Source organism: Thioalkalivibrio sp. ALMg9, assembly GCF_000380625.1.
In the GTDB taxonomy this organism is placed as follows: domain Bacteria; phylum Pseudomonadota; class Gammaproteobacteria; order Ectothiorhodospirales; family Ectothiorhodospiraceae; genus Thioalkalivibrio; species Thioalkalivibrio versutus.
In genome coordinates, this window is record NZ_AQYC01000004.1 from 56044 (window position 1) to 113714 (window position 57671).

At 67.2% G+C, this 57671-nt stretch carries 48 protein-coding genes (2 of these 48 only partly in view); 30 read left to right on the forward strand and 18 right to left on the reverse strand.

Annotation, left to right across the window (positions count from 1 at the left end):
• The 3 genes from spoT to F792_RS0100820 form a co-directional block, all read left to right on the forward strand.
• On the forward strand, positions 1–1426 hold the 3' portion of the coding sequence (gene spoT, locus F792_RS0100810) for a bifunctional GTP diphosphokinase/guanosine-3',5'-bis pyrophosphate 3'-pyrophosphohydrolase (RefSeq protein WP_018167978.1). The gene continues 755 nt to the left of window position 1, outside the view; the window shows 1426 of its 2181 coding nt (coding positions 756–2181); its start codon lies off the left edge, out of view; its stop codon occupies positions 1424–1426.
• Positions 1427–1506: 80 nt separating this feature from the next.
• A complete protein-coding gene (locus F792_RS0100815) occupies positions 1507–2583 on the forward strand; it encodes an SO_0444 family Cu/Zn efflux transporter (RefSeq protein ID WP_018167979.1) in 1077 nt (358 codons plus the stop codon).
• The gene (locus F792_RS0100820) at positions 2584–3246 is read left to right on the forward strand and encodes an O-methyltransferase (RefSeq protein WP_018167980.1); all 663 of its coding nucleotides are present in this window, start codon (positions 2584–2586) and stop codon (positions 3244–3246) included.
• 83 nt (positions 3247–3329) lie between these two features.
• On the opposite strand, the gene F792_RS15065 is transcribed toward F792_RS0100820, so the two are convergent.
• Positions 3330–3752 carry a hypothetical protein gene (locus F792_RS15065; protein ID WP_369772407.1) on the reverse strand — a complete coding sequence of 141 codons (423 nt, stop codon included), beginning with the start codon at positions 3750–3752 and terminating at the stop codon, positions 3330–3332.
• A gap of 119 nt (positions 3753–3871) precedes the next feature.
• Between F792_RS15065 and F792_RS0100830 the strand changes: the two genes are divergently transcribed.
• From F792_RS0100830 to F792_RS0100840, 3 genes are all read left to right on the forward strand, one after another.
• Positions 3872–4411 (forward strand): hypothetical protein, encoded by a 540-nt coding sequence (locus F792_RS0100830; protein WP_018167982.1) that lies wholly within the window; start codon positions 3872–3874, stop codon positions 4409–4411.
• Positions 4411–4935: a c-type cytochrome gene (locus F792_RS0100835; protein WP_018167983.1), complete on the forward strand. Its 525-nt coding sequence runs from the start codon at positions 4411–4413 to the stop codon at positions 4933–4935. The genes F792_RS0100830 and F792_RS0100835 overlap by 1 nt, the downstream gene beginning before the upstream one ends.
• A gap of 193 nt (positions 4936–5128) precedes the next feature.
• On the forward strand, positions 5129–7204 hold the full coding sequence (locus tag F792_RS0100840; RefSeq protein WP_018167984.1) for a bifunctional diguanylate cyclase/phosphodiesterase: 2076 nt from the start codon (positions 5129–5131) through the stop codon (positions 7202–7204).
• A 45-nt stretch (positions 7205–7249) separates the two neighbouring features.
• Here the strand turns inward: F792_RS0100840 and F792_RS0100845 are convergent, their stop codons facing one another.
• Positions 7250–10009, reverse strand: coding sequence for a cation-transporting P-type ATPase (locus F792_RS0100845; RefSeq protein ID WP_018167985.1), 2760 nt, complete (start codon positions 10007–10009; stop codon positions 7250–7252).
• A gap of 121 nt (positions 10010–10130) precedes the next feature.
• Entirely contained in the window at positions 10131–10673 is a 543-nt protein-coding gene (locus tag F792_RS0100850) for an outer membrane beta-barrel protein (RefSeq protein ID WP_018167986.1), read from the reverse strand.
• A 293-nt stretch (positions 10674–10966) separates the two neighbouring features.
• On the opposite strand from F792_RS0100850, the gene F792_RS0100855 reads away from it, so the two are divergent.
• Both F792_RS0100855 and F792_RS0100860 read left to right on the forward strand, forming a co-directional pair.
• Positions 10967–11287 (forward strand): high-potential iron-sulfur protein, encoded by a 321-nt coding sequence (locus F792_RS0100855; RefSeq protein ID WP_018146315.1) that lies wholly within the window; start codon positions 10967–10969, stop codon positions 11285–11287.
• 237 nt (positions 11288–11524) lie between these two features.
• Positions 11525–14755, forward strand: coding sequence for an EAL domain-containing protein (locus F792_RS0100860; RefSeq protein WP_018167987.1), 3231 nt, complete (start codon positions 11525–11527; stop codon positions 14753–14755).
• Positions 14756–14790: 35 nt separating this feature from the next.
• Here F792_RS0100860 and F792_RS0100865 read toward each other — a convergent pair whose 3' ends face one another.
• On the reverse strand, positions 14791–15510 hold the full coding sequence (locus F792_RS0100865; protein WP_018167988.1) for a hypothetical protein: 720 nt from the start codon (positions 15508–15510) through the stop codon (positions 14791–14793).
• A gap of 65 nt (positions 15511–15575) precedes the next feature.
• Here F792_RS0100865 and F792_RS0100870 point away from each other — a divergent pair, with 65 nt between their 5' ends.
• The 4 genes from F792_RS0100870 to F792_RS0100885 are packed head-to-tail and all read left to right on the forward strand — an operon-like array spanning position 15576 to position 18329.
• Positions 15576–16217, forward strand: a complete 642-nt coding sequence (locus tag F792_RS0100870; RefSeq protein WP_018167989.1) for a TetR/AcrR family transcriptional regulator — start codon at positions 15576–15578, stop codon at positions 16215–16217.
• A complete protein-coding gene (locus F792_RS0100875; RefSeq protein ID WP_018167990.1) occupies positions 16207–16767 on the forward strand; it encodes a carboxymuconolactone decarboxylase family protein in 561 nt (186 codons plus the stop codon). Before F792_RS0100870 ends, F792_RS0100875 begins: the two co-directional genes overlap by 11 nt.
• A 36-nt stretch (positions 16768–16803) precedes the next feature.
• Positions 16804–17181 (forward strand): DsrE family protein, encoded by a 378-nt coding sequence (locus F792_RS0100880; protein WP_018167991.1) that lies wholly within the window; start codon positions 16804–16806, stop codon positions 17179–17181.
• 53 nt (positions 17182–17234) lie between these two features.
• On the forward strand, positions 17235–18329 hold the full coding sequence (locus F792_RS0100885; protein ID WP_018167992.1) for a DUF3524 domain-containing protein: 1095 nt from the start codon (positions 17235–17237) through the stop codon (positions 18327–18329).
• On the opposite strand, the gene mltF is transcribed toward F792_RS0100885, so the two are convergent.
• Entirely contained in the window at positions 18316–19782 is a 1467-nt protein-coding gene (gene mltF, locus F792_RS0100890; RefSeq protein WP_018167993.1) for a membrane-bound lytic murein transglycosylase MltF, read from the reverse strand. The genes F792_RS0100885 and mltF overlap by 14 nt on opposite strands.
• Positions 19783–20189: 407 nt before the next feature.
• On the opposite strand from mltF, the gene F792_RS0100895 reads away from it, so the two are divergent.
• From F792_RS0100895 to F792_RS0100905, 3 genes are all read left to right on the forward strand, one after another.
• A complete protein-coding gene (locus F792_RS0100895; protein WP_026304801.1) occupies positions 20190–20441 on the forward strand; it encodes a GlsB/YeaQ/YmgE family stress response membrane protein in 252 nt (83 codons plus the stop codon).
• Between the two features lie 23 nt (positions 20442–20464).
• Positions 20465–20662, forward strand: coding sequence for a DUF3185 family protein (locus tag F792_RS0100900; RefSeq protein ID WP_018146324.1), 198 nt, complete (start codon positions 20465–20467; stop codon positions 20660–20662).
• Between the two features lie 113 nt (positions 20663–20775).
• Entirely contained in the window at positions 20776–22056 is a 1281-nt protein-coding gene (locus F792_RS0100905) for an OmpP1/FadL family transporter (protein ID WP_018167995.1), read from the forward strand.
• Between the two features lie 39 nt (positions 22057–22095).
• Here F792_RS0100905 and F792_RS0100910 read toward each other — a convergent pair whose 3' ends face one another.
• Complete coding sequence (locus F792_RS0100910) at positions 22096–23052, reverse strand: matrixin family metalloprotease (RefSeq protein WP_018167996.1); 957 nt, start codon at positions 23050–23052, stop codon at positions 22096–22098.
• Between the two features lie 125 nt (positions 23053–23177).
• On the opposite strand from F792_RS0100910, the gene F792_RS0100915 reads away from it, so the two are divergent.
• Complete coding sequence (locus F792_RS0100915) at positions 23178–23603, forward strand: DUF3617 family protein (protein ID WP_018167997.1); 426 nt, start codon at positions 23178–23180, stop codon at positions 23601–23603.
• 171 nt (positions 23604–23774) lie between these two features.
• On the opposite strand, the gene F792_RS0100920 is transcribed toward F792_RS0100915, so the two are convergent.
• The gene (locus F792_RS0100920) at positions 23775–24374 is read right to left on the reverse strand and encodes a DUF938 domain-containing protein (protein WP_018167998.1); all 600 of its coding nucleotides are present in this window, start codon (positions 24372–24374) and stop codon (positions 23775–23777) included.
• A 95-nt stretch (positions 24375–24469) separates the two neighbouring features.
• Between F792_RS0100920 and F792_RS0100925 the strand changes: the two genes are divergently transcribed.
• Entirely contained in the window at positions 24470–25318 is an 849-nt protein-coding gene (locus F792_RS0100925) for a bifunctional nuclease domain-containing protein (RefSeq protein WP_018167999.1), read from the forward strand.
• Between the two features lie 22 nt (positions 25319–25340).
• On the opposite strand, the gene pgi is transcribed toward F792_RS0100925, so the two are convergent.
• Entirely contained in the window at positions 25341–26984 is a 1644-nt protein-coding gene (pgi, locus tag F792_RS0100930; protein WP_018168000.1) for a glucose-6-phosphate isomerase, read from the reverse strand.
• A 264-nt stretch (positions 26985–27248) separates the two neighbouring features.
• Here pgi and glgA point away from each other — a divergent pair, with 264 nt between their 5' ends.
• From glgA to F792_RS0100955, 5 genes are all read left to right on the forward strand, one after another.
• Complete coding sequence (gene glgA, locus F792_RS0100935; RefSeq protein ID WP_018168001.1) at positions 27249–28736, forward strand: glycogen synthase GlgA; 1488 nt, start codon at positions 27249–27251, stop codon at positions 28734–28736.
• A gap of 82 nt (positions 28737–28818) precedes the next feature.
• The gene (ppc, locus tag F792_RS0100940; RefSeq protein WP_018168002.1) at positions 28819–31662 is read left to right on the forward strand and encodes a phosphoenolpyruvate carboxylase; all 2844 of its coding nucleotides are present in this window, start codon (positions 28819–28821) and stop codon (positions 31660–31662) included.
• A 114-nt stretch (positions 31663–31776) separates the two neighbouring features.
• Positions 31777–32049: a PP0621 family protein gene (locus F792_RS0100945; protein ID WP_018168003.1), complete on the forward strand. Its 273-nt coding sequence runs from the start codon at positions 31777–31779 to the stop codon at positions 32047–32049.
• Positions 32050–32058: 9 nt separating this feature from the next.
• The gene (locus F792_RS0100950) at positions 32059–33696 is read left to right on the forward strand and encodes a PAS domain-containing sensor histidine kinase (protein WP_018168004.1); all 1638 of its coding nucleotides are present in this window, start codon (positions 32059–32061) and stop codon (positions 33694–33696) included.
• Positions 33693–35087, forward strand: a complete 1395-nt coding sequence (locus F792_RS0100955; RefSeq protein ID WP_018168005.1) for a sigma-54 dependent transcriptional regulator — start codon at positions 33693–33695, stop codon at positions 35085–35087. Before F792_RS0100950 ends, F792_RS0100955 begins: the two co-directional genes overlap by 4 nt.
• A 12-nt stretch (positions 35088–35099) precedes the next feature.
• On the opposite strand, the gene F792_RS0100960 is transcribed toward F792_RS0100955, so the two are convergent.
• From F792_RS0100960 to F792_RS14865, 6 genes are all read right to left on the reverse strand, one after another.
• Positions 35100–35321 (reverse strand): hypothetical protein, encoded by a 222-nt coding sequence (locus tag F792_RS0100960; RefSeq protein ID WP_018146336.1) that lies wholly within the window; start codon positions 35319–35321, stop codon positions 35100–35102.
• A 315-nt stretch (positions 35322–35636) separates the two neighbouring features.
• On the reverse strand, positions 35637–38144 hold the full coding sequence (hrpB, locus tag F792_RS0100965) for an ATP-dependent helicase HrpB (protein ID WP_018168006.1): 2508 nt from the start codon (positions 38142–38144) through the stop codon (positions 35637–35639).
• 7 nt (positions 38145–38151) lie between these two features.
• Positions 38152–39345 (reverse strand): efflux RND transporter periplasmic adaptor subunit, encoded by a 1194-nt coding sequence (locus F792_RS0100970; RefSeq protein ID WP_018168007.1) that lies wholly within the window; start codon positions 39343–39345, stop codon positions 38152–38154.
• A gap of 468 nt (positions 39346–39813) precedes the next feature.
• Positions 39814–42174 carry an ABC transporter permease gene (locus F792_RS0100975; protein ID WP_018168008.1) on the reverse strand — a complete coding sequence of 787 codons (2361 nt, stop codon included), beginning with the start codon at positions 42172–42174 and terminating at the stop codon, positions 39814–39816.
• An 18-nt stretch (positions 42175–42192) separates the two neighbouring features.
• Positions 42193–42942 (reverse strand): ABC transporter ATP-binding protein, encoded by a 750-nt coding sequence (locus F792_RS0100980; RefSeq protein WP_018168009.1) that lies wholly within the window; start codon positions 42940–42942, stop codon positions 42193–42195.
• Positions 42939–43115 carry a hypothetical protein gene (locus tag F792_RS14865; protein WP_018168010.1) on the reverse strand — a complete coding sequence of 59 codons (177 nt, stop codon included), beginning with the start codon at positions 43113–43115 and terminating at the stop codon, positions 42939–42941. The genes F792_RS0100980 and F792_RS14865 overlap by 4 nt, the downstream gene beginning before the upstream one ends.
• Before the next feature lie 145 nt (positions 43116–43260).
• Here F792_RS14865 and F792_RS0100990 point away from each other — a divergent pair, with 145 nt between their 5' ends.
• Together F792_RS0100990 and F792_RS0100995 are read left to right on the forward strand one after the other, a co-directional pair.
• Positions 43261–44592 (forward strand): ethylbenzene dehydrogenase-related protein, encoded by a 1332-nt coding sequence (locus tag F792_RS0100990; RefSeq protein WP_018168011.1) that lies wholly within the window; start codon positions 43261–43263, stop codon positions 44590–44592.
• Positions 44593–44827: 235 nt separating this feature from the next.
• Positions 44828–45760 carry a carbohydrate kinase family protein gene (locus F792_RS0100995; protein ID WP_018146342.1) on the forward strand — a complete coding sequence of 311 codons (933 nt, stop codon included), beginning with the start codon at positions 44828–44830 and terminating at the stop codon, positions 45758–45760.
• Between the two features lie 386 nt (positions 45761–46146).
• Here the strand turns inward: F792_RS0100995 and F792_RS0101005 are convergent, their stop codons facing one another.
• Positions 46147–46623 (reverse strand): YbhB/YbcL family Raf kinase inhibitor-like protein, encoded by a 477-nt coding sequence (locus F792_RS0101005; protein ID WP_018168012.1) that lies wholly within the window; start codon positions 46621–46623, stop codon positions 46147–46149.
• A 115-nt stretch (positions 46624–46738) separates the two neighbouring features.
• Here F792_RS0101005 and F792_RS0101010 point away from each other — a divergent pair, with 115 nt between their 5' ends.
• Both F792_RS0101010 and F792_RS0101015 read left to right on the forward strand, forming a co-directional pair.
• Positions 46739–47170, forward strand: a complete 432-nt coding sequence (locus F792_RS0101010) for a hypothetical protein (protein WP_018168013.1) — start codon at positions 46739–46741, stop codon at positions 47168–47170.
• A 138-nt stretch (positions 47171–47308) separates the two neighbouring features.
• Positions 47309–48262, forward strand: coding sequence for a patatin-like phospholipase family protein (locus F792_RS0101015; RefSeq protein WP_018168014.1), 954 nt, complete (start codon positions 47309–47311; stop codon positions 48260–48262).
• Between the two features lie 575 nt (positions 48263–48837).
• Here F792_RS0101015 and F792_RS0101020 read toward each other — a convergent pair.
• Positions 48838–49092, reverse strand: a complete 255-nt coding sequence (locus F792_RS0101020) for a Smr/MutS family protein (RefSeq protein ID WP_026305869.1) — start codon at positions 49090–49092, stop codon at positions 48838–48840.
• Positions 49093–49114: 22 nt separating this feature from the next.
• Positions 49115–49600: a universal stress protein gene (locus F792_RS0101025; protein WP_018146349.1), complete on the reverse strand. Its 486-nt coding sequence runs from the start codon at positions 49598–49600 to the stop codon at positions 49115–49117.
• A gap of 141 nt (positions 49601–49741) precedes the next feature.
• Here F792_RS0101025 and corA point away from each other — a divergent pair, with 141 nt between their 5' ends.
• On the forward strand, positions 49742–50824 hold the full coding sequence (corA, locus tag F792_RS0101030; protein WP_018168016.1) for a magnesium/cobalt transporter CorA: 1083 nt from the start codon (positions 49742–49744) through the stop codon (positions 50822–50824).
• Positions 50825–51189: 365 nt separating this feature from the next.
• Here corA and F792_RS0101035 read toward each other — a convergent pair whose 3' ends face one another.
• Positions 51190–51525: a hypothetical protein gene (locus F792_RS0101035; RefSeq protein WP_018168017.1), complete on the reverse strand. Its 336-nt coding sequence runs from the start codon at positions 51523–51525 to the stop codon at positions 51190–51192.
• 661 nt (positions 51526–52186) lie between these two features.
• Here F792_RS0101035 and F792_RS0101040 point away from each other — a divergent pair.
• The 3 genes from F792_RS0101040 to F792_RS0101050 form a co-directional block, all read left to right on the forward strand.
• Positions 52187–55699 carry a DNA methyltransferase gene (locus F792_RS0101040; protein WP_018168018.1) on the forward strand — a complete coding sequence of 1171 codons (3513 nt, stop codon included), beginning with the start codon at positions 52187–52189 and terminating at the stop codon, positions 55697–55699.
• Positions 55700–55927: 228 nt separating this feature from the next.
• Positions 55928–56614 (forward strand): hypothetical protein, encoded by a 687-nt coding sequence (locus F792_RS0101045; protein WP_156000285.1) that lies wholly within the window; start codon positions 55928–55930, stop codon positions 56612–56614.
• 78 nt (positions 56615–56692) lie between these two features.
• A protein-coding gene (locus F792_RS0101050) for an AAA family ATPase (RefSeq protein WP_026305871.1) crosses the window boundary here: on the forward strand, positions 56693–57671 show its 5' portion. It continues 530 nt past the right edge of the window; only the first 979 of its 1509 coding nucleotides appear in the window; its start codon is at positions 56693–56695; the stop codon falls past the right edge of the window.

Consider the following 57671-nt stretch of genomic DNA (forward strand, 5'->3'; position numbering starts at 1 on the left):
CATCTCCGGGCGCGAGAAGAGCCTGTACAGCATCTACCGCAAGATGCGCGACAAGCACCACTCGTTCGAAGACGTGTTCGATGTCTTCGCCATCCGCATCATCGTCGACGACGTGGACACCTGCTACCGCTCGCTGGGCGTGGTGCACAACCTCTACAAGCCGGTTCCGGGACGCTTCAAGGACTACATCGCGATCCCCAAGTCCAACGGCTACCAGTCGCTGCACACCATCCTGTTCGGTCCGCAGGGCGCCCCGATCGAGGTGCAAGTCCGCTCCACCGAGATGGATCGCGTGGCCGAGAGCGGGATCGCCGCACACTGGCAGTACAAGGCCGGCAGCGAATCCAGCCGCACGGCCCAGAGCCGGGCACGCGAATGGCTGAAGGATGTCCTCGAGATCCAGAACAGCGTCGGCAACTCCATCGAGTTCCTGGAGAACGTCAAGGTCGACCTGTTCCCCGACGAGGTCTACACCTTCACCCCCGAGGGCGACATCCTCGTGCTCCCGCGCGACGCCACCCCGATCGACTTCGCCTACGCCGTGCACTCGGACGTCGGCAACCGCTGCGTGGCCGCCAAGATCGATCGCCAACTCGCCCCGCTGTCGGTACGCCTGCAAAGCGGCCAGACGGTGGAGATCGTCACCTCGCCCGGCGCCCGCCCCAACCCGGCCTGGCTGTCCTTCGTGGTCACCGGCAAGGCGCGCACCGGCATCCGCCACTGCCTCAAGTCCATGCAGTCCGAGGAGGCCCGCACCCTCGGCGAGCGCATGCTGGAAAAGGCGCTGGAATCCATGGATACCAGCCTGCCCCGCATCTCGCCGGCCCGCCTGGACCAGATGCTGGACGCGATGCAGCTGGAAGACCTGGACGCGCTGCTGATCGATATCGGCCTGGGTAATCGCATGGCCTCGCTGGTGGCCCGCCAGATGGTCGGCAAGGAAAGCCCCGACCCGACCGCCACAGAGCCCGCCACTACGACCACGCTCGCGGTCAACGGCACCGAAGGGCTGGTGCTGAATTACGCCCGTTGCTGCCACCCGATCCCGGGCGACCCGATCATTGGCCAGTTGAGCGCCGGGCGCGGCCTGGTGGTCCACCGCGAGAACTGCCGCAACGTCCTGCACGAGAGCCGCGACCGGTCCGACCGCACCATCGCGCTGGAGTGGTCGCATGAGCCCCAGCTGCAATTCACCGCCGCCGTACGCACCCGCACCGCCAACCGCCGCGGGGCGCTGGCCGACATGGCCGCGGTCATCGCGGATCACGGCTCCAACATCGAGCACATCTCGTTCAACGAGCAGGACGGCCACTCCACCGCGATGACCTTCCTGCTGACCGTACGTGACCGCCAGCACCTGGCCCAGATCATGCGCGGCCTGCGGCGGCTGTCCGATGTCCTGCGCATCTCGCGCCAGCGCGGCTGACACGCAACGTCCCCGCTGTGATCCGCCACCCGGCGGGCGGGCTTCTTGCAGGCGCCCCGTGCGCAACGGAAGATCGAGGCATGATCGCCGACATCCTCAACGAAACACTGAGCGTCGCGCTCACCGCGGCGCCCTGGTTGTTGCTGGGCCTGCTGGCCGCCGGCGCGGTCAAGGCCCTGATCCCGGAGGCCGCCCTGCAGCGCTGGCTCGGCGGCGCCGGCCTGGCGGCCACGGCGCGTGCCGCCGTCGTCGGTGCACCGTTGCCGCTTTGTTCCTGCGGGGCCATCCCCACCGCCCTGGCCCTGCATCGCGGCGGCGCCGGTCGCGGGCCCACCACCGCCTTCCTGATCGGAACGCCGGGTGTCGGCGTGGACTCGCTTGCCATCAGCTACGCCCTGCTGGGCCCGGTAATGGCTATGGCCCGCGCCCTTGGCGCCATCGTCACGGCCATCACCACGGGGTTACTGGTGGGCCGCACGCGCGCCGCGACGGACCCCCCGGAGGCAACCGGGGCCGAACCCGACACCTGCGGCGGATGTTGCGGGACCGACACGGGCTGCGCCACGCCCGAAGCCCCGGAACGCCTCTCCGCGCGGCTCCGTAGCGGACTGCACTACGCCTTCCACGACGTCCTCGACGATATCCGCCTGTGGCTGGTGATCGGCCTGCTGGTCGCCGGCACCCTGCTCGCCCTGGTCCCACCGGCCACCCTGGCCGCCTGGGGTTCGGGCCTGGCGGCGATGCTGGTAATGGCCGTCATCGGCATCCCGATGTACCTGTGCGCGACCGCCGCCACGCCCATCGCCGTGGGTCTGATCGCGGCCGGCGTCTCGCCCGGCACCGTGCTGGTGTTCCTGCTGGCCGCGCCGATCACCAGCCTGGCGACGCTGGGCGTATTCCGCCGCGAACTCGGTACCCCGGCGCTGGTGCTGTATCTGGCCGGCATCGGCGTCACCACCATCGCGCTGGGTCTGGCCCTGGACGCCGGACTGGCCCGTACCGGGGTCGACGTCGCCACCCAGATGGGCGCCGCCGGCGAGCTGCTGCCCGCCTGGCTCGAGTGGAGCGCCCTGATCATCCTGATCGTCATGGCCACACCGGTCCTGCGCCGGTGGCTAGACCGCCTGATCCCTCACCCACACCCGCGGAGCGCGTGAATGTCCAATCGTTCCATCGGACTCGATGAACCGCTGTACCACTACCTCCTGGAGCACTCGCTGCGCGAGCCCGACGTGCTGGCGCAGCTGCGCGCCGAAACGGCCAGCCTGCCCGAGGCGAACATGCAGATCGCCCCGGAGCAGGGACAGTTCATGGCGCTGCTGGCGAAGCTCATGGGCGCACAGCGCTATCTGGAGATCGGCACCTTCACCGGCTACAGCGCGCTGGCCATCGCCCTCGTCCTGCCGGAGGACGGCGAGGTCGTCACCCTGGACAACAGCGCGGACTGGACCGCCACGGCCCGGCGCTACTGGGAGCGCGCCGGGGTCGCCGGACGCATCCGGCTCGAGCTGGGCGAGGCGCGCAACACGCTGCAGGCGCTGGAGGCCGCCGGCGAGACCGGTCGCTTCGATCTGGCCTTCATCGATGCCGACAAGACCGGCTATCCCGACTATTTCGAACACTGCCTGCGCCTGGTACGCCCCGGCGGCCTCATCCTGACCGACAACACCCTGTGGCACGGAACCGTCGCCGACCCGGACGACCAGCGCGACGACACCCGCGCGATCCGCGCCTTCAATGACGCCCTGCATCACGACGAACGCATCGACCTCTCGCTGGTCCCCATCGGCGACGGCCTGACCCTGGCCCGCCGCCGCTGAAGCAGAGGCTGCCCTGGATTCACCACAAAGCCTCCGGAACGCATGGAGAAGGACCAGGTCAAGGGCGAATCCTCCACGAAGCCTTACCGGCAAAGGCCGCTGTCGCCTAGGCCACGGCGGCAGATGGCACGGCGCTCCACTGACTGCACCACCCAGCCCGCCTCGACCTCGTCCAGCTCCAGGCGGAATTCGTAGGCACTGACGGCATCGTCGCGTAACCCGGTCAGGCGGACCTCGGCGCGCTCCGGACGCGGCTGGTCGATCTCCAGCCCGGCGTAGTCAACCGCCAGTCCAGAATGCCAGGGGCTGACCGCCAGCCACGCCATCACCGCGGCACCGGGCATCACCGTGGGCGCCTGCGAAGGCACCACCTGCGCCTCGAAGGCGGTAGGCGCCGGCTCCCAGCCGTCCGGCGCAGTGCCCGCTTTCGGGGCCGAAGCGGACGTGGCACAGCCCGCCAGCAGTACCGTCAGACACCCCCATGCAACCCGCCATCCCCATCGCATCCCGTGGTTCCTCTCGCAAAAATTTCCCTGCGCACGAACATACCGGACCGTCAAACGTCCTACCATGGAAGAAAGACCAGATCAGTCCGCCGCCCTGCGCGGACCGGGAGGAAGACACCATGAAACTGCTCAAGCTGCGCTACATCCTGATGACGAGCCTGTGCGCCCTGTTGCTGGCCGCAAGCCCGCTCCACTCCGACGAGCATGCGTCCGCCGCAGAGGACGACACCACCGCCAGCGAGATGGAAGAACTGCGCGAATCCTGGGCCGAGACCCGCGAGGAGATCCAGGAAGAAAGCACCGAGGCCGGTGAGGCCACCCGCTCGCGCACCCGCGAGACCCTGGACGCGATGGACCGCGAACTCGGCCGCCTGGGCGACAACCTCCGCGAGGGCTGGGATGACCTGAGCGACGCGACTCGCGAGCGCCGCGAACGCGCCTACGACGGACTGGTCGAGGAACGTGACCGCCTGGCCGAATGGTCGGGCGAGATGCGCGAGCGCTCCTCCGGCGCCTGGGGCGGTATTCGCGACGGGGCAAAGGACGCCTGGGGCGGCGTGCGCGACGGCTCGCGCAAGGCCTGGGGCTCGGTGCGTGACGCCTTCCGCGGCGGCGACGAACCAGCCGGGAATGCGGGCGATCCGGACGTTCAGGACTGATGCGGCGACACCCATCGCTCACCCCCTGGATCGGCAGCGTGGCACTGATCCTCGCGTCCGCCAGCCTGACCGGTTGCGACGGGTTCGGCGGCGCGTCCGGGACCCCCGACCACCTCGAGCGCACCACGGATCCGGAGGTCCTCCAGCGCGGTGAGCGCCTCTACCAGGAACACTGCATCGCCTGCCACGGGGCGCAGCGCGAGGGCGCCGAGGACTGGCGCCAGCGCAACCTGGACGGCACCCTGCCGCCGCCCCCGCTGGATGGCAGCGCCCATACCTGGCACCACCCCTACTGGCAACTGAAGGACATGATCCGTTTTGGCGCCGAGGCGCGTGGCGGCGCCATGCCAAGCTTCGAGGACACGCTCTCGGAAGCGGATGTCGAGACGATCATCGCCTGGCTGCAGTCGCACTGGCCGGACGAGATCTTCGAGGCCTGGACACGCTACGACCGCAACCACCCCACCCAGGCCGACTGGGAAGAGGCCATGGGCGAACCCTGGGTGACCCACCCCGACGGCTAACCCGACGCCGAGCCATACGCACACCGCCGCAGCCCCGATACAATGCACACGGAATGCATCGGCCTGTGCCGGCGTCATTTGAATGGAACGCTGCGCGGTCACCGCATGGCAGGGAATGCAGTAAAACTAAGGACGGCCGGGAGGGGCCCATGCATGACGCCAAACAGCGCGCGTGTCACAGCGAGCACCGGGGGTGCGCGTGAATCGACGCGCCAACGACTTCGCGGCGGTTAGTGAACAAGCCCGTCTGCAAGGCCTGGTCGAGCAGGAACGCCAGGCAAGGCGCCGCGCCGAGACCCTGGCCGAGACCCGGCTGCAGGACGTCTACGCCAAGCAGAAACAGATCGAGCTGCTCAACACCATTGCCTCGACGGCCAACCAGTCGGACTCCATCGCGCATGTTCTGCGCTCGGCCCTCGCGGCCATCGGGCAGTACCTCGACTGGCCGGTGGGGCATGCCTATCTGGCCCGACACGACGAAAACAGCGACTACAGAGAGCTGAACCCCACCGGCATCTGGCACCTCGCCGCCGCCGAGCCGTTCACCGAGTTCCGCGAGAACACCGACAACACGCCCTTTGCCAGTGGCCACGGGCTACCCGGCCGGGTACTGACGAACGGCGAACCGGCATGGATCGAGAACCTGGCCGCGGACGACAATTTCCCGCGGGCACCGCAGGCCGCCGCCAGCGGCCTGCGGTCCGGATTCGCCTTCCCGGTCATGGTCGGCCAGGAGGTCGCCTGCGTCCTCGAGTTCTTTGCCACAGAACCCACCACCACCGACCCCGACCTGCTGTGGCTGATGTGGCAGATCGGCGTGCAACTGGGCCGCGTGATCGAGCGCAACCGCCACGAAGAACACCTGCTCCACAACGCCTCCCATGACCAGCTGACCGGGCTCCCCAACCGCCGCCTGTTCCACGACCGCCTGGCCCATGCCATTGCCCGCGCCACCCGCGAACCCTTCAACCTGTTCGCCGTGCTGTTCGTGGATATCGACCGCTTCAAGGTCGTCAACGACAGCCTCGGGCACCCGGCCGGCGACGAACTGCTGGTGCGGGTTGGGCGGCGCCTGCTGAACGCCCTGCGCCGGAACGATACCGTCTCGCGGCCCAAGGGGGACGAGGCCAACCGCCCGGACGACACCCTCGCGCGCCTGGGCGGCGACGAATTCACCATCCTGCTGGAGGGCCTGCATGAGCCGGTGGACGCCCTGCGCGTGGCCGAACGCCTGCAGGCCGTGCTGCACGAGCCGTTCACCATCGCCGGACAGGACATCTACGTCACCGTCAGTATCGGCATTGCCACCCGCCCCTACGGCCAGAGCTGCCCCGCCCGCGAGACCCACGCGGCGGACGACCCCGCGCGCCCGGCCACGCCGGACGACCTGATGCGCGAGGCAGACATGGCGATGTACCGCGCGAAGTCACTGGGCAAGGCCCGCTGCGAGTTCTGCGACCCCGGCATGCAGACCCAGGCGCTGCAAAGTCTGGCCCTCGAGACCGACCTGCGCCATGCGGTGGAGCGCGGCGACTTCATCGTCCACTTCCAGCCCATCGTGTCACTCGGCGAGGACTGCATCACCGGCTTCGAGGGCCTGGTGCGCTGGCAGCGCAACGGCGAGCTGGTCGCGCCGGACGACTTCATTCCCATCGCCGAAGACACCGGGCAAATCCACCTGATCGACATGCAGGTGCTCTACACGGCCTGCTGTCAGCTGGTGCAATGGGGTATCGACTACCCGGAGATGCCGCTGACCATCAGCACCAACCTCTCCGCCCGGCAGCTCACGCGCCCGGGACTGGTCGACGAGGTGCAGACCATTCTTGCCGGCACCGGGGTGTCGGCCTCCCAGGTGCGCCTGGAGATCACCGAGACTGCGACGCTCGGCAATCTCGACGAGCTGATCGAGACCCTGCACCGGCTCAAGGCCCTGGGCATCAGCCTGGCAATGGACGACTTTGGCACCGGCTACTCGTCACTCAGCTACCTGCACCGGCTACCGCTGGACATCCTCAAGATCGATCGCAGCTTCGTCTCCGGGCTGGACCACGACGAATACAGCCAGCGCCTGGTTCAGACCGTAATCCACATGGCCCGCAACCTGGGTCTGGAGGCCGTGGCCGAGGGCGTCGAAAGCCATACCCACGCCGCGACGCTGCGCGCCCTCGGCTGCACCCTGGCCCAGGGCTACTACTATTCCCCACCGGTGGACGCCGCCAGCGCCACGGCCCTGCTTTCCGGCGATGCCCTGGTGGGCTGTCGGTAGAACGACCGACGGCTGCATGGACTCGGAAAAGCATGGGGGTGCGTGTCACACGGCCTGCGGTGCCACCCCACGCCGGCGCGCGATCACTTGACGCACCACCAGCTTTTCCAGCTCCACGATCACGAACACCGCCAGCCCGAAAGCCAGGATGCGCGCCCAGTCGTCCGCACCGATGGCGGTGGTCCCGAACAGCGTGTGCATCAGCGGGACATAGGTAAACGCCAGCTGCAGCACCACCAGCACCCCGATCGCCAGCCACATCGCGCGCGAGCGGAACAGCTCCCCGCCCGGTAGCACCGGCTGGTGGATCAGCCGCAGATTCAGCAGATAGAACGCCTGTCCGGCCACCAGGGTGTTGATCGCCACCGTGCGCGCGACCTCGTCGGCGACCCCGGCAAGACTCTCCATGTAGACGAAGTGCCCGAAGGTGCCGGCCCACAGCAGCAAGGCAACGAACGGGATGCGCCACAGCAGGAAGCCGGACAGCAACGGGGCATTCGGCGCGCGGGGCGGGCGCTGCATCACCCCCGGCTCGGCGCGCTCGAAGGCCAGCGCCATCGCCAGCGTGACCGAGGTCACCATGTTGACCCACAGCACCTGCACCGGGGTCAGTGGCAGGGCCAGGCCCATCAGGATGGCCATCATGATGGTCAGCGACTGCCCGGCGTTGGTCGGCAGCATGTGCAGGATGGCCTTGCGGATGTTGTCGTAGACCGTGCGGCCCTCCTCGACCGCATGGGCGATGGACGCGAAGTTGTCGTCCGCCAGCACCATCTCCGAGGCCTCCTTGGCCGCTTCGGTACCCTTCCCGCCCATGGCCACGCCCACATCCGCGCGCTTCAGCGCCGGGGCGTCGTTCACCCCATCGCCGGTCATGGCGACGATCCGTCCGCCCGTCTGCAGCGCCTTCACCAGACGCAGCTTGTGCTCCGGCGAGGTCCGCGCAAAGACATCCGTGCGCTCCGCGATCTCCGCCAGCGCGGCATCGTCCAGCGCATCCAGCTCGTGACCGGCGCGCGCCTCGGCCTCCCGCCCCAGGCCCAGCTGCTCACCGATCGCCCACGCAGTGGCCAGGTGGTCCCCGGTGATCATCTTCACGTCGATCCCCGCCGCGCGACAGTCAGCCACCGCGCGGATGGCCTCCTCGCGCGGCGGGTCGATGATGCCCACCAGCGCCAGCAGGGTGAAGCCACCGGCCTCGACATCGTCAAAGCGCAGCTCGCCACCATCCGCTTCGGCCTCGCGCACCGCGACCGCCAGCAGCCGCTGGCCGCGGGCCGCCACCGCCTCCATCGCCGCGTGCCAGTGATCCGGATCCAGCGCCTCGCGGGTCTCGCCATCCACCTGCTGCTCGCTGCAAAGCTCCAGCACGCGCTCGGGCGCGCCCTTCAGGAAGATCCACGCATGCCCCTCGTGGTCGTGGTGCAGGGTGGCCATGTAGCGATGATCCGACTCGAAGGGGATCACATCGGTGCGCGGCAACCGTTCGCCCTCCAGGTGCAGGTCGAGCCCGGCCTTGCGCGCCAGGGTAATCAGCGCGCCCTCGGTCGGGTCACCCTCCATCACCCAGTCGCCGTCCTTCTCGTAAACCCGGGCGTCGTTGCACAGCAGACCCGCCCGCAGCACCTGGTTCAAGAGCGGGTCGTCATCCGGGTCGATGTCCCGCTCGTCCTCGGAGAACTGACCCTGCGGCGCGTAACCCACGCCACTGACGAGGATCTCGCGGGTGGCCGTACGCAGCGTCTGGGCGGTCATCTCGTTGCGCGTGAGCGTGCCGGTCTTGTCGGAACAAATCGTGGAGACCGAACCCAGGGTCTCCACCGCCGGCAGGCGGCGGATAATGGCATTGCACCGCGCCATCTTCTGCACCCCGATGGCCAGGGCAATGGTCATGATCGCCGGCAATCCCTCGGGGATGGTGGACACCGCCAGGCTGGCCGCAGCCAGAAACATCTCGTCCAGCGGATAGCTGCGCACCCAGTAGCCGAAGGCAAAGGTGGCCAGCGCAAGCACCACGATCACCGCGGCCAGCCAGTGGCCGAACTGCTCCATCTGGCGCACCAGCGGCGTCTCCAGCCCCTCGACTTCGCCGAGCATGGTGGAGATACGCCCGATCTCGGTGTGCTCGCCGGACGCCACCACTACGCCCATACCGCGGCCAAAGGCGACCAGCGTGCCGGAGAAGGCCATCCCGCGGCGATCCCCCAGGTCCGCCTCCGGCTCTACCGCGGCGGTGTCCTTCTCCACCGCCACCGACTCGCCCGTCAGCGCGGCCTCTTCCAGGCGCAGATTCTTGGTCTCGAACAGGCGCAGGTCCGCGGGTACCCGGTCCCCGGCCTGCAGGTACACGATGTCCCCCGGGACCAACTGCTCCGCGGGGATCTCGCGCCGCTCGCCGCCGCGCGCCACCAGCGCGCGCGGGGAGAGCATGCGGCGGATGGCATCCAGGGCCTTCTCCGCCTTGCCCTCCTGGACGAACCCGATCAGCGTGTTGATCAGGACCACGGCCAGGATCACACCGGTATCCACCCAGTGACCCAGCAGCGCCGTCCCCAGCGCGGCTACCAGCAGGATGTAGATCAGGACATTGTGGAAATGGCGCAGGAAGCGCCGGAGAACACCCGCCCGTTCGGGCGGACGCAACTGATTGGGGCCGTAGTGCGCCAGGCGCTCCTCGGCCTGTTCTGCCGTCAGCCCCTCGCGCGAGGTCCCCCAGTGTTCGAACGCGGCATCCGCGTTCTGGCTGTGCCATGCCGGGACATCGCGATCCGCACGGGGGGACTGGGGGTCGGAAACTTCGGCCATGGGCAACCCATTCGCGTGTCAGCGTTGCCCTATCGTCCCCCGGCACCCGGGGGACGGCAAGCCCCAGGGACACCCTGATCGGTGTATCCCTGGATGCCTGCCTGTCGCCTCGGCGAACGGATCAGAACTGCATCCCGACCTTGCCCATCACGCGCATGTTGTCGGCATCCGCGCGGCGGCCGTCGAAACGGTCGTTCTCGGTGAACTGGTAGCGCGCCTCCAGCCCCAGGAACCACTGGCGATCCAGCTGGTACTTCAGGCTGCCGCCCACCTGGGCCGCCCACAGGCCGTTCGTCTCGTCGTCCAGTTCGGCCCGCACGTAACCGATGCCCGGACCGAAGCCCAGCGACAGACGTTCGTTCGGTTCGAACATCCAGTGGCTGTTGATCTCGGCGCTGGTCATCTTCAGTGGATCGTCGCTGTAGCGGCTCACGCTGAAGTGATGACGCAGCACCCCGGTGGCCGGCTGAAACAACTGGCAGTTGGCACCGATCTCGACTCCATAGGCCGCATCGGAACTGGCATCGGAGAGATCCGGAGAAACCACCCCGCCCAGCAGGGCCACGCTGGGCTCCATGCCGCGCTCGACCGCGCTGGCCTGCGCGAACGGCACCAGCACGAATGCACCCAGGGCCAACATCGACATCGTCTTCTTGTGCTGCATCGCACACCTCCTGATCAACATGAATAAGCAGACGCTAATGGTAGACCAGCATGGCGTGATCTTCATCACGCGCTCACGGAACGCGTGGCCCGGAATGGAATTTTCCTCCCCGCAGTTGCATCTCTCAGCCGAAGCTCGACCCCGGAAGGGTTTTCCTGATCCCTGAAAAATTCAGGGGAACCCTCGGCGGCCGAAGGCCTCGAAGGGGGTGAACCCGCCCAACCCGAAAAGGCGAAGTTCGCTGTTCCAAGCAACAAGAAGAACCATCCACTCAGAAGCAAACGGAGGACCTCATGTCCGACCAACCGAATGCAAACCGTCGAAAGTTCCTGCGTCAGGCATCCGCGGCCGTGGCGGCCATCCCGGTGATCAGCCTGGCTGGGATGTCCACGGCCAAGGCCGACAACCCCAAGGCCGAGGATGGCCACCGCCACGACTACGTGAACAATGCAGCAGACGCTGCCGGTCACGAGGACTACTCGGAAGGCGAGAAGTGCAAGAACTGCGCCTTCTGGGGCGGCGGCGACGCCGAATGGGGCCAGTGCTTCCACGCCGACTTCCAGGGTGTTCAGGTGAACGCGTCTGGCTGGTGTGACGAGTACGTCGGGGCCTGATCCTGACACCTCTGTCCGGCCCGGGTATCCGGGCCGGACGCTGGCCTCCCGCAGCACTCCCCCGCTGCGACTTGCATCCCCGCCGCACCACCCCGCAAGCTAGACCCTCAATTCCGTAAACCGGCCTCACTCTTGCCGAACGTGGCCGAAAGGAATGTGCGTGCCTGACCACTCATCCCGGCCGTCTCGCCGCATCGCCTCCGGCGACCCACGCCCCGACTCGCGAGTCGGCCGCTGATGGACCCCTCGCCCGCCGCTTTCACCATCCTCTACCTGGTCTACGGCCTGGCGTTCTTCTCGCTGGGTGTGGTCGCCCTGGTCCTGCCGCGGAGCGATGGCACGCTGCCATTTGCCCGGCATTTCTGGCTCCTGGCCCTGTTCGGTCTGGTCCATGGCACCTACGAATTCCTGCAGGCCGCAGGCCTTCACTATCCGCCCGCCCGGGACCTGTGGCTCAACGCCACCTGGCAACTGCTCTCCTATGTGCCGCTGCTGGAGTTCGGACGGCGCGCCCTGATCGCCAGCCATGCGCGCATCCGCCTGGATGCCCTGTGGCTGTACCCGGTCATCGTTGCCGGGCTGCTGCTCGTCATCGGGATGGCGGAGGACCCGGACCGCGGCCTCGCCAATGGCGGGCGCTATCTGGTCGGCTTCCCCGGCGCGCTGCTCGTCGGCCTGGCCTTCTGGTTCCTGCTGCGGCGCCCCACCCTGCGCGCCCCGCAACCCGGCGATCATGGCCGCCACTATCCGGCCGTAGCCACCCTCGCACTGGCCTTCCTCGGCTATGCCCTGCTGACCCCGTTCCCGGGGACCGTCGATCCGGGGCTGCCCGGCTGGCTGCCAACCTATGGCGACTTCCTCGAGGCGAGCGGGCTGCCGGTACAGCTGTTGCGCATGTTCACGGCCCTCCTCGCCGGCATCGCACTGATGAGCCTGACCCGCACCCTCGGCACCCAGCAGGGCAACGACCTGCTGCGCATCCTCGACACCCTCAACGGCTTCGTCTATCGCTGCCGCAACAACCCGACCTGGGACGTGATCAATGCCGAGGGCGCACTCGAGGAGTTCACCGGGTACCGGCGCGGGGATTTTGTCGAGGGCGGCATGACGTTCGGCGACCTGGTCCATCCGGATGATCGCGAACGGGTATGGCGCGAGGTCTCGGAGGGCCTTCAGCGCTCCGGTCAGTTTCAGATCCAGTGGCGCATGATGCGGCAGGATGGGGGCGTATGCTGGGTCTTCGAACGCGGGGCCGGCACCTACGACGACCGGGGCCGGCTTCGGTACATCCAGGGCCACGTGATCGATGCCGACGAACTGGTCACCACCAGCGAGAGCCTGCGCGCCAAAACCGACGAACTGGAGGCCTTTCGCTCCACCCTCGATCTGACCCTGGACGCGGTCTTCCTGTTCGATGTCGAGACCCTGCGCTTCATCTACGTGAACCAGGGGGCGGTGGACCAGACCGGCATCCCGCGCGAGGAACTGCTGACCCTGCACCCCTTTGATATCAAGCCGGACTTCCCTGAAGGCCGCTTTCGTCAGCTGATCGAGCCCCTGCGCCGGGGCATACGCGACCAGCTCCGCTTCGATACCAGCCACCGGCATCGCGACGGCTTCGATGTGCCGGTCGAAATCTCCCTGCAGCTGGTCGCACCCCGCGGAGAGACGGCCCGGTATGTGGCGATCTCGCACGACATCACCCAGCGCAAGCGCAACGAAGAGGCGTTGCTGCAGGCCCTGGCCGAGCTGGAGACCTCGCGCGACGAACAATCCCGACTGCTGGAACTGACCCAGCGCGAACAGGGGCGCATGGCCGCCCTGCTGTCCGCGATGAGCATCGGCATCCTGTTCGAGGACCGCGACGGCCGAGTGGAATACGTGAACCCGGCCTTCCGCCGGATGTGGGCCATCGACAACCAACTGGAATTGGTGGGACGGGCCTCACGCGAGGTGCTGGAGCACTCCACCCACCGCTTCGCCCGGCCGGACCACGCCTCGCGCCATGTGCTGCATGTGCTGGACACCCACGAGATCAGCGAACGCTTCGAGGTCGACCTGTACGACGGGCGCATCCTGACCCAGGTCTCCTACCCGGTGCACGATACCGACGAGCGCACCATCGGCCGCCTGTGGCTGTACGAGGACGTGACCCACGAGCGCCAGACCGCCCAGCAGCTGGTCTATCTGGCCGAGCATGATGCCCTGACCGGGCTCTACAACCGCCATCACTTCCAGAAGCACCTGGAACACATGATCCACAGCGAACGCCGCCGCAACGGCCGCTTTGCCCTGCTGTATTTCGATCTCGACGAATTCAAGACCATCAATGACACCTTCGGCCACCGCGCCGGAGACACCGTGCTGGTACGCGCCGCCGGCGAGATCGCGGCACTGGTGCGCAGCCAGGACATCTTCGCCCGCCTGGGCGGCGACGAGTTCGCGATCCTGGTCGACCGCGAATCGGATCAGGAACCCATCGAGCTGGCCGAACGCGTCGGCCGCGCAATCGCCTCGATCCCGTTCCGCTTCCGCGGCCAGAACTACCGGCTCACCGCCAGCATCGGCATCGCCCATTACCCCGAGCACGGTGACAACGTCGAAGATCTGGTGGCCCACGCGGACACCGCGATGTACCAGGCCAAGGACCTGGGCAAGAACACCTGGGCGGTATTCGACCGCAGCCGCAACACCGCCGAGCACATGCTGGAGCGGATGTCCTGGAGCCAGCGCATCGCTACGGCCCTGGAGCTGGGCCACCTGGAGCTGCACTACCAGGGGATCTACGCCATCGATGACGGCCACCTGCACCACCTGGAGGCCCTGGTGCGCATGCGCGACCCGACCAAACCCGACGAGATCGCCATGCCCGGCCAGTTCATCCCGATCGCGGAGAAGACCGGCCAGATCCTGGATATCGACCGTTGGGTGATCCGCGAGAGCATCGCCCGCCTGGCCGGCGACCCGACGATCGCCGGCATCGCGATCAACATCTCCGGGCGCAGCTTCGACGAACCCAGCCTTCCGCAGTACATCGCCCAACAGCTGGAACAGCATGCGGTCGAACCCCGCCGGCTGATCATCGAGCTGACCGAGACCGCCGCGGTGTCCGAGATGCAGGACGCCCAGCGCTTCATCGAGGCGCTGCAACAAACCGGCTGCACCGTCTGCCTGGACGACTTCGGCTCCGGCTTCTCCACCTTCGCCTACCTCAAGTACCTGGGCGTGCAGATCCTCAAGATCGACGGCATGTTCGTGCGCGACCTGCCCAACAACCGCGACAACCAGGCCTTCATCCGCGCGATGGTCGATGTCGCCCGCGGTCTCGACAAACGCACCGTCGCCGAGTGCGTGGAAGACGGCCCGACCCTCGCGATGCTGGCCGAACTGGGCGTGGACATGGCGCAGGGCTATCACCTGCACCGGCCATCCCTGGAGATCCCCCGCGAACGGAGCGACACGGAATAGGCCCAGCGTTCCTTTCCGGAAAGCGGCTCAGTCCATCACTTCGACACACACTCAACGAGCTCCGCCTCGTCCCCCTCGAAACGAAAGCCGACGGCATCCGTCGCGACCCGGAACTCGCCTTCCGCCTGTATCCAGCCCTGCTCCAGGACGCTCGCGTCGACCCGTTCGAACAGCCGCTGCAGCGCCAACGCAGTGGCACCCCGGGCCGCGTATTCCAGGCCGTGGCGCTCCCATCCGGCACGGGCCGCATCCGCCAGTCTCCAGCCGGTCTCGACGAACCCGGCAATCCACAGCGCGCGCAGCACCCCATCACCCCACTGCTGGCGCAACTGCGCCATCCCGGAACGCGTATCCGCGGCGGCCTCCACCGTCGCGACCAGCGATGCGGGCAACAGCTCGCGCCAGTCATCGCTCTCGAAAGCGCCCGGCATCAAATCCTCGTCGATAATCTGAACGAAGTCCGGGACCGGGTCGGAACCCGTGCGCTCCGCCAGCTGGATCAATGCCCCGGCCTCGTCGCGATAACCGGACAGGGCAAACCCGCACAAGTGATGATCCACGATGTCGTGCACGAACACCGACGTCGGGATGCGCTCGCCGGCGAAGGGCGTCGCCGCGATCACGTCCGCGCCGCGTCCTGGCAGATCCAGCTTCCAGCCACGCACCCCAAAGCCATCCGCCCAGGATTCGGCGTAGTGCGCCGGGATGGCCACGCCACCCTCGTCCCTATCCTGCAGACCCCGTTCGCGCGTCATTGGCTCGTCTCCGTACCAGGTGTCGCCCTTGCACTTTACCGACCGGTCAACTAGTGTGCAAAGACATGGAAGCCATCACACCCAACGACACCCGCGGCGCAAGCCGCGAAGCCCTGCTGCAGGCCGCCCGCGACCTCATTGTCACGCGCAGCTACGCCTCCGTCGGCATCGCCGAGATCTGCGCGCAGGCGGGCGTGCGCAAGGGCAGTCTGTACCATTTCTTCCCCGGGAAGGAGGCGCTCACCCTGGCGATGCTGGACGCGCTCTACGCGGACTTCGAGCGCGAGGTGCTGATCCCCGGGCTGTCGGGCGCCAACGGGCTCCGCGCTCGCATCGACGCGTTCGTCCAGGCGATCCATGCCTTCGAGGCGCGGATGCAGTCGGAATCCGGACAGCTGCCCGGCTGCCCCTTCGGCAACCTGGCGGTGGAGATGGGTACCCACAACCCGGCCCTGCGCCAGGCGATCCGGAAGCACCTGGATGCGGTCACCGCACATTTTCGCGCCGTGCTGGACGCGGCCGTACAGAACGGCGAGCTTCCGCCCGAAACCGACACCGCTGCTGCCGCCGAACAGTGGCTGGCGCTGATGGAAGGGATCCTGGTGATGGCCAAGGCCGATCAGGATCCGGCCACGATCCTGCGCCTGGGCCCCGCGCTCGGGGCGCTCCTGCTCAACCCGACCCCGGAGGTCCACCATGAGCGATGAACACTTCCCCCTGCATGACGCCGCCAGCGCCCCCGACGCGAAGCCGGCCTTCGAGCAGGCCGAGCAGACCTTCGGCATGGTCCCCAACCTGATCCGCAAGATGGCCAGCGCGCCAGCCCTGGCGGAGGCCTATCTGTCCCTCAATACCCTGCTGCAGCAGACCTCCATGAGCCCGACCGAGCAGTGCACCCTGTTGCTGACGGTCAGCCGCTATCACGACTGCGACTACTGCATGGCCGCGCACAGCATGACCGGCCGCATGACCGGCGTTCCGGACGGCGTGGTCGATGCGCTGCGCGAGGACCGGCCGATCGACGACCCGAAGCTGGAGGCACTGCGCCAGTTCACCCACGCCATGATCGAACAGCGTGGCTGGGTCGACGAGGCCACCCAGCAGGCCTTCCTGGACGCCGGCTACACGCATCCACAGATGCTGGAGGTGATCCTGGCGATCGGCCTGAAGACCCTGTCCAACTACACCAACCACATCGCCGGCACCCCGGTCGACGAGCCCATGGCCGGCGAGCGCTGGACGGCACCGGGCGCATAACCACGCCGTCCCAACGTCCCCGAAGGAGAAACCAACATGAGCGAAGAAACCGCCGATCTTGTTGTCATCATGATCACCGGGCCGGAGAACAAGCGTCGTCTGCCGTCGGCCTTCTTTCTGGCGGCCACCGCCGCCGCAAGCGAACAGAACGTCATCATGTACTTCACCGGGCCGGCCACGGAACTGCTGAAAACCGGCGTCCCCGAGAACATCCATCCCATGGAGGGCGGCAAGAGCATCGCCGACTTCATGAAGAACGCCATGGACAACGGCGTCCAGATGATGGGCTGCCGGCAATCGCTTGAGCTGAACGGAATGGATGAATCGGATCTGGCCTACCCGGACCTCCCCTTGCTTACGCCCTCGCAGGCCTTGCCTTCGCTGGGGTCGGCCGGCAAAGTCCTGACCTGGTAATCACACGAGGGGCCGCACCGGTGGCCCCTCTCCGACCGGAGGCGTACAGGGGCGTGCCGGACCATCGCAAGCGCATCCTCCTGCTGTCCGCCTATCGCGCCGACAGCCACGCGGCCTGGGCGGACTGGTTAACCAGCACCTTCGATGCGTTCGACTGGCAGCTACTGGAACTGCCGGGGCGCCACTTCCGTTGGCGCATCCGCGGCAACCCGATCTCCTGGCTGGACGCACTGGCGACCACGGAAGTCGACGCAGTCATCGCCACCTCGATGGTGGATCTCGCCACCCTGCGCGGACTCCAGCCCCACCTCGCCGCCCTGCCCACGCTCTACTACGTGCACGAGAACCAGTTTGCCTATCCGCTGGGCCCGCAACAGGTGGATTCGGTGGACCCGCAGATGGTGCAGATCTATGCGGCGCTGGCCGCGGATCGCATCGCCTTCAACTCGGCGTTCAACCGCGACTCGTTCCTGGAAGGGATGGCGACCCTGCTCGGACGCATGCCGGATGCGGTACCTTCCGGGATACGGGACCGACTGACGGAGCGCAGCGCGATCCTCCCGGTGCCGATCCAGCCAACGGCCGTGGCCGGCGGCACTCGCGATCCGGGCCTGATCCTCTGGAATCACCGCTGGGAATACGACAAGGCCCCGGAGGTCTTTGCCGAGGCCATGCTGACGCTGGCCGGGTCGGGCGTGGATTTCCGTCTTGCCCTGCTGGGGCCGCGGCCGGCGAATGCCCCCGAACCCCTGCAAAAGCTGCGCGAGGCCCTGGGGAACCGGATCATCGCCGATGGCAAGCTGCCCCGCAGCGAATACGACGCGTTACTGGGCCGCGCAGGCATCGTCGTCAGCACCGCCCGGCACGAGTTCCAGGGCCTGGCAGTGCTGGAGGCCAGCGCCGCTGGTGCCACACCGCTGGTCCCGGATGCCCTGGCCTACCGCGAACAATACCCCGATGCCTGTCGCTACCCGCAAGGCGATGTAGACACGCTGACGGAGCGCCTGCAGGCATGGCTGCAACAAGGGCCCCCGCCCGCACCCGACGTCCGCGCGTGGACGCCGGGGCGGTTGGAGCCGGATTGGCAAGGAATGCTGGACGACCTCGTCGCGGGCAGCCGCAAGAGGCCACGGGTCAGTCGCGGCTGACGACGACCCGATCCGACATCTCGTCCTCGGCCACGAACACCGGGCGGATCACGTCGCGGTAATTGCGGATGCGCTGCACGTAGTACACCGGCTGATACCCGCGCGCATAGCCGTAGCGCAGATCCTTGTAGTAACGCTCCTCGGTCAGTAGCGGCAGGATCTCGCGCATGTCGGCCCAGCGATCCGGGTCCCGTCCCAGCTCGCGCGCCAGGCGGCGCGCATCCAGCAGGTGGCCCCGGCCGATGTTGTAGGCCGCCAGCGCCAGGTAGGTACGATCCGGTTCGACGATGTCATCCGGCAGTAACCCGTGCTGACGCTGCAGGTAGCGGGCCCCGCCGTCGATGCTCTCCACCGGGTCCAGGCGATCGACGCCCAGCGACTCGGCGGTGCGACGGGTCAGCATCATCAGCCCGCGCACGCCCGTCGGGCTGCGCGCCTCCGGATCCCAGTGCGACTCCTGATAGGCCAGTGCAGCCAGCAGATCCGCGGGCAGATCCGTGCGCTCGGCCGCCTCCTCGAAGTGGGGATGGTACTGGGGCAGGCGATCCTCTATGCGCCGGTTCAGTGCGCGCAGGTCGACGAAGTCGAACTGGTTGATGTAGGCGTAATAGCGCTCGTCCACGAGGTCGCGCAGCTCGCGGCCACCGGCGCCCTGCATCCAGGTCGCAGCCAGCTCGGCGAGCTCGGCGTGTTCCGGATCGACATACCACCCCAGCGCGCGCGGCGCGGACAGATCGAAGGCGATGTCGAGATGCGGGAAGGAGCGGCGGTTGTAACGCACGATGTGCGAATCAGCCACGGTGCAGCCGATCTCCTGCCGGGCGACCTGCGCCATCAGGCGCTCGGTGCCGATCTCGCGCACCTCGAAATCGACCGATTCCGGAAGCGCCTCCTCCAGGGTTTCGACGTAGCTGCTGCCGGCCGAGACGACCAGATCGACGCCCTCCAGCTCGTCCGTCGAACCCGGCATGCCGGACAAGTCGCGATGGCAGACGACCTGCTCGCTCACCTCCATGTAGTGCGGACCGCGGCGAAAGCGCTCGTCACGCGACGGCAGATGGGTCAGACCCGCTGCCGCCATGTGCGCCGCGCCGGATTCGAGCGCATCGAGGACACCGGAAACCGAGTCGGCCATGACCCATTCCACCTTCCAGCCATGCGCCAGGGCAAAGCCTTCGACCAGGTCGTGCTCGGTGCCGGACGTCTCCAGATGCTGGTCAAAGTACCAGGTGGTGGGTGCGTTGCGGGTCACCACGCGCAGCGTGCCGGTCTCCTCCACGGAGGCCAGGCGATCGCCCGCAGCCGCGTTGGAAACCATCGTTCCGGATTGCCCGTTCTCCGAACCACACCCGGCCAGTAACGCCAGCAGGGCCGCCGGGATCAATGCCCGGAAGGCTCGCCCACAGCGCGCGGAGCGAGTGACCCGTCCCTTGCGCTTCGATTGTTCGGTCATACCGGTTTCCTTCCCGTCGGCAGCCGGCGTCAAACGCCAACCGATTCCATGACGGATCCATGAATGTCCGATACAGAGACTAGGGTTTTGCGGAATGGTTCTCAAAAATACCCACACTCGCGGGGTTGCAGAATCACCAAGTATCCGTTCACGGATGTTCAGCTCACCCGTGCCGGTGGGCACAAGGGCGACACGCCCTGTACAGTCGAAGTCCGGCCCATCGCCGAGCGAACGACCGCGGCCAGGAACAAGGCCAAAGGCTCCGCCAAACCCAGCGGGCATCCTTGAGGCCAGGGAGGCACTGATCAATTCGCACGCCCGTGCTCGAGTTGAGCAGTGCCTCCCTGGGGGAACGCCTCGACATCCGCGCGATCCAATCGCCCGTCACTTGCCAGGAGCGCGACAACATGCCCGTGGAATCCCTTCTCCTCCTCCTGCTCATCGGCGGCATTGCCGGCTGGCTCGCAGGCCTGCTGGTACACGGGTCCGGGCAGGGCATCCTGCTGAATATCGTGGTTGGCGTGATCGGCGCCTTCCTCGGCGGCTGGCTGTTCACCCAGCTCGGGGTGCAGGCAGCCGGACTGATCGGCAGCCTTGCCGCCGCCACCGTGGGCGCCGTGCTGCTGCTCGGTCTGCTTCGCTTGATCCGAAAGGCCTGATCCACCCGATCCAAGGAGTTCTCATGATCCAGATCCTCGGCATCATCCTGCTGGTTGGCGGCCTGATCGCCGCCCTGGTCGGTGTTCAGGACGCCTTCGGCATGCGCGAGCGCGCGGCGCGGCTGTTCCTTGGCCGCTTCACCCGGCGCACCCTCGCGCTGCTTATCGGTGGCGGCGTGGCCGCGCTGATCGGCCTGATCCTGATGACCTCGAAAATGTGATGCGGTTGGCGTGATCTTCCCGAGGCGGTAGGGTCCGCCTCGGGGGAGCCTGCGACCGACACCGGACGCGGCATCGCTGCGGCCCCCTGGAACAAAAAAAGAGGGGAGACCGCATGACTCTGACACCGTCGCGCCGCCTGGCGCTCTCGATCGCCGTTAGCTCCGCCCTGTTTGCCGCCCCCGCAACCCTGATGGCCGCCGGCTTCTACATCCAGACGCAGGGCGCGTCCGGCCTCGGCCGGGCCCATGCGGGGGATGTCGCCGTCGCCTCAAATGCCTCCACCATCTACTTCAACCCGGCTGGCATGACCCGCCTGAAGGGCAACGAACTCCAGGCCGGTGTGCATCTGCTGATGCCCAACTCCGAGGTCAATCAGCGCAGCACCCAGATCCCCGGGCGCGACAGCAGCAACCCCTATGACCCGACCCCGGTGCCCAACCTGTACTGGGCACAGCAGTACTCCGACCGAGTCTGGCTGGGCTTCGGCCTCAGCGCCCCGTTCGGCCTGAAGAATGAGTACAACGACAACTTCTTCGCCCGCTACGACTCACTGGAATCCGACCTGCGCGTGCTCAATCTGCAACCGAGCATCGCGTTCGAGCTGACCGACCGGATCTCCATCGGCGGCGGCCTCGACCTGCAGTACGCCGATGCCACCCTGCGCAGCGCGACACCGGACCCGGCCGGTCTCAATCCGGACACCGACGGGAAATTCGAACTCGAGGGCGACAACTGGGATGTCGGCTTCAACATCGGGATGCTGTTCGACCTGAGCGATGCGACCCGCCTGGGCATCCATTACCGTGAAGGCGTCACCCATACCCTCCAGGGCACAGCCACCGCGACGCTATCGACAAACGACCCCCTACGCGCCCAAGTAGGCGACACCATCGTTCAAGGTGGCCAGGCCGACCTGAAGCTACCCGATATCGCCTCGATTGGCATTCGTCATCGCTTCAGTGACCGCTGGACCGGCCTCGCCCAGTACACCTGGTTCAACTGGTCGAACTTCGACGAGATCCGGATCGAACTCGCGACCGGCGACCAGGTGCTGGAACAGAACTACCGCAACAGCTACGCCCTGGCGGTGGGGGCCGAGTACGCGATGAACCCGCGCTGGACCCTGCGTGGCGGCATCCAGTACGACCAGACCCCGACGCAGACCAACGGGCGCGGCACGCGCACCCCGGATGGCGACCGCACCTGGTTCTCCTTCGGCGCCAGCTACGCCCGCAGCGAGCGCTTCACCTTCGACCTGGGCTACAGCTACATCCACATCGCCAGCGAGGATCTCGACATCACGCGCAGCTTTAACGGGACCGACATCAACATGCAGGGCACGACCAAGGGTCACGTGCACGTCCTGTCGGCCGCCATGCGCTACCACTTCTAGCGCCGAATCCGGGGCCGGGCATACGCCCCGCCCCGTTCATCACCGCTCCAGCTCCACTTCGCAGGCCGCCGCCAGGGCGCGCCGGTCGGCGTCACTCAGATCGCGCCGCCCGGCGTTGGCCTCGCCCAGGATCGCGTGCATCACCGCGGTCGGGTCGTCCACATGCTCGATCCCCAGGGCGTGCCCCAGCTCGTGCGCCAGCGTCAGGCGCAGCTCGTCCGCGTCACTGGCCTTGTACACGGTGATGGAGCGCCGCGCGCCCTGCTGCTCGTAGACCGCCATATCGAAGGCCCCGGTCGCGCCGATCTCGCGTTTCAGTTCCGCGACCCGTTCGTTGAAGCCATCGATCTCGCCCTCGAGGTCGCGGATCTCGCGGTTGAGCTCGTCGCGCCGACGCTCCAGCGTGCGGCGGCGCTGCTCCAGGTCGTCCCGCGCCGCATCCAGCGCCCGGCGCTGCCGTTCCAGCCGCTCGCGGTTCCCCGCGCTGTGCGCCATGCGTCCGGCATTCCAGGCGGCCACCGCCTCTTCGTACTCGCGCTGGCGCGCCTGAAGGTCGTCCAGGCGTCGCTGATAGCCCGCGGCATCCGCCGCCAGCGCCGAGTGACGGTGATCCAGGCGCTCCTCGCGCTCGGCGATCCCCCGCTTGAGCCGGTCCAGCTCCGCGCGCGCCCGGTCGCGGCTCTCGGCACCCGCCTGGCGCTCGTCGAACACCAGCCGCACCGGCATGCCTTCGCCCTCGCGCTGATGGAAAAGTGTTTCCGGCGTCTGCCCGTCCCACATGCTCACGGCCGCATCCAGGGCCGCCTGCACCGCGTCACGCTCCAGCCGGAAGCGCGGGTCCACAGCCTCCAGATGCAGGGTGATGGGCACCTCGCAGCGCGGCGCGGCCAAGTGCGCATGCCCCGCGGAGCCGCCCGACAATTGCCCCTCCTGCCACAGGACACCGCCCAGCGCGAGCGCCCCGACACCGCCGACCAGCCATAACGGTATTGCCATTACAGTTCCTCCCTCGCACACACCCAAGGTACCAGCCAACGGGCACCGCCACCCGCGTTTGCCCCGTCATGACGCGCCAGGCACCATTGGGCAAGACGCACTCACGCCCCTTTCAGGAGACAGCCATGCTGCGCATCCTTCTTGCCGTCCTGCCGCTCGTTGCCCTGCCGCTCGTCGTCCAGGCCGAGACCCCGAACATCCAGCCCGGTCTCTGGGAAAACCAGACCACCATGATCATGGAAGGCATGGGCGGCATGCCGGACCAGACCGAGACCACCACCGAGTGCGTCACCCAGGAAGACCTCGACCGCGGCGAGAACATCATCGAGGCGCCGGAAGGCTGCACCCTGGACCAGATGGACATGACGGCCGACCGCATGGACTACACCATGAGCTGCCCCGGCCCGCAGGGCGGACGCATGCAGATGGACGGCAGCATGCGCTTCATGGGCGATCGCACCGAGGGCGAAATGACCAGCGAGATGGACACCCCCATGGGCCGGATGAACGTGCGCATGGAGATGCGCGGCCAGCGCATCGGCGACTGCTGACCCCCTGTATTCACCACGAATACGCACGAAGAAAAGTCCGGGGGCTGAAGTTACGCAAGTCGCTACCCCTGCTTGTGCCTCTTCCCAGATCGTTTTTCTTCTCCGTGCCCTCTGTGACCTCCGTGGTGAATATTCTTTCGCTCTGGCCCTTCTTCGTGTGCTTCGTGGTCGTTAAGCCCTGCGCCAGAGAAGGATCTGATTGTTGGCCGGCAGGTCGATGACCGCCGCGGGCTCGAGGCCGGCGGCGGTGGCGAGGGCATCCAGGTCGGCGCGGTCGCGCACGCCCATGCCCGGATCTTGCGCCCGCAGCATCTGGTCGAACCGGGCGTTGGATTCGGCAGTATGCGAACCGTCGTGGGCAAACGGGCCGTACAGCGCGAACAGCCCACCCGGCGCCAGTACCCGGGCCACGCCGGCAAACAGCGCCTCCACCGCCGGCCAGTGCATGATATGCACGGTATTCGCGCTGTAGACGTACTCGAACGGCCCCTCCGGCCAGGCATCCCGTAGCACGTCCAGTTTCAGCGGGGGCCGCAGATTGGGCAGGGCCGCGTCGCGTCGCCAGGCCTCCACGCCCGGCAGGTTCTCGGCCACGTCACTGGGATACCAGTCGAGATGCGGCAAAGCCGCGGCGAAATGCGCCGCGTGCTGCCCGGTGCCGGCGCCGATCTCCAGCACCCGTCCATGCGCAAGGAACTGCTCGCGCAGCTGGGCCAGGATCGGCGCGCGGTTTTGATCCGCGGCCGGGGCATAGGGCTTGTCGGAGGTCATCGCAGCGATCCGTTCACGGGGGACAAGGCAGTATTCTGGACGCCCCGCAACCGCACTGCCATGATCGGGACACACCCTATTTCCAGGCTGCCCTGATGACACCCCGCTTCCGGTTGTTCCTGCCCGCCCTGCTCGTCCTGTTGCTGGTCATGGGCGGCGAGGCGCTGGCCCGCGACATGGCGACCGACCCGGAGCGCCTGCTGCCGGTCGAACTGGCCACCGTCGGGGTGGATGCCGGCTCCGGCACGCCCATCGCGCTGTTGCGACACCCGGCGTCCGGCGAGGTGGTCCCGATCGTGATCGGGACCGACCAGGCCCGCGCGATCCTGCTGGCCATGCACGACATAACACTGTCGCGCCCGCAGACCCACGACCTGATGATCGACCTGCTGGAGCAGATGGATGCGCGCCTGGAACGGGTGATCATTGACGGCCTGGAGAACGGTACCTATCTCGGCTGGCTGGAGGTACGGATCGCCGGCGAGGCCGAACCCCGGTTGATCGACACCCGCCCCAGCGACGGGCTCGCCCTGGCGGTACGCAGCGGGGCCGCCATCCATGTCGCGCCGGAAATCCTGGAGGCCGATGTCGCCTTCGACTACACCCCGCCGGGCGAGGACGAGGTCGTCACCGCCCTCGGCATCACCGTTGTGGAGGCCCGCAACGACCTGCGCGAAGCCCTGCAACTGCCGGACGAATCCGGCGTACTGGTCAGCCGTGCCGCGGGCCGCGCCGCCGCCGCGGGCCTGACCCACGGCGCCCTGATTCTGAAAGTGAACGGGCGCACGCCCACCACCCCGATGGACTTCCTCGAGGCGATCTCCGCCACACCGGAGGGCGAGCCCGCCGAAATCCGCTACTGGCTGGATGGCGAGACCCGCAGTATCACGCTGCCCACGGACGTCCCCGAGATCGAGGAGTCCGACGACGCCCTGACCGTCTGAGCAGAGCCGGAACGGACGCGGGTCAGTCCCGCGGCGGAAGCCGCGGGCGCAGCCAGTCGAGCGTGGCGGTGGTTGCCGGATCGTGCTCGCCGGCGGTCGCGCCGGGCGCCAGGTCCTCAAGCACCTGACCGGCCAGCTGCTTGCCCAGCTCCACCCCCCACTGATCGAAGGCGTTGATCCCCCACAGCGTGGCCAGCACGTAGATCTTGTGCTCGAACAGCGCGATCAACGCGCCCAGCGTGGCCGGATCCAGGCGTTCCAGCAGAATCAGCGTGCTCGGCCGATTGCCGGGGAAGGTCCGATGCGGCGCCAGCGCATCGATCGCCTCCGGCGACTGCCCCGCCGTCGCCATCTCGGCGCGCACCGCGGCCTCGTCCTTGCCCATCGCCAGCGCCTCGGCCTGCGCCACCAGGTTGGCCAGCAGCAACGGGTGCTGCGCCGGCAGGTCGTGCTCGGGGCGGGCCACGCCGATGAACTCGGCCGGGATGAAGCGCGTGCCCTGGTGGAGCAACTGGAAGAAGGCGTGCTGGCCATCGGTGCCCACCGCACCCCAGACCACCGCGCCGGTTGCGTCCGTCACGACCTGCCCGTCCAGCCCCACGCGCTTGCCCAGGCTCTCCATCTCCGCCTGCTGCAGGTACGGCGGCAGCAGCGACAGGCGTTCGTCGTAGGGCAGTACCGCGCGCGACTGTGCCCCCAGCAGGTTCTGGTTCCACAAATCCACCAACGCCATGCGCACCGCGGCATTGCTGGAGACCGGCGTCTGGCGCACGTGCTCGTCCATGGCATGAGCCCCGCCGAGAAACGCACGGAAGCCGTCCATGCCGAGGAGCAGCGCCACCGGCAACCCGATGGTGGACCACACGGAATAGCGCCCGCCGACCCAGTCCCAGAAGCCGAACATGTTGTCCGGGTCGATACCGAACTCCGTTACCCGGTCGCGTGCGGTGGAGACCGCCACGAAGTGGCGCGCGACGGCCGTGTCGTCCGGCGCATGCCGCAGCAGCCAGGCGCGGGCCGCACGGGCGTTGGTCAGGGTCTCCTGGGTGCCGAAGGTCTTCGATGCGACGATGAACAGCGTGGTTTCCGGATCGGCCTCGCGCAGCACGGCGGAGAGCGCCGCGCCATCCACGTTGGAGACGAACTGCACGGTCAGCGGCACGCCGTCGGCCGTCGCCTGTGCATGCGGCGCAAGCGCCCGGCAGACCATGCGCGGCCCGAGGTCGGAGCCGCCAATGCCGATGTTCACCACGCGACGGATCGGACGCCCGCTGTAGCCACGGTGGGCCCCGTCGTGGATCCGCCGTACGAACGTCTCGACCCGGTCGAGCTGCGCATGCACCTGCGGAACCACATCCGCGCCATCCACTTCACAGTGGGCGTCGCGCGGCAGGCGCAGGGCCGTGTGCAGGGCCGCCCGCCCCTCGGTGGTGTTGACCCGCTCGCCGGCAAACAGCGCCCGCACCGCCTCCGATACCTCACAGGCCGCAGCGCGTTCGTACAGGGCATCCCAGGCCGCACCGTCCAGGCGCTGGCGCGTCCAGTCCATGCGCAACCCGGCGACCTCCTGTACGTCGCGTTGCACTCGATCCGGATCGCGCGCGAACAGCTCGCGCAGGGGCTCGTCCGCCAGCCGTCGGGCCTCGACCCGCAAGGCACTCTCCATCACCGCACCCACTCCTGCCGCCATTCTTTTCCCTCGGTTGTTAGGAGTTGCTGGTCAATGTACACATTCGCGTTCGTGCCCCATGTCCAATGGTCCCCCATTCTTTGGGCAGGGGCTGCACACCGGATCGAGGGCCACAAGGCATCAACGCAAAGTATATTGATCAGTGTCTCTCTAGACCTCCAGAGTGCCGCCCCGGCCCCTGCGTTACAATTAGCAGAAAGTCATCCGGCGCCGCCGGTTCCGCACTTGGGGATTTTTTGCATGCGCATCCTGTTCGCCAGCAGCGAGGCCCACGGCCTGGTCAAGACCGGGGGGCTCGCCGATGTCAGCGCCAGCCTGCCCGCCGCCTTGCGCCGGCGGCGCCAGGATGCCCGTCTGGTGCTGCCCGGCTACCCCGAGGCCTGTCGCAACCTGGTGGATGCCACCCCGCGCCCGGGTCCGGACGGCGCCCCCTGGCAGATCCTCGAGGGCCGCCTGCCCGGGGCCCGGCTCCCGGTCTACCTGATCGACTGGCCGGAATACTTCCAGCGCGCCGGCAACCCCTACAGCGCCAGCAACGGCATGGACTGGCCGGACAACGCCCAGCGCTTTGCCGGTTTCGCCCGCGCCATCGTGGCCCTGGCACGCGACGAGGCCGGGCTGGACTGGGCTCCGGAGCTGATTCACCTGAACGACTGGCAGACCGGTCTCGTGCCACTGCTGCTGGACCCGGAGCGCACCGGCGTTGAACGCCCGCGGACGGTGTTCACCATCCACAATCTGGCCTACCAGGGCCTGTTCCCGGCAAACACCGTGCAGGATCTGAACCTGCCCGCGGAGCTATGGCACCCGGAGGCCCTGGAGTTTCACGACCAGCTTTCATTCATGAAGGCGGCCCTGGTGTTCGCCGACACGATCACCACCGTCTCGCCCACCTACGCACGCGAGATTCAGGAACCGGCCTACGGCATGGGGCTGGACGGCGTGCTGCGCGCCCGCGGCGCCGACCTGCACGGCATCCTCAACGGGGTCGACTACAGCGACTGGGATCCGGCGCGCGACCGCCACATCGCCGCGCGCTACAGCGCCGAGGACCTCGCGGGCAAGGCCGCCAACAAGGCTGCGCTGCAGACCCGCATGGGCCTGGAGACCAACCCGGAGACCCCGCTGCTGGGCCATGTCGGCCGCATGGTCGAGCAAAAGGGTGTCGATCTGCTGCATGCCGCCTGCACGCCGCTGCTGGAGGCCGGGCGCATCCAGCTGGCGCTGGTCGGCTCCGGCCAGAAGGACCTGGAACACGCCACCGGCGCCCTCGCCCGCGCTTACCCCGGCCAGGTCGGCGTGCACATCGGCTACGACGAGCCGCTGGCCCACCAGATCGAGGCCGGGTCCGACCTGTTCCTGATGCCGTCGCGCTTCGAGCCCTGCGGGCTCAACCAGCTCTACAGCCTGCGCTACGGCACCCCGCCGGTGGTCCACGCCACCGGCGGTCTGGCCGACACCGTCGTGGATGCCACGCCGGAGAACCTGGAGGCGGGCACCGCCACCGGTTTCAGCTTCACCCCGGACAGCGTCGCCGCCCTCGGCGCCGCCCTGGAGCGCGCCCTGGCGCTGTATACCGCCCGCGGCGACGGCCACTGGGAACAGCTGATGCACAACGGCATGGCGCGCGACTTCGGCTGGACCGCCAGCGCCGATGCCTATCTCGCCCTGTACCGCGAACAGCTTCCGCGCCGCAGCCGGCGTGCGAAGGCGGCATCTGCGCTATAATCGCGTCCTTTTCGCGACCTCCCGAACCCCAACCGGCAAGCCCAGGCAGCGGCGATCGTCGTCCTGCGCGCACAGGCCCGATATGACTCGAAGCGATCAACACGACCGATTCCTCCCCAAGGACAAGGAACTGCGCGCCCGCGTGCGGCTGTTCGGGGAACTCCTGGGCAACGTGATTCACGACCTGGAAGGCCAGGCCGTGTTCGACGCGGTGGAGAAGCTGCGCCGTGGCTTCGTCAGCCTGCGCAAGGACGAGGATCCGGACCTGCGCCGCCAGCTGATGGCCGACATCACGCACTTCGACGCCTCGCTGACCGAGCGCGTGATCCGCGCCTTCAGCATCTACTTCAGCCTGGTCAACATCGCCGAGGAAGACCTGTTCTACCGCTGGCGCCGCGCCCAGGTCTCCAGCGGCGAGCCGCTGTGGACCGGCTCCTTCGACCAGACCCTGCGCGAGCTGCATGGCGAAGGCGTCACCGCCGAGGAGCTGGAACGCCTGCTCAACGAGCTGCACTACCAGCCGGTGTTCACCGCCCACCCGACCGAGGCCCGCCGCCGGACCACGATGGAGAACCAGCGCCGCGTGTTCGAGACCGCCGACCGGCTGAACCAGCCGGGGCTGGGCGAGGAGGAACGCCGCCTGATCACCGAGGAACTGGAGACCCAGATCCAGATCCTCTGGCGCACCAACGAGGTGCGGGTGAAAAAGCCGCAGGTTCAGGACGAGATCAAGTACGGCCTGTTCTATTTCGAGGAGAGCCTGTTCGAGGCCATCCCGCAGTCCTACCGCTTCCTCGAGAAGGCCATCCGCCGGATCTACGGCGTCAACCCGGACGGCAGCCTGCCGGTACGCATCCCGGCCTTCCTGCACTTTGGCTCCTGGATCGGCGGCGACCGCGACGGGAACCCGAACGTGACCCCCGAGGTCACCGAGCTGTCCTGCCGCCTGGCAATGGAACAGGTCCTGCGCGAGTACCTCAAGCGGGTCAACCACCTGCGCAACGTGCTGACTCACTCATCCTTCATGTGCCAGCCGTCGCAGGCATTCCTCGACAGCCTGGACGCCGACTCCAATATCGCCAACGCGGTGTTCCAGGGCGCCTCCGACCGCTTCGAGAGCGAGCCCTACCGGCGCAAGCTCTACATCATGCGCTACCGTCTGCGCGAGACCCTGGACACCGTGGTGCGCCGGGTCCGCGGCGAGGCCGCCGTGCTGCCGACCAACAGCGCCTATGCCGACGCCCAGGCCTTCCTGAACGACCTCAAGCTGATCCGCGACTCGCTGGTCAGCCATGGTGATCGCAACATCGCCAGCGGCGCGCTGACCGACCTGATCCGCCTGGTCGAGACCTTCGGCTTTCACCTGCACCACCTGGACGTGCGCCAGGAGTCCACCGTCCACTCCGACGCGATCGCGGAACTGCTGGGCCAGTTGGCACCGGACACCGACTACGCCGCGCTGGACGAGACCGGCCGCCAGCAGGCGCTGAGCGAACTGATCGCCTTGGAGAACCTGCCCGAGGTGGACCGCAAGCCCCTGGGCGAGAGCACCCGCGAGACCCTGCGCGTGTTCGAGGTGATCCAGAGCATGCGCCGCGAGGTCGGTCCGGACGGCATCGGCACCTACGTGATCTCCATGACCCACGCCGCCTCGCATGTGCTGGAGGTCCTGCTGCTGGGCCGTCTGGCAGGTCTCGCGGGCAACGACGAAGAAGGCAACCCGTTCTGCCATCTGCGCATCTCGCCGCTGTTCGAGACCATCGAGGACCTGCTGCATGTCGAGGACGTCCTCGAGGGCCTGCTGTCCAACCCGGTATATGCACGACTGCTGGCCGCCTCCGGCAACATCCAGGACGTCATGCTCGGCTACTCCGATTCCTGCAAGGACGGCGGCATCCTCGCCTCCAGCTGGAACCTCTACGAGGCACAGAAGAAGATCGTCGGCATTACCGATCGCTTCGGTGTGCGCTGCCAGCTGTTCCACGGCCGCGGCGGCACCGTCGGGCGCGGCGGCGGCCCGACCCACGAGTCCATCCTCGCCCAGCCCCCGGCCACGGTGCAGGGCCGGATCAAGTTCACCGAACAGGGCGAGGTCCTGTCGTACAAGTACTCCAACGTGGAGACCGCGGTGTACGAGCTGGGCATGGGTGCGACCGGCGTCATGCTGGCCTCGCGCAGCCTGATCCGGCCGCCGCGCAAGGACCGCGACGACTACCGCGCCACCATGCACGAGCTCGCGCAGGCTGGCGAGGATGCCTACCGCGAGCTGATCGACCGCACCGAACGCGTGCTCGATTACTTCTACGAGATCACCCCGGTACAGGAGATCGGCTTCCTGAATATCGGCTCGCGGCCGTCGCACCGCCGCAAGACCGATCGCTCCAAGAGCTCGATCCGCGCGATCCCCTGGGTCTTCGGCTGGGCCCAGGCGCGCCACACCCTGCCCGCCTGGTACGGCATCGGCACCGCGCTGGAACAGTGGCGCGGCGATGACCCCGAACGCCTGGCCCAGTTGCAGCGGATGTACCAGGAGTGGCCGTTCTTCCGCTCGTTGCTGTCCAACTGCCAGATGGCCCTGACCAAGGCCGACATGCGCACCGCCGCGGAGTACGCCCGCCTGTGCAGCGACCCGGAACTGGCCGAGCGCATCTACGTCCTGGTGCGCGAGGAACACAGCCGCACCGTCACCGAAGTGCTGCGCGTGGCACAACTGGAACGACTGATGGACGAGACGCCCCTGCTGGCGCGTTCGCTGCAACGGCGCAACCCGTACCTGGACCCGCTCAACAGCATCCAGATTCACCTGCTGCGCGAGTCCCGCCAGTTCGACGCCGAGGCCGACGACGACGCCGACGAAAATCCGTGGCTGTCGCCCCTGCTGCGCTCGATCAACGCGATCGCCGCGGGCATGCGCAACACCGGCTAAAGCCAACGGGCTCGCGGGCCTCCTACGGCGGGGGTCCGCGATCGTCATCCTGCCAGCACAACGGGGCGTCTACGCGCACGTGCAAATTCATCAGCGTCTCCCTAGAATCACGCCATGCGCCTGCTGCTACTGATCGTCGCCATCGTCGCCGTGTTCCTTGCGGTGCGCACCCTCGTGCGCTCCACCAGCAACCGCAAGCAGGTCCGCCAGGATGAACGGCCCGAACGCCTGAAAGAGGGCGGCGCGGTGATCCGCTGCGCCTTCTGCGGCGTGCACGTGCCGGAGGCCGAGGCCTACCGCGACGGCGACCGCCTCTACTGCTCACCGCAGCACGCCGAGGTCGACCGCAACCGCTCGGACGCCGACTCCCGCACCGAAGACGACTGACCCTCGTCCATGGATAACCAGTCCGGGGGGAACACGCCGATCGACGCCGACACCCGGCGTTCCGCCTGGCTTTTCGCGCTCTACCGGGTCTTTGTTGCGGCGGTCCTGCTACTACTCGGGCTGTTCCCGGATACCCCGCTGGGGCTACATCTCGTCACCCCCCAGTTCTACGCGGTCATCGCCACCGCCTATCTCGCGTTTGCGCTCGTCGCCGCCGCCTTCGCCTGGCGCTGCACCCACAATCCGGACACCACCAGCCTCACCCGTATCGCGTTGATCGGCGGCGCCGGCGACGGCATCGGCCTGATCGCGTTGCTGATCGTCTCCGGAGGGGTTGGCACCGGCATTGGCCTGCTGCTGGTCCCGGCCCTGGTGGCAGCCGTGCTGCTCTCCAGCGCACGCTTCGCCCTGACCCTGGCCGCGATCGCCACCCTGGCGCTGTTGCTGGCCGAGGGCGTAAGCGCACTATTCCTGCACCCCGCCGATACCGCCATCACCCAGGCGGGGCTGCTGGGCGCCACCCTGTTTGCGGCCGGCCTGCTGGCCCGCCAGTTCGCCCGCCGGGCCGGCGAGACCCGCGCCCAGGTGGAACGCCAGGAGGTGGACCTGGCCAACCTGGCCGAACTGAACGCCCAGATCATCGCGCGCATGAGCGCCGGTGTCATCGCGGTCGACCCGGACGGGTACATCCGCTCCATCAACGAGGCCGCGCGCCGCCTGCTCCCCCCGCGGCCGGGACGCCACCTGTCGTCCCTGTCGCCCTCGGTGGCACGCGTGATCCGCGACTGGCAGCGCAACGGCATGCCCACGACCAGCCAGCAGCTGCCGGGCGACCGCAACCAGCCGGCCCTGCGGATCCGTCTGGCCCCGCTGGGTGACCGCGGCGACCAGGGCAGCCTGCTGATCCTGGAGGACGCCGCCGAACTCCAGCGTCAGGCCCAGGCCGGCAAGCTGCAGGCCCTCGGCCGCCTGACCGCCAGCATTGCCCACGAGATTCGCAACCCCCTGGGAGCCATCAGCCACAGCGCACAGCTGCTCGGCGAATCGCCGGATCTCAAGCCTCACGACCAGCGCCTGCTCGACATCATCAACAACCAGAGCAAGCGCGTGAACGAACTGATCTCCAACGTCCTCAGCCTGTCACGCAGGGACGCCGGAGGACGCGAGCGGCTGAACCTTCAGGAGACCCTGGATCGCTTCGCCGAGGAGTTCTGCGGTGCGCTGCAGTTGCCGCGAGAGACCCTGCATGCGCGCATCGAACCGGCCGATTCCGAGATCCAGTTCGACCCCTCCCAGCTCAACCAGATCCTGTGGAACCTGTGCAGCAATGCGCGCATCCATGGCGGCCACGATCAGCCCGACAGCCCGCCCATCGTGCTGCGCGGCGGCGCCGGCCAGGTCGCGCGGGTGGTCAGTCTGGACGTGATCGACGCCGGGCCGGGCATCTCTGCCGAACAGGAGAAGGACCTGTTCGAACCGTTCGTCTCCGGGCGTGCCGGGGGCACCGGCCTTGGCCTGTACATCTCGCGCATGCTGTGCGAAAACAACGGGGCGTCGCTGGAATACGTCCACACACCCATCGGCGGCTGCTTCCGAATCCTGTTCGCCCCCCTGGAAACCGATTCGCCAAAGGAACAAGGCGCATGAGTATCCGCCACGTGCTGGTCGTGGACGACGAGCCCGACATCTGCGAACTTCTCGAGATCACCCTGGCCCGCATGGGCCTTGAGGCCACCACGGCCACCCGCCTCGAGCCGGCCCGCGCCCTGATCGCCGAGCACGACTTTGACCTGTGCCTGACCGACATGCGCCTGCCGGACGGCGACGGGCTGGACCTCGTCCGCCACATCCAGAGCGAACGCCCGGAGCTTCCCGTGGCCGTCATCACCGCCCACGGCAGCGTGGATACCGCCGTCCTGGCGCTGAAGCTGGGAGCCTTCGACTTCGTCAGCAAGCCGGTGGACCTGAAACAGCTGCGCGAACTGATCGACGCGGCCCTGCGCCTGGAGCCGGCTGCCTCGATCGCGGAAGAGCCCGGCGACGACGCCACCCCGGCCACCCCCGATGACAGCCCCCTGCTGGGCCAGTCCGAGCCCATGCAGCGTCTGCGTGCCACCATCCACAAGCTGGCGCGCAGCCAGGCCCCGGTGTTCATCTCCGGAGAGTCCGGATCCGGCAAGGAACTGGTCGCGCGCGAGATCCACCGCCTCGGCCCGCGCGCCGAACGTCCATTCGTGCCGGTCAACTGCGGCGCCATCCCCGGCGAGCTGATGGAGAGCGAGTTTTTCGGCCACCGCAAGGGCGCGTTCACCGGGGCCACCCAGGACCATACCGGTCTGTTCCAGTCCGCCGACGGCGGCACGCTGTTCCTCGACGAGGTCGCCGACCTGCCGCTGCCGATGCAGGTGAAGCTCCTGCGCGCCATCCAGGAACGCGCCATCAAGCCGGTCGGTGGCACCCGCGAGATCCCGGTCGACGTACGCATCCTCAGCGCCACCCACCACGACCTGGAAAAGGCCGTGCGCGAGGGCCGCTTTCGCCAGGATCTCTACTACCGCCTGAACGTGATCGAGCTGAAGGTGCCGCCGTTGCGCGCGCGCCGCGGCGACATCGAACGCCTGGCCACGCGCATCCTGCAACGCATCGGCGACCAGTGGCAGACCGGCGACCTGGAACTGGCACCCGACGCCCTCGCGGCCCTGCAGGGGCACGGCTTCCCCGGCAACGTCCGCGAGCTGGAGAACATCCTGGAACGCGCCGCGACGTTGTGCGAAGGGCCGCTGATCCGCGCCGGCAACATCGACCTGCCGGCGAACGGTCTGGGCACCGAACCCACCCCGGGCGCGGAGTACGGCGAACCCGAGAACGGCCTCGACGGCGCGGAGAGCGCCCTGGACGACCAGCTCGCCGCGCAGGAACGCCAGGCCATCGCTACCGCCCTGCAGCAGACCGGCGGCAACCGCACGGCCGCCGCACGCCTGCTCGGCCTCAGCTTCCGCCAGTTGCGTTATCGCCTGAAGAAACTCGGGATCGACTAGGGAGACGTTGATCTACAGCAGATCGAACCACTCGTTCAGGGCAAACCAGATCACGTAGCCGCCGTACAGCAGCAGGAAGATGACACTGAGCACCGTGATCGGGCGAAACCCCTTCACGTCCACCTGATAGGACACATCCTCCCCCCGCGCACGGCGGCGGCGCACATCCATCCAGCGCGACACCCGCCACCAGACGAACAGCAGGATCAGGATCACGGTCAGAAACTTCAGCATCGGGGTTCGCTTCCTCGCACGGGACTCGCAACAGAGCTGAACGCGACACTACCGGAGAACGCCCTCCGCCGCATCGTCCCCACCACCCCGCGCCCCAGGTGCTGCCTGGCGCCCATCACCCCGGCGTCATCCCGGCCACAGCGCAGCGAAGAGCCGGGATCTCCGCGGCCATGGCCACCCCGACGCCCGAGACCCCGGATAACCGCTCCGCGGTTTCCGGGATGACAACACAGGGGGTCACGCGCGGCGTCCCGCGTTGTGCTGACCTCTGTGGGAGCCTGCTTGCAGGCGAAGCCCCCGCCAAACCTGGACTGCCTACCCACGCCGCTTCGCATGCCGCGTGGCCGGCGCATTCCACGGATCCTCCGGCCACGGGTGTTTCGGGTAACGGCCCTTCAGCTCGCGCCGCACCTCCGGGTAGCCGTTCTCCCAGAAACTCTTCAGATCCTGGGTGACCTGCACCGGGCGCCGCGCCGGCGACAGCAGGTGCAGCACCAGCGCCACGCGACCTCCGGCTACCGCGGGCGTTTCCGCCAGGCCGAACAGCTCCTGCAGCTTCACCGCCAGCACCGGCGGGTCCTGGGTGTAGTCGACCCGGTGGGCGGAACCGGAGGGCACCGCGATACGGGCCGGCGCGTCGCGCTCCAGTCGCTGTTGATGCTCCCAGTCCAGCCGCGCGCGCAGGATCGCAGCCAGGTCCAGCCGGTCCAGATCGCGCAGCCGCGTCATCCCGGCCAGGTACGGCCCCAGCCAGTCCTCGAGACCGGCGAGTAACGCGGCGTCACCCATGTCGGGAAAGCCCGCCTCCGGCATCGCCTGATGCAGCAGCTGGATGCGCGCGCGCAGCTGGGTCGCCGCGTCATCCCACGGCAGCAGCGCAAGCCCTTCGCGGCGCATCCGTTCACACCAGCGCGGGATCGTGGACGCGGGGTCGTCCAGCGCGACCATCTGCCGCTCGACCACCAACGTGCCAATGCGGCGGATGCGCGCGTTCTCCAGCCGCGCCCCGTCCTCCACCCAGTCGCAACGCGTCTCGCGGTGGAAAAGCTCCGGGGCCTCGCGCTCCAGCGCGGCGAGGTCCAGCGCCACCGCGCAGCGGATACGTGCCTCGCGTTCGGCGTCGGTGCAGTCCACCGCCACCAGGTACTCGGCATGCGCCAGGCGCTCGCGCTCCGACAGCAACGCCCCGCGGCCATTGCCCATCACGAAGCGCCCGGCCTGCCCGCCGCGTGGCCGCGCGATGCGTTCGGGCCAGGCCAGCGCAGCCAGCACCCCCAGCGCCACAGCCTCGTCCAGTACGGATTCTGCTGCGCCGGCGCGGTCGTCCAGCCGCGCCAGGGCCTGCTCCAGCCGCCGCAGCCCGGACTTCCAGGCGCGGCCGCCCGCACGCCGTGCCTGCACCAGGCGCTCCCCCAGTTCCAGCGGGGCACCCGGCCCGGCCATTCCCGGCTCCTCGACCACCACCGCCAGCTCGCAGGCCAGACGCGAGAGGCCCCGCTCGCGCGCCCGCAGCAGCATGTGCGCCAGGCGCGGATGCGTCGGCAGCCGCAGCAGGGCGCGGCCGTGACCGGTGATCCGCCCTTCGGCGTCCAGCGCGCCCAGCTCCGAAAGGATCGCCTGCGCGGCGGCCATGCCGTGCGCCGGCGGCGGCTCCAGCCAGTCGAGTTCGGCCACCGCCTCGCCCCAGCCGGCCAGCTCCAGGGCCAGCGGCAACAGATCGACCTGTTGCAACCCGGGCGTCGCGTAGTCCGGACGCTGCACCTCCTCGGCGCGCGCCCACAGCCGGATCGCGACGCCGGGTTCGGTCCGTCCGGCACGGCCGGCGCGCTGTTCCGCCGCGGCCTTCGAGGCGGCGACCGTCACCAGTCGCGACAGCCCGGTGGCGGCATCAAAACGCGGCTCACGGGATAGCCCCGCGTCGACCACCACGCGCACACCCTCGATGGTCAGGCTGGTCTCGGCAATGTCGGTGGCCAGCACCACCTTGCGTTCGCCTTGCGGAGCCGGTCGCACCGCACGGTTCTGCTCCTCCGCCGACAGCCGCCCGAACAACGGTGCCACCCGCGCGGGGCCGACCGGCGTCTCCAGGGTCTCCCCCAGGCGCGCGGCCACCTCGCGGATCTCGCGCTCGCCGGGCAGAAAGACCAGCACCGAACCCGGCTCGGCCTCCAGTGCCTCGCGCACGGCCTGCGCCACGGTGTCGGCCAGCGGGGCGCCCTTCCTCGGCGGCGCGTAGCGCACCTCCACGGGGAACTGTCGTCCGCGAGCCCGCAATACGGGCACGGGGTCCGCCTCCGGCCCCGCAAGCAGTCGCGCCACGGCCTCGTCGTCGAGGGTGGCGGACATCACCACGATCCGCAGCTCCGGGCGCAGCAACCGGCGCACCTGCAGCGCGAAAGCCAGCGCCAGTTCGGCCTCGGGCCGGCGCAGGTGGAATTCGTCGAACACGACCGCGCCGACATCCTCCAGCAGCGGGTCGGCCTGGATGCGGCGCAGGAACAGGCCATCGGTGACCAGCTCGACGCGGGTATGCGCCGAGACCTTCTGTTCGTCGCGCACGCGGTAACCCACCGTCTGCCCGACCGGCTCGCCGCGTTGCCCGGCCATGAACGTGGCCGCCATGCGCGCGGCCAGGCGGCGCGGCTGAAGTACGATGACCCGCCCCCCGGATACGGAATCCGCCAGGTGCAGCGGCACCCGCGTGGTCTTGCCCGCCCCCGGTTCGGCCACCAGCACGGCCGCACCGCGCGTGGCCAGCGCGGCATCCAGCGGACTCAGCAGGTCATCCAGCGCCTCGGGCGAGGCATTCGGGGTTTCGACCATGGGCAGGTCAGTTTTCGACGACGCGGGTACCGGCCTGCACGCGGTCGCCCGGACGGGTAACTACGCGCTCGCCTGCCTCCAGGCCCTCAAGGATCTGCGTGGTGAACCCGGAACGGCGGCCCACCTCGACCCGTCGCGGCTCCGCACGCCCGTCCTCGACCACGAACACCGACCACTCGCCACGGTCGCGGAACAACGCACTGGTCGGCACCTGCAGCACGTCGTCGCCCTCCCACAGCAGAAACTCGGCCTCCACGCGGTAGCCAACGGCCAGCCCGGCCAGGCGCGCCTCCACCGCATCCAGATCGAGGATCACCGGCACACGCTGTTCGTCCACGCCCAGCGCGGAGATTTTGGTGAAGCCGAAGGGCTGCACCCGGCGCACCGTGGCGTCCAGCTTCGCATCACGACCCCAGTCGGTCAGGCGCACACGCATTCCCGGTACCACGCGCACCGCATCCATCGACAGCAGGTCCACCTGCACCTCCAGGTCGTCCAGATCGCCGACGACCAGTACCGGCTCGCCGGCGCCGATGGTGCCCTCGCAGCAGCGGTAGCGCTCCAGCACCACGCCCTCGGCGGGCGAACGCACGGACAGGGTATCCGCCTCGGATTCCGGCATCTGGCCGCTGGCGATATCCAGCACCACGCGGGCACTCTCGATCTCGCTGCGCGCGACCTCCACCGCCGACTCGCCCGCGCGCACGGCGGAACGCGCCCGGTCGCGCATCGTCTCCATGCGCTCCATCTCGGTCGCGGACACCGCCCCGCGGTCGAACAACTCCTGGTGGCGGCGATACTCGGACTCGGCAAAACGCGCCTCGGCCCGCAGGTTCTCCAGGTTCGCCTCCGCGCTTTGCAAACGCGAACGCGCGGCAGCCAGGTTCTCGCGCGCCTGCTCACGCGAGCGCGCATCCAGCGCCGGCGTCGGCAACGGCTCCAGGCGGAACAGCGTATCGCCCAGCGCCACCGCGTCGCCCTCCTCCAGCGCCACCCGATGCAGATAGCCGGCAATCGGCGCCGACACGGTGTAGGTCTCGCGCAGCCGGGTACGCCCCTCCTCGCGCACCGTCTCCTCGAACGCCCCGGCCCGCACCTCGCTCAGCGACACCGGCACCGGCTGCGGCCGCAGCGCCCACACCAGTGCGGCCACCCCCGCCAGCACCACCAGCCCGATCGTGATCCGCTTTTTCATCAACATGCCATCAGTCTCGCAAATCCCGCCTCGACGCGCCCAGGGCCACCCCCGAGCAACACGCCCCCCACACGTAGGATGCGACGAGCGAAGCGAATCGCATCAAGACGGCGCCGGGAAGCCGCGCGAATGGCCGGTATCCACGGTTTTGCCACCTTTTTGCATCGGTGGATTCCCGTGGCTTCCAGATGATGCGATTCGCTCCGCTCATCACATCCTACGTCGCTGCCCCGCGCCGCACCCACCCAAATCCGTACCCGTCATTGCGAGGAGCGCAGCGACGAAGCACAAAAGCGCGCAGCGCGTTGAACGGCCGCAGGCCGACCTGAAAGGCGAGCGCAGCGAGTAATCTCCGAAAGCTGGGAATGCGTTCAAGATCCGGCTGTGGTGGTTCCGGATGGAGATTGCCGCGTCGCCTTCGGCTCCTCGCAATGACGGCCGGCCTGCTCGAATGTTGGGCGGTCCTCCGGAATGTCATTCCGCGGCCTTCAGGGCCTGCACGCGGTCAAGGTGCTGCAGGCGGCGCCAGGCGAGGAACGCGGTCAGGCTGGCCGCGACCAGGATGCCGAGCGCGGCGAAGCCGTAGGCCTGCGGCGTGATCACGAACGGCACGCGCAGCAGGTCCATCGCGAAGGCCTGGTTCAGCAGCCAGGCGAAACCCGTACCGGTGAGCCAGGCGACCGGGATCGCCGCCAGCGTCAGCACGGCGATCTCGCCCAACAGGATCCAGCTCACCTGGCCGCGCGAGTAGCCGAGCACCTCCAGCGTCGCCAGGTCACGGGCGCGTTCGGCATAGGTGATGCGCGCGTTGTTGTAGGTCACGGCGAAGGCGATGGACACCGCCAGCGCCACGAACACCAGCGCGAACACGATGATGGTCTCGCCGATGTATTCGCGGATGTTGCGCTCGGCTTCCGCGATCAGACCGACACTGGCGACGCGCGGCCGATCGGACAGACTGCGGAACAGCGCCTCCTCCTGTGCACGGTCGGTCAGCAGCCAGGCCCCGGAGACGGCCGGCCCCTCGCCGATCAGGCGATTCAGGGCCGGGCGGTACATGTAGGCGCCAACGCCGATCGGCTCCTCCACCACCCCGGCCAGCGGCACCGAGACCGTGCGCCGGCGCCCCTCCAGGATCTCCAGCTCTACCGGATCGCCGACGCGCAGCCCCAGCTGCTCCGCCAGGTAGTCGGTCAGCAGGATGCCTTCGTCCGGCAGGCGACCGCGCCCGCCGGCCATCGGCAGCTGACGCAGGCGCGGTTCCGCGTCCAGACCCAGCAGGCGCACGCGCTCTTCGCGGTTCACCCCGACCAGGCGCACCGGCACCGCGCGGAAGGTCTCCACCGCCAGCACGCCCGGCTCGTGGCGCAGCTCCCCGGCCACGCGCGCCGGCACCGGATCGGTGAACTGCAGATCGATGTCCATCTGCAGCACCTGCCCGTACTGGGTATCCAGCATCTGGTCCACCGCGTTCAGCTGGTAGGCGCCCATCAGCAGCAGTCCACCGGACAGACCGATGCCGATCACCGACAGCACGGACTTGAGCCGGTGGCGCGCGAGGTTGCGCAGGATGATGCGGGTCGGCTGATCCAGCCCACGCCACGCCGCCGTGCGCTCCATCCAGCCGCGGTGAAAACGTTCCGGTGCCGGTGGGCGCATGGCCTCGGCCGGGGCCATGCGCACCGCCTGCCACACCGCGCGGAAGGTGCCGAGCATGGCCGCGCCCATCGCCACGGCTACCGCCAGCACCATCACCCAGGGCTGCAGGCGAAAGCTCATCGCCGGGAAGCGGAAGTACTCGGCGTAGATCCCGGCCAGGCCCTGCGCGGCCCAGGCCCCGAACGCGAGCCCCAGCGCACAGCCCACCAGCACGATGCCGGCGGTCAGCAGGGCGTAGTGCGCGGCAATCGCACCATTGCCGTAACCAAAGGCCTTGAGCACCGCGATCGGCTCGCGCTGCGAGCGGATGATGCGTCCGACCACGACGTTCAGCAGAAACGCCGCCACCGCCAGGAAGATGGTCGGCAGGATCGCCGCCTGGGCGCGCAGCTGGGTCAGCTCCTCGGACAGGAAGCGGTGCGAGAACTGGTCCTCGCGCCCGTAGGCGCCCAGGCCGCCGTAGCGGGCCAGCGCGCGGTCCATGGCCTCGATCACGGGCTCCGGGTCGGCGCCCGCTTGCAGACTCACGGCGACGGAATTGAACGCCCCCTCCATCCCGTAGGCGGCCGCCAGCGCGCGGCGGTTCATCCACAGGATGCCGTAGCGCTCGTAATCCGGCAGCAGGTCGGTGGGGCTGATCTGGTAGACGAACTCCGGCGACAGCGCGATGCCGCTGATCTGCAGGTCGGTCAGGCGCCCGTCGATGATCGCGCGCAGGGCATCCCCGCTGCCCAGTCCGTGCGCCTCGGCGAAGGCCTCGCTGACCACCACCTCGCGCTCGCGCCCGGGCTCGGGCAGCCGGCCCTCGCGCAGGTAGAGCCGGTTCAGCAGCGGCTCGCCCCCGTCCGGCAGGGAGAGCATGGTGCCCCGGATCGGGTCGTCGAAGCCGGCGACCTCCAGACGCACCGGGGCCTGCACCCGGGTCTCGATCTGGTTGATGCCCGGCGCGTCGCGGAAGCGTTCCACCGCGCTCTCCGGCGCGCGCGTGATCTCCGCGAACACGTCGGCGAACTGGTATTCCGAGTAGAAACGCTCCTTGGTGATGGTCAGGGCGTCGAGACTGGTCACCGCGATCACCAGCGTCATCACCCCGCTGGCAATCACCAGCGCGATCGCCGCCGCCTGCCCCTTCAGGTGGCCGAGATCGCGCAGGATCTTGCGGTTCAGGGCGCGCACGAGACGGGACCGGCGCCGCTACCAGTGCAACGAGGAAGGAGACTGTCGGCTGGCATTCTCGTGAATCTCGCTCACGCGGCCGTCGCTCAGGTGGATCACGCGATCGGCCATCTCGCCGATCACCGCATTGTGGGTAATGATCGCCACCGTCGTATCCAGACGCTCGTTGATGTGCTGCAGCACCTCCAGTACGCGGATGCCGGTCTTCGAGTCCAGCGCGCCGGTCGGCTCGTCGCACAACAGCACCGCTGGCTGCTTGGCGATCGCGCGGGCGATGGCCACCCGCTGCTGCTCGCCGCCGGAGAGCTGCGAGGGGAAGTGGTCCATGCGGTCCTCCAGCCCCACCAGCGCCAGCGCCTCCTCCGGCGGCATCGGGTCGCGCGAGATCTCGGTGACAATCGCCACGTTCTCGCGCGCGGTCAGGCTGGAGATCAGGTTGTAGAACTGGAACACGAAGCCGACATGGTCACGGCGAAAGGCCGTCAGCGTGCGCTCGGAGGCCTGTGCCAGGTCCTGGTCGCGGTAGCGCACCTCGCCCTCGGACGCGGTATCCAGCCCGCCCATGATGTTCAGCAGCGTCGACTTGCCGGAGCCCGAGGCCCCCAGCATCACCACCAGCTCGCCGGTATAGAGCTCCAGGTCCACGCCGCGCAGGGCGTGGATCGTCACCTCGCCCATGCGGTAGACCTTGGTCACCCCGGCGGCGCGGAAGATCACGTCGCGCCCGGCGTGCGGCGCATCCGGAGCGGGCGCCGTGGCTGTATTCATGCCGCCCGGGGCGCAACCGATCCTGATCCATCGGCCAGGCGCTCGGCCGCCGGTGCCGCACCCGTATCGGGCGCGCCGGGCAGGATGCCCCCGTCGCCGTCCAGGCTCATGGACCACAGGCTCAGCAACAACAGCAGGATGATCAGGATCGGGATCAGTACGCGCGGATTCATCAGTCACGCCCTCGCTCACGGGAATGACCCCATGCTGCCACAGGCCAGCCCCGGGGACTCTGGCCGAAGGGGAAAAGGCCCCGGCGGAACTGCCAGAACTAGTGGGTGTCACATTGAATTCCCACCCAGAACGAAAGGATTTACCATGGAACGTTCACTGCTCGTGATCGCGATCGCCGGAACAGTCCCGGGGCTCGGCCTGGCAGAACCCCGCATGGTCGATACCGATCGCAACGTGTATATCCCCTCCGAGGAGGACGGGAGCGCCGTACTGAGCGTCGGCGCGGTGTACAACGACGAAGAGTTCCGTATCCATTACAAGTACGAGACCGACGATCCCAGCTGGTATCACCAGGTCTGGCGCTACGAGGATGGCGACTGGGTCCGCTACGGTTCCGGCGGCCCCGGCCCTGACGAACATGGCCTGTACGAAGACCGCATCTCCATGATGCTGGATGACGGCGCGGTCGACGGCTTCGATCGCCTGGGCGGCTGGATGACTGCCCACGAGGGCATGCGCAGCCTGACCTCCGAGGTGGACTCCGAGGCCGTGACCGAGCATCCCAAGCTGGGTGAGGAACTGGGCCGCAGCGACGTGCGCAAGTACCTGCCCCAGACCCGCACGACCGAAGACCCCACGGAAAAGTCCTGGGACCAGATCAAGGACGACGGGGCCCTGGAGGAGCTGCAGAAAGCCGGGGGCTTTATCGATCTGTGGCAGTGGCGCTCGCATCGCAGCCACCCCATGGGCTACGCCGACAACAACTACGTGCTGCACTACCGGCTGTCCTCCGAGGGGGACAGCATGTTCACCGACAACTGGGACGACGAGCAGGACCAGCCCGCCTGGATGTTCGACCCCGAGCAGACCGGCTCACGCTCCCTCGACTGGGAGGCCCTGCTGGATCGCCAGTACGATCAGGATGACCACTACTACATCTCCGAAGACAATGCGGTCCCGTTCGACCCCGACCACGACTGGGAAGAGGGTGACGTCATCCCGCAACGCTTCCTGCAGGAGCCGAGCGGCAGCCGCGGGGCCATCAGCGCCTCGGGCGCTTACGAGGACGGTGCCTGGCGCATCGCCCTGACGCGTTCGCTGGAAGCCCCGAACGAACGCGACAGCAAGACGCTGGAACACGGCGGCACCTACAACGTGGCCTTCGCCGTCCACAGTGCTGCGGGCGCCCGCTGGCATCTGGTCTCGCTGCCGCAGACCCTGGGTCTGGAGAACGAGGACGCGGACATCGTGGCCCGCCGGGTGGACGGCAACCTCGACGACGCGGAACCGGAGTGGACCGAGATCGAGGTATTCTATCCCGGCCAGATCACCAATCAGTTCCTCCACAGCGAGAAGCACCCCGGACAGGCGCTGGTGCTGGAAGGCGAGCTCGGCGTCCGCGACGAGCACGACCTCGACACCCTGCCAGACTTCATCGTCGACATGGAACGCCACCTGCTCGAACAGGACGACTGAGCCGGACCGCCCCGGAACCTCCGTCCGGGCACGTCTTCAGGGGGCTGCGGACGCACTCGACGGGCGTCGTGCAGCCCCCCTGATTTGTTGTTTTGCGCCCAAATACTTACCCTATGCACATCGCACGACCCGTGACCGGCGCGCCATTCGGGCTTCCAGCGCGCGCCACGGGACGTCCTGTGCCGCCTTCAAAGGCGCGCACGACAACGATTTCAGCCAACGCTAAGGAGCAACAATGTCCGCACTGATCTGTGGGTCCATGGCCTACGACACCATCATGGTGTTCCCCGATCGCTTCAAGAACCACATCCTCCCGGACAAGGTGCACATGCTGAATGTGTCCTTCCTGGTCCCGGACATGCGCCGCGAGTTCGGCGGCTGCGCCGGCAACATCGCCTACAACATGAAGCTGCTGGGCGCGGACCCGACGATCATGGCCACCGTGGGCGGCGACTTCACCCCGTACGCCGACTGGATGGACAAGCACGCCATCTCGCGCACGTTCGTCAAGGAGCTGAAGGACACCTACACCGGTCAGGCCTTCATCACCACCGACCAGGACGACAACCAGATCACCGCCTTCCACCCGGGCGCGATGGGCTTCTCGCACCAGCAGAAGGTCACCGACGCCGACGGCATCAAGGTCGGCATCGTCTCCCCGGACGGCCGTGACGGCATGATCGAGCACGCCCAGCAGTTCGCCGACGCCGGCATCCCGTTCATGTTCGACCCGGGCCAGGGCCTGCCGATGTTCGACGGCGACGACCTGAAGCGCTTCATGGAGAACGCCACCTACGCCGCGTTCAACGACTACGAGGCGCAGCTGACCGCCGACCGTACCGGCCTGAGCCTGGAACAGCTGGCCGAAATGGTCGACGCCATGATCGTCACCCGCGGTGGCGAGGGCTCCGACATCTACACCGGCGGCAAGAAGATCACCATCCCGTCGGTCGAACCGGCCGCGATCAAGGATCCGACCGGCTGTGGCGACTCCTACCGCGCCGGCATCCTGTTCGGCCTGGAAAAGGGTTTTGATTGGGAGACCACCGGCCGTATCGCCTCGCTGATCGGCTCGATCAAGATCGCGCACTCCGGCACCCAGAACCACCACTTCACCGCCGAAGAGTTCGCCGACAAGTTCGAAAAGGCCTTCGGCTACCGCTACTAAGCACCCCGCCGCCCCGGGCACCCGCCCGGGAACGCAAAAGGCCCGGACCGAGTTCGCTCGGCCCGGGCCTTTTTTGTGGATAGATGGCGCCAACAACGCCGCCACCCCCTGCCCGCACCAACCGCACCCCCCCCGTCATCCCGGCCGTAGCGAAGCGAAGAGCCGGGATCTCCAACGCCAGCCCAACCCCCAAACGCCCGAGATCCCGGATAACCGCTTCGCGGTTTCCGGGATGACGCCCTCTTCCAGACCGCCGCCAGCCTTGGCCCCCGCCGATGGGGGCATCACTGTGGGAGCGTGCTTGCACGCGAATGCCCCTGCCCGCGCCCGACTCTGGCAGGGGCTTCGCCGGCAAGCCGGCTCCCACAAGGCATTCCTACAAGGCCTCAGTCGCGCTGGTAGGTGCCCACCAGGCGGTTCATGCCGATCACGTGGGGCTCGGCATGCTCCAGGAACTGCCACAGGGTCAACCCGGGCGGGAGCTGCAGGTCGGCGTCCAGCGCCAGCAACCAGAAGAAGTAGTGGTGCTTTCCATGGCCCTCGGGCGGCATCGGCCCGCCGTAGCCGGTGCGGCCGAAGTCCGTCTGGCCGGTCGCGCCCAGATCGGTCGCCTCGGGGAGGCCATCCAGATCCGGCGGCAGGTTGTACAGCACCCAGTGCACGAAGCCGTAGGTGCCCGGCTGGATCAACGGCGCATCCGGGTCATGGCAGATCACCGCCAGGGACCCGGCGCCCTGCGGCACGTCCCGCCACCGCAATGCCGGGGAGGTGTCCTCACCCTCGCCGCTGTGGCGTTTGGGGATCGGCTGGCCAGGGCCAAAGGCGGAACTCGACAGCTGCATCTCGGACAGTGCAAAACCCATGACGTACTCCTTTGCATTACCTACCCGCACGGTAACGCCGCCGACCGCCGGTCTCCAAGCCAGCACGTGAAGGCCGGCGCTTGCAGACCGCGGACGGCACACGGATGATCCGCGCATGCGCAAGCTACTGAAGAAATGGCTGGGCCGGCGGGATCCGCTGGCGTCCGCCGCCCAGGCGGTTGACCATGGCCGCACGGGCATCGAGACCGTCCTGGGGCTGCCGCACCGACTGTCGGTGCCGCTGCTGCGCCGCCACTTCGGCGACGACGCCGAGCCTTCCGACGCCGCCTTCCGCGAGACCGGTCGCGACGGTTACTGGAAGCTGCCGCCACCCGCCCCCGAGTTCGAAGTGCACTTGTACGGCGACCCGGACGGCCGCCTGACGCTGGGCACCATCCGCGGGCACGGCCCGTACGCCGGCCTCGTAGTCTTCAGCGAATGGTCGCCGGATCACCCCGCCGCCGTCTGGCAGCTGCGGGTGGAAGAACCCGCCGGCGAGTCCGCCCAGGCCCTGCACGACCACCTGCTCGACCCGGACCGCGTATGACCCGCCACTGGAAAAAGCGCACCACACCCCCAACGTTGGGTTAAGCAGGCTCGTCGCGGGCGGCGGCGCTCGCAGCGAAGGCTGTGACGCAAGAAGGCGGGCCCTCCGCAAACACTCCACCCAGGCACACCGACCACCATGACGCGAAAGCCCCAGTCCATCTCCCTGGTCCTCGGCAGCGGCGGCGCCCGCGGTCTGGCACAGATCGGCGTGATCCGCTGGCTGGAGGAACACTCCGACTACCACATCCGCTCCATTGCCGGTGCCTCCATGGGCGCGGTCGTCGGCGGCATCTACGCCGCCGGCCAGCTGGATGCCTACGAGGACTGGGTAAAGTCCCTGCGCCGTCAGGACGTCTGGCGACTGCTGGACTTCTCCTTCCGCGGTGCCGGGCTGATCCGTGGTGACCGCCTGATCGAGAAGCTGCGCGACATGCTCGGCGACATGGACATCGAGGATCTGCCGATCTCGTTCACCGCCGTGGCCACGGACATCGAGCGCGAGCGCGAGGTCTGGCTGAACTCCGGCTCGCTGTTCGACGCCATCCGCGCCTCCATCGCCATCCCCACCGTGTTCACCCCGGTGCGCCTCAAGGGCCGGCTGCTGGTGGACGGCGGCCTGCTGAACCCGGTCCCGATCGCCCCGACCCTGACCGACGACACCGACATCACCCTGGCCGTCAGCCTGAACGGCCGCGTCGGCGAAGAGCTGATCCGTCCCGAGCGCCCCAAGGCGCCCGACCCGGACCGGGAAGAACCCGACAGCGGGTTCCTCAACCACCGCCTGACAGATGCCCTGCCGGATCGCGTCGGCAGCTGGCTGCTGGACTGGCAGGACAAGCTGGGCCTGGGCGAGACCGACCCCGGCCTGAGCCGTGAGCAGGAAGCCCACGCGCTGGGCATGATCGACATCGTCTCCCACTCCATCGAGGCCATGCAGGGCACGATCGCGCGCTTTCGCATCGCCGCCTACAACCCCGAGCACCTGATCGAAGTCCCGGTCAACGCCTGCGGCATATTCGACTTCCACCGCGCCGCCGAGATGATCGACCTCGGCTACGAACTCGCCGACCGCAAACTAGGGAGACGCTGATCCATCCTCACGTCCGCGCCAGCCACACACCCCGTCATCCCGGCCGTAGCGCAGCGAAGAGCCGGGATCTCCAACGCCAGCCCACGCCCCTACGCCCGAGATCCCGGATAACCGCTTCGCGGTTTCCGGGATGACAGCCCCTTCCGGACCGCCAGAAGCCTTAGTTGCCCCCCGGTGGGAACATCACTGTAGGAGCGTGCTTGCACGCGAATGCCCCTGCCAGAGTCGGACGCGGGCAGGGGCTTCGCGTGCAAGCACGCTCCTACAGAACCCCAGCCCATATCCTCCCGGCCATCGCCCCCACCAGGTCATCCCGGCCGCCGCGCCACACCCCGTCATCCCGGCCGCAGCGCAGCGGAGAGCCGGGATCTCCAACGCCAGCCCACGCCCCAACGCCCGAGATCCCGGATAACCGCTTTGCGGTTTCCGGGATGACAGCTTCTTCCGGGCCGCCAGAAGCCTTAGTTGCCCCCCGGTGGGACCATCACTGTGGGAGCGTGCTTGCACGCGAAGCCCCTGCCAAAGTCGGATGCAGGCACGCGCCGACAGCACCCCGAACTGTAGGAGGCCTCGGATCAATGCTTGAAGTGCACGAACAGCCGCCCGTGGTTCTTCGAATCCTTCTCCAGGCGGTGATAGCGCGCCTTGACCTCCGGCTGCTGCAGAAAGCGCATCACGCGCTTCTTCAGCTGCCCGCTGCCCTTGCCGTGGATGATCTCCACCGTCTTGATGCGCTTGTCGCAGGCCGCCTCGATCGCGCCGTTCAACTCGGCGTCGATCCGGCGGCCATTGCGAAAGCACTCGTGCAGATCGATCGACAACCGCGACATCGCGAACCCCGCGAGTAGAGGCTCAGTTCACCGTCACCACGATACAGCGCGCCAGCTGCTGCACCTTGTGCGAGACACTCCCGGAGAGCAGCCCCTGCAGACCCCCAAGGCCGCGCGAGCCCATCACCACCATGTCCACGTCGTGATACTCCGCCTGTTGCAGGATCACCTTGGCCGGAGAGCCGTCTTCCACATGGTGCTCGATGTCGGTCACGCCCAGATCGGTGAAGTATCCGTGGGCCTGTTCGATCAGCTTCTTCGCGATATCCCGCAGCACCTTCGGCGGCACCGCGGCGCCCACGGCCGCACCGCCCGCTGCCAGCGGCGGATCGTTCGGGTCCGGCAGGTCCGAGAGCTGGCGGATATGCGGCGGCACCTCGCCCTGCAGCAGCACGCTGACCAGCACCACCCGGGCGTGATACTTGGACGCCAGATCCGCGGCCACTTCCACCGCCCGCCAGGCGTTGGCGGAACCATCCACCGGCACCAACATGGTCTTCAGTTCCATACCGCGCTCCTTGTTCCTCACCCCGTGGGACCCAGCCGCCTCCGCGGCCGTTCAGTCGCCGCCCAGACTGCCAGAGTTGCCCCCCGCGCGCAGCACTTTTCAGCACCCTATACTGGGCAGAAAATCGGCACAGGAACCGCGATGACCCGCCTGTTCGAAAAGACCTATCTCAAGCCCGGCGCCGCCCCCGGCCACGGCGCCCACGCCACCGAACACCCGCACGCCGCCGACGCCACCGTCTCCGCCTGGCACTACCATCGCGAACAGCTCGTCGAACTCGACCCGCAGCGCACCCTGCGCGAAGGCGTGCCGACCCTCGACGGCGGATTCGTCTGGCTGCACCTGCAGGGGGCCCCCAGTCCGCGCCAATTGCACGACCTGGGCGAGGCCTTCGACCTGCACCCGCTGGCGCTGGAAGACGTGCGCCACCAGGGCCAGCGCCCCAAGGTGGACTTCTTCGACACACAAATGGTCGCCATCCTGCGTCAGCCGCGCCATCACAACGGCAACATCGAACTCGACCAGCTCAACCTGTTCGTGGTGGGCACCCACCTCGTCATCAGCGTCCATAGCGGCGCGGCCGATCCCTTCGGGCCGGTCCGCGAACGGATGCGCAACGCCAACCGCAACTTCAACCGGCTAGGCGCCGCGTACCTCGCCTACGCCCTGATGGACAGCGTGATCGACCAGGCCTTCCCGGTGCTGGAACACATCAGCGAACGCCTGGAGACACTGGAAGAGACCGTCCTCGACCAGCCCGACCGCCACACCCTCAACGAGATCCATATCCTGCGCCGCGAGCTCCTCGTCCTGCGTCGCCAGCTCTGGCCCACGCGTGACGTGATCGCCCGCCTCATGCGCGACGACCTCGAACCCTTTACCCCGGAGCTGTTCCCGTACCTGCGCGACGCCTACGACCACACCATCCAGATCATGGATCTGCTGGAGTCCTACCGCGAGATGGCGGCCACCCTGATCGAGGCCTACATGTCCGCCATCAACCAGCGCTCCAACGACGTCATGCGCGTGCTCACCATCATCGCCACCATCTTCATCCCGCTCACCTTCATCGTCGGCATCTACGGCATGAACTTCGAGCACCCCGACAGCCCCTGGTCCATGCCCGAGCTCACCACCTACTACGGCTACCCCATCCTGCTCGGCATCATGCTCGCCGTCGTCGCCGTCATGCTCTACCTCTTCCGCCGCCGCGGCTGGCTGTAACCAGCCATCTCCCCCTCACTGCAGGCTCCTGCATATAAAACCCGCGATGATCCCGCCCGCTGCGCCCCACCTCGTCATCCCGGCCGCAGCGCCACGACGAGCCGGGATCTCCACCGCCAAGACCCTCCCCGACGCCCGAGATCCCGGATTACCGCTTCGCGGTTTCCGGGATGACGACACTGGGACAAAGAGCAGCTTCCGGAGCAACAAAGCCAACGACCGACCGGGAACAACGGCAGGGTCGGACCGCGATAACGGGTTTGAGGCCTCGCCCGGCCGGGCTATAGGGAGGAAGCACCGGGGCGATGGGAGACAATCAAAAAAGCCGGGCGGGGAGCCCGGCTTGTTGAGGGGACTGGGGCTTGTTACCAGTCAGGGGCCCCTTCGTCATCGTCATCGTCGTCGTCTTCTTCGTCGTGGTCACCCATGGAGCCGCCGGCCGCACCACCTTCGGCACCACCGCCGCCCATGGTGCCGCCGCCACCGGCGCCACCAGCACCCCCTTCCGGAGCACCCGCGCCGCCACCGGCAGCGCCTTCGGGAGCGCCAGCGCCTCCTTCAGCACCGGCACCGGCCTCCGGGGCACCGGTATCTGCGCCGGCGTCGCCGCCCGCCTGGGCGTGCGCCGCGCCAAGGCCGCCCAGCGCAAACATGGACCCCAGCACCATCGCGATCGCAGTTTTCTGGAAAGTCGACATCATGGTTCTCTCCTTCAAGTTGGAATCGAGTCACAGCCAACCGAATCGGGCCAGTCAGGCTTTCAATTGACTGCGCCAGAGAAGGAGCAAGGGGGATGCCAAACATGACCCCTGCTGACGAAGATCTCATCATCGAAACAAAGTGTGATCGATTCCGCTGGCTCACACCGCAACACTCCACTCCGGAATGATGCAAAACGACACATGGGTTATCGCGACCGGGTCAGAACGCCACACCGCCCACGCGGAAAACAAGATCATGCACCCGCCAGGGCGAACCGCGCGCCCGAGCTTCGTGCCAGAACCAGAATGCATTCACAGGAAGACACGCAGACCGGAAGGTTCAGGCTTGGCGAGTGCCCAGGGCACCGGACGCCACGGTGCTTCGCGCCTCACGATGACGGGACAGATGCCCCACATTTGGCAGGCACCAACGCCAAACCCGAAACCCCGGCCGCGGCGCCCCACCCCGTCATCCCGGCCGCAGCGCAGCGAAGAGCCGGGATCTCCCACGCCAACCACCCACCCGCATCATCCAAACCCCACCAGCCCCGTCATCGCGAGGCCGCAATGCGGCCGCGGCGCCCTTCCAACCGAAGCCACAGACGACAACACCGCCACGGATCGGTAAGGTAGCCCCCAAACGAAAACGGACCTTCGTCACATGGAAGTCACCCCGGGCAACCCGGCCCACGCCGCGTTCTTTGATCATGAAACCGCAACGCCCCTGGCCGCCCCCGAGCAGGTCGAGGCGTTCATCGACCGCTGGCGTGACACCGGCGGCTCCGAGCGCGCCAACTATCAGCTCTTCCTCACCGAGCTGTGCAAGCTGCTGGAGCTGCCCCACCCCGACCCGGCCAGCGACGACACCGCCGACAACGCCTACGTGTTCGAACGCCGCGTCACCATCCGCAACCCGGATGGCAGCGAGAACCGCGGCTACATCGACCTCTACCGCCGCGGCTGCTTCGTGCTCGAGGCCAAGCAGACCGGCAAGGGCCTGCACACCCAGGGCTGGGACAAGGCCATGCTCGCCGCGCAGAACCAGGCCGACCAGTACGTGCGCGCCCTGCCGGAAGACGAAGGCCGCCCGCCGTTCATCGTCGTCACCGATGTGGGCCGCAGCCTGGAGCTCTACTCCGAGTTCTCCCGCTCCGGCGGCACCTACGTCCCCTACCCGGACCCGAGCCGCCACCGCATCCGCCTGGAAGACCTGCGCGACCCCGAGATCCAGCAGCGCCTGCACCACCTGTGGCTCACGCCGGACCAGCTCGACGCCAGCAAGCATGCCGCCCGCGTCACCCGCGAGGTCAGTGCGCGCCTGGCCGAGCTCGCCAAATCCCTGGAACAGCAGGGCTTTGATGTGGAGCGCGTCGCCCACTTCCTCAAGCGCTGCCTGTTCACCATGTTCAGCGAGGACGTCGAACTCCTGCCCAAGGGCAGCTTCACCGCCCTGCTGGAGCGCCTGCAGCAAAACCCCGAACACTTCCCCGACGCCATGCGCTCCCTATGGGAGACGATGAACACCGGCGGCTACGAAGGCCAGCTGATGCACAAGGTGCAGCGCTTCAACGGCGGCCTGTTCCAGAACATCGACCCCATCCCGCTCAACGCCGACCAGATCGGCCTGCTCATCCAGGCCGGCAAGGCCGACTGGCGCTTCGTCGAACCCGCCATCTTCGGCACCCTGCTGGAACGCGCACTGGACCCGCGCGAACGCCACAAGCTCGGCGCCCACTACACCCCGCGCGCCTACGTGGAACGCCTGGTCATGCCCACGCTCATCGAGCCCCTGCGCGCCGAATGGAACACCGTGCAGGTCGCCGCCGAGGCCTGGCTGCAACAGAACAAGCCCGACAAGGCCCTGGACGAGCTGCACCGCTTCCACCACCGGCTGTGCGAGACGCGCGTGCTCGACCCCGCCTGCGGCTCTGGCAACTTCCTCTACGTCGCGCTGGAACACCTCAAGCGCCTCGAAGGCGAAGTGCTCAACCTCATCCGCGACCTAAGCGCCGGCCAGGCCACCTTCGACACCGAAGGCCTCACCGTCGACCCGCACCAGTTCCTCGGGCTGGAGATCAACCCACGCGCCGCCGCCATCGCCGAAATCGTGCTGTGGATCGGCTACCTGCAATGGCACTACCGCCTGCACGGCCGCCTCAGCCTGCCCGAACCCATCCTGCGCGACTTCCACAACATCGAATGCCGCGACGCGCTGATCGACTTTGATGCCCGCGAACCCATGACCGACGAGCACGGCGAACCGGTCACCATCTGGGACGGCATCAGCTACAAGAAAAGCCCCGTCACCGGCGAACTCATCCCCGACGAAAGCGGCCGCACCCCCGTCTACCACTACAGCAATCCGCGCCGCGCCGAATGGCCCGAAGCCGACTACATCGTCGGCAACCCGCCGTTTATCGGCAAACTCCGAATCCGCGACGCTCTTGGTGACGGATACGTCGATGCATTGCGGCGCACGTTTAAAGGCGATGTTCCTGATTCAGCCGACTTCGTCATGTACTGGTGGCACATCGCCGCCGAGAAGGTCCGCAAGGGCGAGGCCCGGCGCTTCGGCTTCATCACCACCAACAGTGTGCGTCAGACCTTCAACCGCCGCGTACTCGAACCGCACCTGAACGACAGCAAGAAGCCCCTGTCGCTCGCCTTCGCTATCCCCGACCACCCTTGGGTCGACAGCGCTGATGGTGCTGCCGTACGCATCGCAATGACCGTTGGGGCACCCGGTGACCAACTTGGAACCTTGGTCCAGGTTGTGGCTGAGCGAGTCAAAAATGATGAAGCTCGATCCGTAACACTAAGTCACCGGAATGGGAAGCTGTATGCCGATCTAAGTGTCGGAGCAAACGTCGCGAGCGCTATGACACTCCGAGCCAATCGTGGCTTGAGCAGCCCCGGTGTTCAAGTGCACGGCGCCGGCTTCATCGTGAACCCTCAACAAGCATCTGACCTCGGTTTGGGGAGGGTGCCAGGAACCGAAAACGTGATTCGGGAGTTTCGGAACGGCCGGGACTTGACCCAATCGCCGCGCGGCACGATGGCCATTGATCTTTTCGGTCTTGATGTTGAGGACGTAAAACGTCTTTATCCATCCGTTTACCAATGGGTGCATGATCACGTCAAGCCTGAACGTGAGCAAAACAAACGTGCTAGTTATCGTGAGAAATGGTGGCTATTTGGAGAGGCGAGGAGGGAATGGCGAGGGATGGTTGAAGCGCTGCCTCGCTACATCGCTACGGTCCGAACGGCAAAGCATCGTACCTTCGTGTTTCTTGACCACCAAACGTTGCCTGAGAGTGGACTGGTTAATATTGCCATCGACAATGCGCGGAGCTTGGGCGTCCTTTCAAGTCGCATTCATGTTGCTTGGGCGCTAATAACAGGCGGGCGTTTGGGCATGGGAAATGACCCTCGCTACAACAAGACCCGCTGCTTCGAGACCTTCCCCTTCCCGGAACTCGACGGCCAGCAGGCCGCCACCATCGGCGACCTCGCCGAACGCATCGACGCCCACCGCAAGGCGCGCCAAGCCGAACACCCGGACCTCACCCTCACCGGCATGTACAACGTCCTGGAAAAACTGCGCGCCCAAGAGCCGCTGAACGAGAAGGAACGCACCATCCACGAACAGGGCCTCGTCTCCCTGCTGCGCGAACTCCACGACGACCTCGACCGCGCCGTCTTCGACGCCTACGGCTGGAACGACCTCGCCGACAGACTCATCGGCCGCCCCGGCGCCACCACCCCGCTACCGGACAAACCAGCCGACCAGGCCGAAGCCGAAGAAGAACTCCTCACCCGCCTGGTCGCACTCAACGCGGAGCGCGCCGCCGAAGAAGCCCAGGGCCACATCCGCTGGCTACGCCCCGACTACCAGGCCCCCGAAGCCACCCAGACCACCGCCACACTCGAAGCCAAACCCGAGGCCGCCGCCGACACCCCGACCGAACCGACCAAAAAGCCCACCTGGCCCAAATCCATGCCCGACCAGGTCGAAGCCGTCCGCCGCCTCCTCGCCATCGGCCCCCAAACCCCAGACGCCCTGGCCAGCCACTTCAAACGCAAACCCACGAAGTCGATCACCCAGGTCCTCGCCGCCCTCCAAATCCTCGGCCAGGCCGCCACCACCGACAACGACCACTGGCGCCTGACATGACAATCGATCAGCAGCACCAAGGGCTCACCGCTCGGCGATGGTCCCAAACCGCATCGACAGCCGCGCGAGATAACACGCTGCCAAAAACCAACGCGGCGACACATCCACCTGATTTAACGACGGTTTCTGACGCCACGCGCCCGGTTCAATATCCAATTAAACACGCGCGCACGTTCATCCAATATCCGTGCGCGCCATCCAATCACTGTTAGACCTCTTCCCCTTCCTATGACTAACGAACGCGAATTGCTAAGTCGTCACCTTCGAGAACTTCTCGAAGTAGTCGAAAACCCAGAAACCGATCTTTCGCAACTGCGCCCTTGGTTGAGGTATTGGTGGTTGGGACGTCCATCTGGTGATGAAGTCTCCGCTCGTCTCAGCCGAATTGAGAGGCAGTTGGCGTCCCTTGATGCGCGACGCTGCGCCTTCTCAGAAGGCGAAAATGCAAACCGGATGGCATACCTCGTTACAGGGATGGCTGGCCGCCTTAACGAGGAACGAAAGCACATCACCACTTGGCTCGCAGGTGCAAGCCGTCTGACGATAGTTGATCCATATTTCTTCTCTTTCAGTGGGCCAAACAAGGCGTTCAGAACTCAGGCGCAATATGTCGCCTGGCTACTTGAATTCATTCCAAAGCAAACCAAACAGATTGAGGTTTTTCATCTTCCCGGACCGAACAGGCGTATCTACTCCGCAGTCGCGGCACACTGCAAGAAGAAGAACATTGCGCTGAACACTTGGGAAACGACTGAAATCCACGACCGCGTTCTCATCAGAAACGATGAGGAAGCAAAGGCTGTCGGCACCTCGTTTGGCGGCTATGGAAACAAGATCGCATTCGTCCTTGACGTACCAAATGAAGACTTAGGAATGTTCCGCCGTGAACTGCACCGTATCAAGACTGAGGTCTAACCCGCTGCTCCAGAGGGACGCTACACCGGCAAGCCGGCTGCGCGCCCCTGAGCTAGCACGTTATTTTTACTCCAAAAAATGAAACTTCGCCTCGAAAACATCAAGAGCATAGGCCTGCTGGAGTTCTCTGTACCTCCCGCGGGTGTTTGGGTGTTAACCGGGACAAATGGAACAGGCAAATCAACGCTGCTGGCCGCATTGCTCCGAATTAGGAACTCGTACGCTTTTCAACGCTACTATCAGACTAGCCCATTGGCGCACCGGGTTGATTTGTACGAGAACGCGTCGGTGACCTACGAGATAAACAACCGCTCTGTCACATATCGGTACGGTGGACAGCGGTGGCGAGCAACTCCGCGATCTAATGCGATGCTCTTTGATGACTTCCCATATCCGTCAATTGAATATCTTGAAGCCAACTCAGATCGCATTGAGCCGTTCGCAGATGAGATTCGGCACAATCGTTTTCGGGATGCCGGGCAAGGCCTGAAAGATTTCCTTTGCGAAGTTCTGGATGACCGTAAATGGAGTGATTTGAAGTACCTTAACACACGGCGGGGAACCGGCAATCTGGCATATCTGATTCCGTACCGAGCGCATGCTCGGGCGCCTTGGCATTACTATTCAGAGAAGAGCTTCAGCTTAGGTGAGCTCTGCGTACTGAGGCTTGCGCAGAGGCTGTCGAATGTGCGAAACGACAGTTTAATCCTGATCGATGAAGTCGAGATGGCGCTGCACCCACAAGCCCAAATTAGGCTTTTAGAAGCCCTGGGTAGGGTCGCGCGGGAGAAACGCTTGACGGTGGTTTTTTCAACGCACTCTGCATCAATAATAAAGTCGGCTAAGCGTTCCCAGCTGATTCATCTTTCTGAGGCGCGAGGTGGTGAGATTCAGGTTACGCACAAGCCATATCCCGCACAGATCTTGGGTGACGTGGCCTTTGATGACGAGTTGAATGTGGATTTTGTCTTCTTTGTCGAAGACAAACAGGCCAAGATCCTCTTGGAACAGATCGTTCAACGATACCTTAAGGTGGCGAATCTAGATGTTCGCTACC

Bases quoted from the DNA above. Each gene is read 5' to 3' on its own strand.
- glgA (WP_018168001.1), top strand. From the start codon at position 27,249: ATGCGCATCCTGTTCGCCAGCAGCGAGGCCCACGGCCTGGTCAAGACC.
- F792_RS0100845 (WP_018167985.1), bottom strand. From the start codon at position 10,009: ATGGCCGAAGTTTCCGACCCCCAGTCCCCCCGTGCGGATCGCGATGTC.
- F792_RS0100990 (WP_018168011.1), top strand. From the start codon at position 43,261: ATGGAACGTTCACTGCTCGTGATCGCGATCGCCGGAACAGTCCCGGGG.
- F792_RS0101035 (WP_018168017.1), bottom strand. From the start codon at position 51,525: ATGATGTCGACTTTCCAGAAAACTGCGATCGCGATGGTGCTGGGGTCC.
- F792_RS0101005 (WP_018168012.1), bottom strand. From the start codon at position 46,623: ATGGGTTTTGCACTGTCCGAGATGCAGCTGTCGAGTTCCGCCTTTGGC.
- F792_RS0100905 (WP_018167995.1), top strand. From the start codon at position 20,776: ATGACTCTGACACCGTCGCGCCGCCTGGCGCTCTCGATCGCCGTTAGC.
- F792_RS0100850 (WP_018167986.1), bottom strand. From the start codon at position 10,673: ATGCAGCACAAGAAGACGATGTCGATGTTGGCCCTGGGTGCATTCGTG.
- F792_RS0101010 (WP_018168013.1), top strand. From the start codon at position 46,739: ATGCGCAAGCTACTGAAGAAATGGCTGGGCCGGCGGGATCCGCTGGCG.
- F792_RS0100970 (WP_018168007.1), bottom strand. From the start codon at position 39,345: ATGTTGATGAAAAAGCGGATCACGATCGGGCTGGTGGTGCTGGCGGGG.
- F792_RS0100815 (WP_018167979.1), top strand. From the start codon at position 1,507: ATGATCGCCGACATCCTCAACGAAACACTGAGCGTCGCGCTCACCGCG.
- ppc (WP_018168002.1), top strand. From the start codon at position 28,819: ATGACTCGAAGCGATCAACACGACCGATTCCTCCCCAAGGACAAGGAA.
- F792_RS0100900 (WP_018146324.1), top strand. From the start codon at position 20,465: ATGATCCAGATCCTCGGCATCATCCTGCTGGTTGGCGGCCTGATCGCC.
- F792_RS0100830 (WP_018167982.1), top strand. From the start codon at position 3,872: ATGAAACTGCTCAAGCTGCGCTACATCCTGATGACGAGCCTGTGCGCC.
- F792_RS0100980 (WP_018168009.1), bottom strand. From the start codon at position 42,942: ATGAATACAGCCACGGCGCCCGCTCCGGATGCGCCGCACGCCGGGCGC.
- F792_RS0100920 (WP_018167998.1), bottom strand. From the start codon at position 24,374: ATGACCTCCGACAAGCCCTATGCCCCGGCCGCGGATCAAAACCGCGCG.
- F792_RS15065 (WP_369772407.1), bottom strand. From the start codon at position 3,752: ATGCGATGGGGATGGCGGGTTGCATGGGGGTGTCTGACGGTACTGCTG.
- F792_RS0100865 (WP_018167988.1), bottom strand. From the start codon at position 15,510: ATGACGCGCGAACGGGGTCTGCAGGATAGGGACGAGGGTGGCGTGGCC.
- F792_RS0100860 (WP_018167987.1), top strand. From the start codon at position 11,525: ATGGACCCCTCGCCCGCCGCTTTCACCATCCTCTACCTGGTCTACGGC.
- F792_RS0100945 (WP_018168003.1), top strand. From the start codon at position 31,777: ATGCGCCTGCTGCTACTGATCGTCGCCATCGTCGCCGTGTTCCTTGCG.
- F792_RS0100995 (WP_018146342.1), top strand. From the start codon at position 44,828: ATGTCCGCACTGATCTGTGGGTCCATGGCCTACGACACCATCATGGTG.
- mltF (WP_018167993.1), bottom strand. From the start codon at position 19,782: ATGACCGAACAATCGAAGCGCAAGGGACGGGTCACTCGCTCCGCGCGC.
- F792_RS0100855 (WP_018146315.1), top strand. From the start codon at position 10,967: ATGTCCGACCAACCGAATGCAAACCGTCGAAAGTTCCTGCGTCAGGCA.
- F792_RS0100895 (WP_026304801.1), top strand. From the start codon at position 20,190: ATGCCCGTGGAATCCCTTCTCCTCCTCCTGCTCATCGGCGGCATTGCC.
- F792_RS0101015 (WP_018168014.1), top strand. From the start codon at position 47,309: ATGACGCGAAAGCCCCAGTCCATCTCCCTGGTCCTCGGCAGCGGCGGC.
- F792_RS0100880 (WP_018167991.1), top strand. From the start codon at position 16,804: ATGAGCGAAGAAACCGCCGATCTTGTTGTCATCATGATCACCGGGCCG.
- F792_RS0100870 (WP_018167989.1), top strand. From the start codon at position 15,576: ATGGAAGCCATCACACCCAACGACACCCGCGGCGCAAGCCGCGAAGCC.
- F792_RS0100875 (WP_018167990.1), top strand. From the start codon at position 16,207: ATGAGCGATGAACACTTCCCCCTGCATGACGCCGCCAGCGCCCCCGAC.
- F792_RS0101020 (WP_026305869.1), bottom strand. From the start codon at position 49,092: ATGTCGCGGTTGTCGATCGATCTGCACGAGTGCTTTCGCAATGGCCGC.
- F792_RS0100835 (WP_018167983.1), top strand. From the start codon at position 4,411: ATGCGGCGACACCCATCGCTCACCCCCTGGATCGGCAGCGTGGCACTG.
- corA (WP_018168016.1), top strand. From the start codon at position 49,742: ATGACCCGCCTGTTCGAAAAGACCTATCTCAAGCCCGGCGCCGCCCCC.
- F792_RS0101040 (WP_018168018.1), top strand. From the start codon at position 52,187: ATGGAAGTCACCCCGGGCAACCCGGCCCACGCCGCGTTCTTTGATCAT.
- F792_RS0100925 (WP_018167999.1), top strand. From the start codon at position 24,470: ATGACACCCCGCTTCCGGTTGTTCCTGCCCGCCCTGCTCGTCCTGTTG.
- F792_RS0100955 (WP_018168005.1), top strand. From the start codon at position 33,693: ATGAGTATCCGCCACGTGCTGGTCGTGGACGACGAGCCCGACATCTGC.
- hrpB (WP_018168006.1), bottom strand. From the start codon at position 38,144: ATGGTCGAAACCCCGAATGCCTCGCCCGAGGCGCTGGATGACCTGCTG.
- F792_RS0100915 (WP_018167997.1), top strand. From the start codon at position 23,178: ATGCTGCGCATCCTTCTTGCCGTCCTGCCGCTCGTTGCCCTGCCGCTC.
- F792_RS0100950 (WP_018168004.1), top strand. From the start codon at position 32,059: ATGGATAACCAGTCCGGGGGGAACACGCCGATCGACGCCGACACCCGG.
- F792_RS0101045 (WP_156000285.1), top strand. From the start codon at position 55,928: ATGACTAACGAACGCGAATTGCTAAGTCGTCACCTTCGAGAACTTCTC.
- F792_RS0101025 (WP_018146349.1), bottom strand. From the start codon at position 49,600: ATGGAACTGAAGACCATGTTGGTGCCGGTGGATGGTTCCGCCAACGCC.
- pgi (WP_018168000.1), bottom strand. From the start codon at position 26,984: ATGGAGAGTGCCTTGCGGGTCGAGGCCCGACGGCTGGCGGACGAGCCC.
- F792_RS0100820 (WP_018167980.1), top strand. From the start codon at position 2,584: ATGTCCAATCGTTCCATCGGACTCGATGAACCGCTGTACCACTACCTC.
- F792_RS0100910 (WP_018167996.1), bottom strand. From the start codon at position 23,052: ATGGCAATACCGTTATGGCTGGTCGGCGGTGTCGGGGCGCTCGCGCTG.
- F792_RS0100960 (WP_018146336.1), bottom strand. From the start codon at position 35,321: ATGCTGAAGTTTCTGACCGTGATCCTGATCCTGCTGTTCGTCTGGTGG.
- F792_RS14865 (WP_018168010.1), bottom strand. From the start codon at position 43,115: ATGAATCCGCGCGTACTGATCCCGATCCTGATCATCCTGCTGTTGTTG.